Source organism: Streptomyces sp. TLI_146, from assembly GCF_002846415.1.
Classification (GTDB): domain Bacteria; phylum Actinomycetota; class Actinomycetes; order Streptomycetales; family Streptomycetaceae; genus Streptomyces.
In genome coordinates, this window is record NZ_PJMX01000001.1 from 4615514 (window position 1) to 4671301 (window position 55788).

General features: G+C 72.1%; 53 protein-coding genes and 1 pseudogene (2 of these 54 only partly in view). 23 read left to right on the forward strand and 31 right to left on the reverse strand.

Features of this window, described 5'->3' with window-relative positions; translation table 11 throughout:
- The 3 genes from BX283_RS20700 to BX283_RS20710 all read left to right on the forward strand — a co-directional run.
- Positions 1 to 688, forward strand: partial view of an MFS transporter gene (locus BX283_RS20700; protein WP_101389051.1) — the 3' portion only. Its footprint begins 665 nt before the window's first position; 688 of the gene's 1353 nt are visible here — the last part of the coding sequence; its start codon lies off the left edge, out of view; its stop codon occupies positions 686 to 688.
- Between the two features lie 60 nt (positions 689 to 748).
- Positions 749 to 1123 (forward strand): cupin domain-containing protein, encoded by a 375-nt coding sequence (locus BX283_RS20705; RefSeq protein WP_101389052.1) that lies wholly within the window; start codon positions 749 to 751, stop codon positions 1121 to 1123.
- A gap of 207 nt (positions 1124 to 1330) precedes the next feature.
- Entirely contained in the window at positions 1331 to 2200 is an 870-nt protein-coding gene (locus BX283_RS20710; protein WP_257583309.1) for a LysR family transcriptional regulator, read from the forward strand.
- Between the two features lie 5 nt (positions 2201 to 2205).
- Here the strand turns inward: BX283_RS20710 and BX283_RS20715 are convergent, their stop codons facing one another.
- A complete protein-coding gene (locus BX283_RS20715; RefSeq protein WP_218976525.1) occupies positions 2206 to 2820 on the reverse strand; it encodes a TetR/AcrR family transcriptional regulator in 615 nt (204 codons plus the stop codon).
- 130 nt (positions 2821 to 2950) lie between these two features.
- Between BX283_RS20715 and BX283_RS20720 the strand changes: the two genes are divergently transcribed.
- Both BX283_RS20720 and BX283_RS20725 read left to right on the forward strand, forming a co-directional pair.
- The gene (locus BX283_RS20720) at positions 2951 to 3631 is read left to right on the forward strand and encodes an FMN-dependent NADH-azoreductase (RefSeq protein WP_101389054.1); all 681 of its coding nucleotides are present in this window, start codon (positions 2951 to 2953) and stop codon (positions 3629 to 3631) included.
- 2 nt (positions 3632 to 3633) lie between these two features.
- Positions 3634 to 3957 carry a multidrug efflux SMR transporter gene (locus BX283_RS20725; protein WP_101389055.1) on the forward strand — a complete coding sequence of 108 codons (324 nt, stop codon included), beginning with the start codon at positions 3634 to 3636 and terminating at the stop codon, positions 3955 to 3957.
- A 43-nt stretch (positions 3958 to 4000) separates the two neighbouring features.
- On the opposite strand, the gene BX283_RS20730 is transcribed toward BX283_RS20725, so the two are convergent.
- From BX283_RS20730 to BX283_RS20745, 4 genes are all read right to left on the reverse strand, one after another.
- Entirely contained in the window at positions 4001 to 6088 is a 2088-nt protein-coding gene (locus tag BX283_RS20730; RefSeq protein ID WP_101389056.1) for a PIG-L family deacetylase, read from the reverse strand.
- Between the two features lie 281 nt (positions 6089 to 6369).
- Entirely contained in the window at positions 6370 to 7473 is a 1104-nt protein-coding gene (locus tag BX283_RS20735; protein ID WP_101389057.1) for an acyltransferase, read from the reverse strand.
- 182 nt (positions 7474 to 7655) lie between these two features.
- Positions 7656 to 9029, reverse strand: coding sequence for a deoxyribodipyrimidine photo-lyase (locus BX283_RS20740; RefSeq protein WP_101389058.1), 1374 nt, complete (start codon positions 9027 to 9029; stop codon positions 7656 to 7658).
- 54 nt (positions 9030 to 9083) lie between these two features.
- Complete coding sequence (locus BX283_RS20745; RefSeq protein WP_101389059.1) at positions 9084 to 9554, reverse strand: MazG nucleotide pyrophosphohydrolase domain-containing protein; 471 nt, start codon at positions 9552 to 9554, stop codon at positions 9084 to 9086.
- A 403-nt stretch (positions 9555 to 9957) separates the two neighbouring features.
- Here BX283_RS20745 and BX283_RS20750 point away from each other — a divergent pair, with 403 nt between their 5' ends.
- From BX283_RS20750 to BX283_RS20765, 4 genes are all read left to right on the forward strand, one after another.
- Positions 9958 to 10374: a hypothetical protein gene (locus BX283_RS20750; protein ID WP_101389060.1), complete on the forward strand. Its 417-nt coding sequence runs from the start codon at positions 9958 to 9960 to the stop codon at positions 10372 to 10374.
- Between the two features lie 129 nt (positions 10375 to 10503).
- The gene (locus BX283_RS20755; protein ID WP_101389061.1) at positions 10504 to 11055 is read left to right on the forward strand and encodes a toxin; all 552 of its coding nucleotides are present in this window, start codon (positions 10504 to 10506) and stop codon (positions 11053 to 11055) included.
- Positions 11056 to 11124: 69 nt separating this feature from the next.
- On the forward strand, positions 11125 to 12387 hold the full coding sequence (locus BX283_RS20760; RefSeq protein WP_101389062.1) for an MAB_1171c family putative transporter: 1263 nt from the start codon (positions 11125 to 11127) through the stop codon (positions 12385 to 12387).
- On the forward strand, positions 12384 to 13010 hold the full coding sequence (locus BX283_RS20765) for a hypothetical protein (protein ID WP_257583312.1): 627 nt from the start codon (positions 12384 to 12386) through the stop codon (positions 13008 to 13010). The genes BX283_RS20760 and BX283_RS20765 overlap by 4 nt, the downstream gene beginning before the upstream one ends.
- 201 nt (positions 13011 to 13211) lie before the next feature.
- Here the strand turns inward: BX283_RS20765 and BX283_RS20770 are convergent, their stop codons facing one another.
- The 4 genes from BX283_RS20770 to BX283_RS20785 all read right to left on the reverse strand — a co-directional run bounded on the left by BX283_RS20770 (position 13212) and on the right by BX283_RS20785 (position 17418).
- The gene (locus BX283_RS20770; protein WP_373979606.1) at positions 13212 to 14609 is read right to left on the reverse strand and encodes a DHA2 family efflux MFS transporter permease subunit; all 1398 of its coding nucleotides are present in this window, start codon (positions 14607 to 14609) and stop codon (positions 13212 to 13214) included.
- A 472-nt stretch (positions 14610 to 15081) separates the two neighbouring features.
- Positions 15082 to 16290, reverse strand: a complete 1209-nt coding sequence (locus tag BX283_RS20775; protein WP_101389064.1) for a CdaR family transcriptional regulator — start codon at positions 16288 to 16290, stop codon at positions 15082 to 15084.
- Positions 16291 to 16343: 53 nt separating this feature from the next.
- The gene (locus BX283_RS20780) at positions 16344 to 16604 is read right to left on the reverse strand and encodes a DUF397 domain-containing protein (RefSeq protein WP_101389065.1); all 261 of its coding nucleotides are present in this window, start codon (positions 16602 to 16604) and stop codon (positions 16344 to 16346) included.
- Positions 16564 to 17418 carry a helix-turn-helix transcriptional regulator gene (locus BX283_RS20785; protein ID WP_101389066.1) on the reverse strand — a complete coding sequence of 285 codons (855 nt, stop codon included), beginning with the start codon at positions 17416 to 17418 and terminating at the stop codon, positions 16564 to 16566. The genes BX283_RS20780 and BX283_RS20785 overlap by 41 nt, the downstream gene beginning before the upstream one ends.
- A 135-nt stretch (positions 17419 to 17553) precedes the next feature.
- On the opposite strand from BX283_RS20785, the gene BX283_RS20790 reads away from it, so the two are divergent.
- Positions 17554 to 17937 (forward strand): ATP-binding protein, encoded by a 384-nt coding sequence (locus BX283_RS20790; RefSeq protein ID WP_101389067.1) that lies wholly within the window; start codon positions 17554 to 17556, stop codon positions 17935 to 17937.
- Here BX283_RS20790 and trpS read toward each other — a convergent pair.
- From trpS to BX283_RS20815, 6 genes are all read right to left on the reverse strand, one after another.
- Positions 17934 to 18920, reverse strand: a complete 987-nt coding sequence (gene trpS / locus BX283_RS20795) for a tryptophan--tRNA ligase (protein WP_101389068.1) — start codon at positions 18918 to 18920, stop codon at positions 17934 to 17936. The genes BX283_RS20790 and trpS overlap by 4 nt on opposite strands.
- 202 nt (positions 18921 to 19122) lie before the next feature.
- Complete coding sequence (locus tag BX283_RS41645; RefSeq protein ID WP_257583316.1) at positions 19123 to 19254, reverse strand: DUF6126 family protein; 132 nt, start codon at positions 19252 to 19254, stop codon at positions 19123 to 19125.
- 276 nt (positions 19255 to 19530) lie between these two features.
- Positions 19531 to 21501 carry an FUSC family protein gene (locus tag BX283_RS20800; protein ID WP_101389069.1) on the reverse strand — a complete coding sequence of 657 codons (1971 nt, stop codon included), beginning with the start codon at positions 21499 to 21501 and terminating at the stop codon, positions 19531 to 19533.
- A gap of 278 nt (positions 21502 to 21779) precedes the next feature.
- Positions 21780 to 22709, reverse strand: coding sequence for an NADP-dependent oxidoreductase (locus tag BX283_RS20805; protein WP_101389070.1), 930 nt, complete (start codon positions 22707 to 22709; stop codon positions 21780 to 21782).
- Positions 22710 to 22812: 103 nt separating this feature from the next.
- A complete protein-coding gene (locus BX283_RS20810; RefSeq protein WP_101389071.1) occupies positions 22813 to 23859 on the reverse strand; it encodes an endonuclease/exonuclease/phosphatase family protein in 1047 nt (348 codons plus the stop codon).
- Positions 23860 to 23923: 64 nt separating this feature from the next.
- Complete coding sequence (locus BX283_RS20815) at positions 23924 to 24679, reverse strand: alpha/beta fold hydrolase (protein WP_101389072.1); 756 nt, start codon at positions 24677 to 24679, stop codon at positions 23924 to 23926.
- A gap of 58 nt (positions 24680 to 24737) precedes the next feature.
- Here BX283_RS20815 and BX283_RS20820 point away from each other — a divergent pair, with 58 nt between their 5' ends.
- Positions 24738 to 26084, forward strand: a complete 1347-nt coding sequence (locus tag BX283_RS20820; RefSeq protein ID WP_101389073.1) for a PLP-dependent aminotransferase family protein — start codon at positions 24738 to 24740, stop codon at positions 26082 to 26084.
- On the opposite strand, the gene BX283_RS20825 is transcribed toward BX283_RS20820, so the two are convergent.
- From BX283_RS20825 to BX283_RS20835, 3 genes are all read right to left on the reverse strand, one after another.
- Complete coding sequence (locus tag BX283_RS20825; protein WP_101389074.1) at positions 25999 to 26304, reverse strand: hypothetical protein; 306 nt, start codon at positions 26302 to 26304, stop codon at positions 25999 to 26001. The genes BX283_RS20820 and BX283_RS20825 overlap by 86 nt on opposite strands.
- A gap of 195 nt (positions 26305 to 26499) precedes the next feature.
- Positions 26500 to 26664, reverse strand: coding sequence for a hypothetical protein (locus BX283_RS40685; RefSeq protein WP_180357210.1), 165 nt, complete (start codon positions 26662 to 26664; stop codon positions 26500 to 26502).
- 311 nt (positions 26665 to 26975) lie between these two features.
- On the reverse strand, positions 26976 to 27803 hold the full coding sequence (locus tag BX283_RS20835; RefSeq protein ID WP_101389075.1) for a DUF2182 domain-containing protein: 828 nt from the start codon (positions 27801 to 27803) through the stop codon (positions 26976 to 26978).
- A gap of 207 nt (positions 27804 to 28010) precedes the next feature.
- On the opposite strand from BX283_RS20835, the gene BX283_RS20840 reads away from it, so the two are divergent.
- A complete protein-coding gene (locus BX283_RS20840; RefSeq protein ID WP_101389076.1) occupies positions 28011 to 28664 on the forward strand; it encodes a DUF1326 domain-containing protein in 654 nt (217 codons plus the stop codon).
- Between the two features lie 187 nt (positions 28665 to 28851).
- On the opposite strand, the gene BX283_RS20845 is transcribed toward BX283_RS20840, so the two are convergent.
- Together BX283_RS20845 and snpA are read right to left on the reverse strand one after the other, a co-directional pair.
- The gene (locus tag BX283_RS20845) at positions 28852 to 29073 is read right to left on the reverse strand and encodes a hypothetical protein (RefSeq protein WP_101389077.1); all 222 of its coding nucleotides are present in this window, start codon (positions 29071 to 29073) and stop codon (positions 28852 to 28854) included.
- Between the two features lie 96 nt (positions 29074 to 29169).
- Positions 29170 to 29832, reverse strand: a complete 663-nt coding sequence (gene snpA / locus BX283_RS20850) for a snapalysin (protein ID WP_101389078.1) — start codon at positions 29830 to 29832, stop codon at positions 29170 to 29172.
- 173 nt (positions 29833 to 30005) lie between these two features.
- Between snpA and BX283_RS20855 the strand changes: the two are divergent.
- The 4 genes and pseudogenes from BX283_RS20855 to BX283_RS20870 all read left to right on the forward strand — a co-directional run bounded on the left by BX283_RS20855 (position 30006) and on the right by BX283_RS20870 (position 35120).
- A pseudogene (locus BX283_RS20855) lies at positions 30006 to 30967 on the forward strand (LysR family transcriptional regulator).
- A 145-nt stretch (positions 30968 to 31112) separates the two neighbouring features.
- Entirely contained in the window at positions 31113 to 32594 is a 1482-nt protein-coding gene (locus tag BX283_RS20860; protein ID WP_101389079.1) for an APC family permease, read from the forward strand.
- A 56-nt stretch (positions 32595 to 32650) separates the two neighbouring features.
- Complete coding sequence (locus tag BX283_RS20865; RefSeq protein ID WP_101389080.1) at positions 32651 to 33610, forward strand: hypothetical protein; 960 nt, start codon at positions 32651 to 32653, stop codon at positions 33608 to 33610.
- Positions 33611 to 33785: 175 nt separating this feature from the next.
- Positions 33786 to 35120: a VWA domain-containing protein gene (locus tag BX283_RS20870; protein ID WP_306822812.1), complete on the forward strand. Its 1335-nt coding sequence runs from the start codon at positions 33786 to 33788 to the stop codon at positions 35118 to 35120.
- A gap of 280 nt (positions 35121 to 35400) precedes the next feature.
- Here the strand turns inward: BX283_RS20870 and BX283_RS20875 are convergent, their stop codons facing one another.
- Together BX283_RS20875 and BX283_RS20880 are read right to left on the reverse strand one after the other, a co-directional pair.
- The gene (locus tag BX283_RS20875; RefSeq protein ID WP_257583327.1) at positions 35401 to 36513 is read right to left on the reverse strand and encodes a cell wall metabolism sensor histidine kinase WalK; all 1113 of its coding nucleotides are present in this window, start codon (positions 36511 to 36513) and stop codon (positions 35401 to 35403) included.
- A complete protein-coding gene (locus BX283_RS20880; protein WP_101389083.1) occupies positions 36510 to 37163 on the reverse strand; it encodes a response regulator transcription factor in 654 nt (217 codons plus the stop codon). Before BX283_RS20880 ends, BX283_RS20875 begins: the two co-directional genes overlap by 4 nt.
- 157 nt (positions 37164 to 37320) lie before the next feature.
- Between BX283_RS20880 and metG the strand changes: the two genes are divergently transcribed.
- Complete coding sequence (gene metG, locus BX283_RS20885) at positions 37321 to 38928, forward strand: methionine--tRNA ligase (protein WP_101389084.1); 1608 nt, start codon at positions 37321 to 37323, stop codon at positions 38926 to 38928.
- Between the two features lie 131 nt (positions 38929 to 39059).
- Complete coding sequence (locus tag BX283_RS40690) at positions 39060 to 39209, forward strand: hypothetical protein (RefSeq protein ID WP_180357212.1); 150 nt, start codon at positions 39060 to 39062, stop codon at positions 39207 to 39209.
- 5 nt (positions 39210 to 39214) lie between these two features.
- On the opposite strand, the gene BX283_RS20890 is transcribed toward BX283_RS40690, so the two are convergent.
- From BX283_RS20890 to aspS, 4 genes are all read right to left on the reverse strand, one after another.
- Complete coding sequence (locus BX283_RS20890) at positions 39215 to 40027, reverse strand: L,D-transpeptidase family protein (protein WP_101392485.1); 813 nt, start codon at positions 40025 to 40027, stop codon at positions 39215 to 39217.
- A 35-nt stretch (positions 40028 to 40062) separates the two neighbouring features.
- Positions 40063 to 40881 (reverse strand): hypothetical protein, encoded by an 819-nt coding sequence (locus BX283_RS20895; protein WP_101389085.1) that lies wholly within the window; start codon positions 40879 to 40881, stop codon positions 40063 to 40065.
- Positions 40874 to 41380 (reverse strand): SigE family RNA polymerase sigma factor, encoded by a 507-nt coding sequence (locus BX283_RS20900; RefSeq protein WP_101389086.1) that lies wholly within the window; start codon positions 41378 to 41380, stop codon positions 40874 to 40876. The genes BX283_RS20895 and BX283_RS20900 overlap by 8 nt, the downstream gene beginning before the upstream one ends.
- 246 nt (positions 41381 to 41626) lie before the next feature.
- Positions 41627 to 43405 carry an aspartate--tRNA ligase gene (gene aspS / locus BX283_RS20905; protein ID WP_101389087.1) on the reverse strand — a complete coding sequence of 593 codons (1779 nt, stop codon included), beginning with the start codon at positions 43403 to 43405 and terminating at the stop codon, positions 41627 to 41629.
- A gap of 107 nt (positions 43406 to 43512) precedes the next feature.
- On the opposite strand from aspS, the gene BX283_RS20910 reads away from it, so the two are divergent.
- Positions 43513 to 45699, forward strand: coding sequence for a SpoIIE family protein phosphatase (locus BX283_RS20910; RefSeq protein WP_101389088.1), 2187 nt, complete (start codon positions 43513 to 43515; stop codon positions 45697 to 45699).
- Here BX283_RS20910 and BX283_RS20915 read toward each other — a convergent pair.
- The 3 genes from BX283_RS20915 to BX283_RS20925 form a co-directional block, all read right to left on the reverse strand.
- Positions 45624 to 46730 carry an AI-2E family transporter gene (locus tag BX283_RS20915; RefSeq protein WP_101389089.1) on the reverse strand — a complete coding sequence of 369 codons (1107 nt, stop codon included), beginning with the start codon at positions 46728 to 46730 and terminating at the stop codon, positions 45624 to 45626. The genes BX283_RS20910 and BX283_RS20915 overlap by 76 nt on opposite strands.
- Before the next feature lie 271 nt (positions 46731 to 47001).
- Positions 47002 to 47958 carry a pirin family protein gene (locus tag BX283_RS20920; protein ID WP_101389090.1) on the reverse strand — a complete coding sequence of 319 codons (957 nt, stop codon included), beginning with the start codon at positions 47956 to 47958 and terminating at the stop codon, positions 47002 to 47004.
- Between the two features lie 156 nt (positions 47959 to 48114).
- Complete coding sequence (locus BX283_RS20925; RefSeq protein WP_067162054.1) at positions 48115 to 48567, reverse strand: SseB family protein; 453 nt, start codon at positions 48565 to 48567, stop codon at positions 48115 to 48117.
- A gap of 122 nt (positions 48568 to 48689) precedes the next feature.
- Between BX283_RS20925 and BX283_RS20930 the strand changes: the two genes are divergently transcribed.
- Together BX283_RS20930 and BX283_RS20935 are read left to right on the forward strand one after the other, a co-directional pair.
- A complete protein-coding gene (locus BX283_RS20930) occupies positions 48690 to 50519 on the forward strand; it encodes an acyl-CoA dehydrogenase (protein ID WP_101389091.1) in 1830 nt (609 codons plus the stop codon).
- A gap of 99 nt (positions 50520 to 50618) precedes the next feature.
- Positions 50619 to 51905 carry a M18 family aminopeptidase gene (locus tag BX283_RS20935; protein WP_101389092.1) on the forward strand — a complete coding sequence of 429 codons (1287 nt, stop codon included), beginning with the start codon at positions 50619 to 50621 and terminating at the stop codon, positions 51903 to 51905.
- 247 nt (positions 51906 to 52152) lie between these two features.
- Here BX283_RS20935 and BX283_RS20940 read toward each other — a convergent pair whose 3' ends face one another.
- Entirely contained in the window at positions 52153 to 53943 is a 1791-nt protein-coding gene (locus BX283_RS20940; RefSeq protein ID WP_101389093.1) for an NHL domain-containing thioredoxin family protein, read from the reverse strand.
- Between the two features lie 40 nt (positions 53944 to 53983).
- On the opposite strand from BX283_RS20940, the gene BX283_RS20945 reads away from it, so the two are divergent.
- Positions 53984 to 54493, forward strand: coding sequence for an LURP-one-related/scramblase family protein (locus tag BX283_RS20945; protein ID WP_101389094.1), 510 nt, complete (start codon positions 53984 to 53986; stop codon positions 54491 to 54493).
- Positions 54494 to 54548: 55 nt separating this feature from the next.
- On the opposite strand, the gene BX283_RS20950 is transcribed toward BX283_RS20945, so the two are convergent.
- Positions 54549 to 55346: a carbon-nitrogen family hydrolase gene (locus tag BX283_RS20950; RefSeq protein ID WP_101389095.1), complete on the reverse strand. Its 798-nt coding sequence runs from the start codon at positions 55344 to 55346 to the stop codon at positions 54549 to 54551.
- 140 nt (positions 55347 to 55486) lie between these two features.
- Here BX283_RS20950 and BX283_RS20955 point away from each other — a divergent pair, with 140 nt between their 5' ends.
- Positions 55487 to 55788, forward strand: partial view of a maleylpyruvate isomerase family mycothiol-dependent enzyme gene (locus BX283_RS20955; RefSeq protein ID WP_101389096.1) — the start only. 523 nt of this gene lie beyond the right edge of the window; only the first 302 of its 825 coding nucleotides appear in the window; the start codon lies at positions 55487 to 55489; its stop codon lies off the right edge, out of view.

Sequence of the window (55788 nt, forward strand, 5' to 3'; positions counted from 1 at the left end):
GGCCTTCGCCCTGTTCGTCCAGGTGGAACGGGGCATCGCGCGGCGCGGCGGCGATCCGCTGATGAACGTCTCGCTGCTCGCCCGCAAGCAGATCGCCCTGGCGCTGCTCTCCCAAGGCGCCACCCGGGCCGGGTACTTCGCGCTGCTGTTCGTCCTCGCGATCTACCTCCAGCAGGGGCTCGGCAAGAGCGCGGTGTACGCGGGACTGATCCCGATCGCGTGGGTGGCGACGTTCGCGCTGGTCGGGCCGGTGCTCGGGCGGACGGGCCCGCGCATCCGCAAGCTCGCGGCGCCGGTCGGCGGACTGCTGATGGCGGTCGCGTTCGCCGGTGTGGCGGCCGGCGGGCAGGGCACCGGCTGGCTGATCGTCCTCCTCGGCATCGGAGGCGTCGGTTACGGCGCGGCGTTCAGCGGGACGCTCGCCCGGCTGACGGATTCCGTCGAGGCCCGGTACGCGCCGGACGTGAGCGGGCTGTTCAACACGACGCTCCAGGTCGGCGGAACCATGGGCGTGGCGGTCTTCGGAACCGTATATCTGGGGCTCGTCGAACACAGCGGTGATCCGCGGGACGCGTTCAGTACGACCAACGCCGTTCTGGCACTTGTGTCGCTCGCCGCGGCCACGCTGATCGCGCTCGCGGGAAAGGCCGAGGCGGCCAAGGATGTGAACAGGCCCGCACAGAGCTGATATCGAGCTTGCTCAACCCGCAAGAAAAAGCATGAACCGAAAAGAAATGGAGTTCGTACTGTGGATGTCATCCGTCACCCCGGAGACGCGATCAAGGGTCCCGAGGACCGCTTCTTCGGTGATGTGTGGCTGTGGCCGCGCATCGGCGCCACCGCCAACGTGGAAGTACGGAACGTGCTGTTCACGCCCGGCTCCCGCAGCGCCTGGCACCGCCACCCGGCGGGACAGGTCCTGCACGTCACCGAGGGTGTGGGCGTCGTGGGGTACCGGGGCGGCGAGCGCCAGGAGATCAGGGCGGGCGACACGGTCGTCTGCCACCCGGGCGAAGAGCACTGGCACGGCGCGGGCCCTAACACTTTCATGACGCACATAGCCGTCACGGACGGGCCGACGGAATGGAAGGAACACATCACGGAGGCGGAGTACCGGGACTGAAGCCCGGCCGAGTGGAGCGTCGGCGCGGGGCCCCCACCCCGCGTCGGCGGACCATTGAGAGCGCGAACTCCGCTGTGGTATCGGAGGGTTCGCGATTACTCACCGATGACCCTTGGGAGAAATGACTCAGGTATTGTGCGCTCCCCCAACCAAGTGCTGCCGGACGGTGTAAAGGGTCCCTTCGCGGCATTACATATGCTGCTGTCCATGAGTATCGAGCTGCATCACTTGCGCGGGTTTCTGGCCTTGGCAGACGAGAAGCACTTCACCCGCGCCGCGAAGCGGATGAACGTGTCCCAGCCGACGCTCAGTCGCAACATCCGCCGCCTCGAAGAGCTGGTCGGCCGGCGTCTGCTGGAACGGACCACGCGTCAGGTGGCCCTCACCCCGGCCGGTGAGGAGCTCTACGACCAACTCCGCGTCATCATCCCCCGGTTGGAGTCCGCGCTGCGGCCCGAGACCCACGAGGACGTGTTCCGCGTCGGGTTCGCCTGGGGCTTTCCCACGGGGTGGACGCAGGAGGTCATCGCGTCCTTCGAGGCGGAGACCGGGATGTCGGTACGCGTCCACCGCCATGACGCGAAACTCGCCGGGGTGGACCGCGGCGACGCCGACCTGGCGATCCTCAGAGGCCGGATATCCGCCGCGAACATGCGGTCCGTCACCCTGCTGCGAGAACGCCGGATCGTGGCGGTGTCGACGCGTTCGGAGCTCGCCGGGCAGGAGGAGATCCGCTGGCAGGAGATCGCCGACCACCGGCTCGTGCTCAACGAGGTGAGCGGGACGACCGACTTGGCGGACTGGCCATCGGACCGCCGGCCCAGTGTCTCCGTCGTCTGCCGCAACTTCGACGAGTGGCTGGAGGCCGTCGCCTCCAACAAGGGGGTGGGCGTGGTGCCGGAGTTCGTCGGCCGCCAGCACATCCACCCCTTCGTGTCGTTCCTCTCCGTCCCCGACGCGCCGCGCGTCCCTCTCAGCCTGGTCTTTCCGCAGCAGGGCGGACACCCGCTGATACGGCGGTTCGTGGCGATGGCTCAGGCGGCGGTGGGTGCGCCGCCGACCGTCCGTGAGGACTGAACGGATCAGTCGAGGGTGCGGTGCGCCAACACCGCCAGCCCCGCCGCGACGCGCTCCCCGCTGAGGCCCAGCTCGCGCTGGTGGCGGAACAACTCGGGGGCCAGCGGGGCCAGTAGCTGGTCGGCGAGCGTCTGCGGGTCGTCGAGCCCGGCCTCGCGCACCAGGTGGGCGACGTGCGCGCGCCAGAAGCCGTACGCCCCCGTCCCATAGCGGGCCGCCCCGGTCTCCGCACCGAGGGCCAGGGGGAGGTGGGCCTCCAAGAGGGCGACCATCTCGGCGTAGAACGCGGCCAGCCGCTCCCCCGGTGACGCGGCCCGCCCGCCCGGTTCGCCCGGGCCCAGCGGCGGTGCGCCGCGCAGCAGCTTCTCCTGGAGGGCCCGCTCGTGCTCGTCGAGCAGGGCGCGGGCGATCGCCGCGCGGTCGGGATAGCGCCGGTACAGCGTCCCCCGGCCGACTCCGGCGGCCTTCGCGATGTCCTCCATGGTCACCGAGGCGGGGTCGCGCTCGGCGAGGAGCCGCTCGGCGGCCGCGAGGATCCGGGCCCGGTTGCGGGCCGCGTCCGCCCGCTCGGGGGGCGCGGACCCGGCCTCGGTCCCGGGCAGCAGCGGAAGTTCACTCACCCCCTCACCCTAGAAGGCAAGTGGACACGCTGTCCACTTAGGCGTACGGTCCCGTTGCGAGGTAAGTGGACACGGCGTCCACTTACCCTGTTTTGGCTTGCAACACCCGTACCTGCCAAGGGAGTTCTCCATGCCGCACCTCCTGCACCTCGACTCCAGCGCCCGCCGTGACTCCTTCTCCCGACGGCTCGGGGCGACCTTCGCGACCGCGTGGCGGGCGGCCGGCGGCGGCACCGTGACGTACCGGGACCTCGCCGCCGAGCCGGTGCCGCCGATCGGGGAGGCGTGGACCCGTATCTGCGACACACTGCTGCGCGAGGGCATCACCGACATCGACCGGTACACCGAGGCCGTCCGCACCGACGAGGAGCGCGCGGCCTGGGCGGTCGTCGAACCGCTCCTCGCCGAACTGGTCGCCGCCGATGTCGTCCTGATCGGGGCGCCGATGTACAACTTCGGGGTCCCGGCCGCCCTCAAGGCGTGGATCGACCAGGTCACGTTCCCCAAGATGGTGCTGGCCCCGCGCAAGTTCGTGGTCGCCTCCGCACGCGGCGGCGCCTACGGCCCCGGCCTGCCCCGCGAGCCGTACGACCACCAGGGCCGCTACCTCCTGGACTTCTTCCGGGGCCACTACGCCGTCGACGACGCCGAGATCATCAGCGCCGAACTGGTCAACGCGCGCGTCGACCCCGCGCTGGCCGCACGCCTCGATCAGCACCGCGAGTCGTCGGCCGAAGCCACCGGGGCGGCACGCGAACTCGCCGGGAAACTCGCCCACTTCACGATCGGAAGCACCGGCAGGGGGGAGTGACCGTGCCATGGATCTGGCTGCTGCTCGCGGGCGCCGTCGAGGTCGCCTGGTCGCAGAGCATCGCCCCGACCGAGGGATTCACCAGGATCCCGCAGACCGTGCTCTGCCTCGTCCTGATGATGGGCGCGGTCTACCTGCTCTCCCGCGCCATGGCGGACCTGCCCCCGGGGATCTCGTACGCGATCTTCACGGGCATCGGCACGGTGGGGGCGATCGTGCTCGGCGTGGCGATCCGACACGAGCCGCTCGGCCCCGGCCGGATCGCGGCTCTGCTCCTGATCGTGGCGGGTCTGATGGTGGCGCGGCTGAGTGCGGGGGAGCAGTGAGCGGACGGGGGCCCGGGACCGTCGGCCCCGGCCCCCTTCGGCGTCAGACCCGGGTCGTTTCCGCCAGGCGGGAGGCCGGGGCCGGGTGCGCGGACCAGACCGGGGTACCGGCGGGGCGGTAGCCGTCGGACGGGTCCAGGGCCAGGGTGTTGAGGCGTGCCTGGGCGTCGAGGTGGGCGATCACGAGCCTGCCGTGGGCGTCCAGGGCCGCGGACGGGGCGTGCAGCAGAGGGCTGCCGCCCAGCGGGGTCCACTCCTGGCTCAGGGCGCTGCCGTCCAGGGGCTGCACCGACAGGGTCAGGCCGTGGTCGTCGCTGCGCTGGACCAGGGCGGCCTGGCCGGTGGGCAGGACGGCGTGGGCGAGCGGGCCGAAGCCGGGCGTGGTGTCGGCGATCTCGGGCTGGGTGTTCCAGGTGCCGCCCGCCGCCCGCTGGCGGTTGGCCAGGACCCAGCCGGTGCCGGGCTGGCGCGAGAACATCAGCAGGCTGCCGTCCGACTGCTCGACGAGGGTCACAGGGGCGGCGGGGCGCGCGAGCTGGGTTCCGTAGTCGCGCTCGAAGGCGCCGCCGGGGGTGGTCTGGTGCCAGCGCAGCATGCCCATGCCGACCATGCGGCTGGTGGCGTAGAACTCGACCGTGCCCTTGCTCAGGGTGACCGCCGCCGCCCCCTCCAGGGCGCCGCCCTGGAGGTCGCCCCACGGCTGCCAGCCCTCCTCGGTCAGCAGCCGCGTGCTGAGGCCGCCGCCGAAGTTGCGCAGGACGACCCGGACGCTGTTGCCGGTGACCGCGACGATCGGCATGCCCAGGGAGCGGCGGCGCGGCTCGTGCTGGGCCGACGCGCTGTACGGGCTCTGGAGGTCGGTCCAGGCGCCGAACTCGCCGGTGGCGGCGTCCTGTACGACGTGCATCAGGTCGCGCTGCTGGCGTTCGGGGGCGGCGCCGACCCGGGCGCGCACCGCGATGACGTGGATGCGGCCGCTGGCGTCGCGGACCGCGTCGAGCCGGGACAGGCACCGGCCGTCGTTGGCGGGCCACTGGCCCAGCGGCTCCGGCCCCGACCAGGTCTCGCCGCCGGGCCGGTCCTGGGTCCACCGCACCGGCCGGCCGCCGCGCACGCCGAAGGCGGTGAGCCGGCCGTCGGCGCGCAACTGGAGCCAGCTGGTGCTGGGCTGCCAGCGGTAGCTGGTGCTCTGGCCGTAGAAGCGGTTGTACGCGCGGTTGCCCAGCGGCCGGTCGCCGCACAGGCCCGCGGCCTTCTCGCAGTCGTGGCCGTCCTCGCCGCCGTAGACGTTCAGGTACGAGAACTTCCGGGCGGCCTGCTGGGCGCTGAGGTTGTTGGGGCGCAGCTTGTTGCAGTAGCCGAGGTAGCTCTCGACGGCGGGCGGCTGCTCGGGCGCGGTGCGCTCGTAGACATCGAGGGCGGCCAGGGCGAAGAACGCGGTGGCCGTGTGGTCCGGGTTGTCGGCGTAGGTGACCTCGCCGGTCTTCTGGTCGATGGCGGTGCGGTCGGGGTCCGGGTTCATGATGCGGACCACCGAGGGCGCGTAGTGCTTCAGCAGGTCGGCGAGGGTGTCGATCACCGCGGACCGGGTCATCCGCCGGCCGTCGCTCTTGGCGGGGATGGGGCTGTCGGTGGGGCGCAGGGTGGCGAGGTCCGCGCTGGTCTCGCGCCACAGGCCGATGATGCTGGAGCCGTCGGCGCCGTGCCCGGTGCGCAGGTTGAGGAAGATCAGGGTGACGCGGTTCTCGCCCAGGGTGGCGATCTCCGCGGTGACGCCGTCGCGCACCTTCAGGGTCTCGCGCTTCCACGGGGCGCGGCGGCCGCCGGTCACCATGGCGGCGTAGGCGGCGCGGATGCCGTGCTGGCGGGCGGCGGTGTAGCCCGCGAAGTCGGGTACGGCGGTCTTGCGGGCGGGGTCGTCCATGGCCAGGTTGATGCCGTCGGCCTCACCGGTCGTCAGATAGACGCTGACGATGGGCACCCCCGCCTCGACCGACTGGAGCAGGTCGGGCGTCATGAAGTACAGGTCGTCGTCCGTGTGGGCGCAGATCTGCAGGTGCGGGGCCGGTCCGGCGGTCCCGCGCTGCCGGGGCAGGGCGGTGGCGGTCGCGAAACGGTTGAACAGACGCATGGTGTGACGGGCCTTTCTGAACGCTCCGATCGGTGGGGACGGTCGGTTCAGGGACAGGAGGGCAGCACGCCCGGCGGGAGCACGCTCCCGGGCGAGGGCTGTTATTCGGCGGTTCGGGCGCACGCGGGCGCTACGGCGGGGCGGTGGCCCGTGCCGTGGGGCGTGCGCTCCGCCGGGACGTGGGGGTCCCCGGCGGAAGGAGGGTGAGGCGGATCAGAGGGGGGACGGGTCTGCCGGGCCGGGTGTCGCGGACCGGGTCCCTGTCCCTCGGTGCGGGTCTCTCAGAGCTGGGCGAGCCCCCGCTTGAGACTTCTGGCCAGGGGCCGTTCGACGTAGCGGTGCAGCAGCCAGGCGGCGGCCAGCATGCCCGCGATCACCGAGGCGAGCAGCGGATACGTCGGTACGCGCGGCGACAGCAGGCTGAACAGCTCGCGGCCGATGACCTGGTGCAGCAGGTACAGCGGATAGGTCAGCGCGCCCGCGTACGGCAGCCAGCGCCAGGAGATCCCGGACAGCTTGCCGGTGGCGACGAGCGCCATGACCGCGAAGCAGGCGGCGATGATGACGACCACCGGCCAGGACGGGACCGTGTGGCCCATGTACCGGTTGGTGTTCTTCCAGGTGCTGTGCGCGAACGGCAGCGAGGAGCAGAAGCACAGCAGGACCACGCCGGTCAGCATCAGGTTCGGCCGGAACCGGTACATCAGGTAGAAGGCCATGCCCGCGATGAAGTACCAGCTGTTGTCCGGCATGACCATCATCCGGATGGGGTCGTCCGTCGGCGCCTTGGCGTACATGGCGCTGGCCGCGGCCCAGACGCAGCAGAAGAGCAGGACCCGGCGGTACGTCAGTCCCCACCAGGCGACCACGGCGAACAGCAGGTAGAAGCGCAGTTCGACGAAGAGCGTCCAGTAGGCGCCGTCCACGTGCTCGACGCCGAAGGCCTCCTGGAGCATCGTCATGTTGGACACGACGTCGGTCAGCGGCAGCGGCTTCGCGCCGCCGTGGATCACGGCGACGGTGACCGTGGTCGCGATGACCGCGAACCAGTACGCCGGGTAGAGCCGCACCACGCGGGAGACGAAGAAGTCCTTCAGGCTCTTGCCCCAGCAGCTCATACAAATGACGAAGCCGCTGATCAGGAAGAAAAGCTGGACGCCGAGCCAGCCGTAGGCGACGACCGGGAACGCCGTCGGGAACAGCGCCTTCACATCACCGTGCCAGCCGCCGCCGCGCGCCATGTAGTGGTAGAGCACCACGGTGAGCGCGGCGAGCAGCCGCAGCCCGTCCAGTGCGTACAGCCGCCCGCGACGGGGGGTTTCGGCAGGCGCTTTCGGCTCGGTGCGAGGCGAGGGTATGAGCGCATGGCGAGCCGTGTCGGGCATGAAGGTGTTCCCCCTGAGTGCAGTGAATCCGCAACCGGACGGCCCACTGGTCAGGGAAGCGTCGGCGCGCTCGCGAATGATATGACAATCCACAGAATTCTCACAAGATTCTCATTCTGGGGATGTCGCACGTTTCCTCGGCGGGATCTTTTACCTGATCTTGGAATTGCTTTCCAAGATCGTTAATCCCTTTGTCCCGGAAGCGGCCTTTGCCGCGCCCCCTCGAACCGCTCCCGCCCCTCCGCCAGCTCCACCACCGGCCCGGGGTACCCGGTGGCGGCCAGTTCCGCGGCGGGGAGCTTCCACGGTTCATGGACGAACCGGTCCGCCACACCCGCCAGTTCCGGGACCCAGCGGCGGACGTACCTGCCGCGCGGGTCGAGGCGTTTTCCCTGGCTCACAGGATTGAGGATGCGATTCGGACGGGTGTCGTTCCCTGTTCCGGCCACCCATTGCCAGTTCAACTGGTTGTTGGCGATGTCCCCGTCGACCAGCAGGTCGAGGAAGTGGCGGGCGCCCACCCGCCAGTCCGCGTACAGCGTCTTGGTGAGGAAGCTCGCCGCCAGCATCCGGCCCCGGTTGTGCATCCAGCCCTCGTGGGCGAGCTGCCGCATCGCCGCGTCCACCAGCGGATAGCCCGTGCGGCCCGCCCGCCAGGCGGCGATCTCGCGCTCGTCGTCGCGCCACCGGTCGCCCCGGTCGCGGTAGTCGGCGCTCGCCGCGTCGGGGCGGGCCGCGAGGACCTGGTGGTGGAAGTCGCGCCAGGCCAGCTGCCGTACGAACGCGTCGGCGCCCGGGGAGCCCTCGCGCCGGGCGAGATGGACGAGTTCGGCCGCCGACAGGGCGCCGAAGTGGAGGAACGGCGAGAGCCGGGAGGTGGCGTCGCCCGCGAGGTCGTCGCGGCCGGATCCGTACCCGGCGAGGCCGTCCTTCAGCCAGGCCCGCAGCCGCTCGCGGCCCGCCGTCTCGCCGCCCCCGGCCAGGCCCGGCGAGGTCCCGGTGACCTCGGCGCGCGGCAGCAGCGGCTCCGAGCCGACGTCGGCGACCGGCACCCGGCGGGGCACCGGCACCACCTCCCGTACGCCCGTCTCGCTCCAGCGCCGGAAGTACGGGGTGAACACGGCGTAGTGGTCGGTGCCCGCCGGGGTCACCGCGCCCGGGGCGAGCGCCGTCACCACCGCGTCGTGCACCACCAGGGCGCGCCCGCCCAGCGCCTCCCGCAGCGCCGCCTCGCGCCGCACGGCGTACCGGCTCGGCCCGCCCGCCAGGTGCACCCGGCCGGCGCCCGTCTCGGCCACCACGGCGCGCACCTGCTCCACCACGTCGCCGGAGCGCACCACGAGGCGTCCGCCGCGGGCCCGCAGCCCGGCGTCCAGATCGGCCAGGCAGTCCGCGAGGAAGGCCCGCCGGTTGGGCGCGTCGAACCCCGCCGCGCGCACCCCGTCGTCGTACACGAACAGCGGCACGACCCGCTCGGCCTCGCGCACGGCGGCGTGCAGCACGGGGTTGTCGTGCAGCCGCAGATCGGCGGTGAACAGCGCCACGGAGACGGTCATCCGCCCATCCTCGGGGAGGTCCGCGCCCGGCGCGGGGACGCGCGGCCGGTCGGCTCAGGCCGTGTCCCCGGCCTCCCAGCCCTGCTTCCGCAGCACCGCCGAGACATCCGGCTTGCGGTAGTTCTCCCCCTTGAGGACCTTGCCGTCGGCGCGCAGCAGCGGGCGGCCGTCGGGGCCCAGTTTGGTCATGTTGGCCCGGTGGATCTCCGCGATGACCGCATCGAGGTCGATGCCGTGGACCAGGGCCGTGCCGTACGCCACGTACACGACGTCGGCCAGTTCGTGGGCCAGGTGGTCCAGGGTCCCCTCGACCGCGGCCTCCGCCGCCTCGGCCGCCTCCTCCACCAGGAGGTCGCGGCGGTGGGCTGCGAGGTCCGGCGGGATCTCCGTGGGAGTCGTCCGGGCGTCCAGGCCGAAGGTGGTGTGGAATTCCCGGACCAGCCGGGCAGGGGACGCCGGTCCGCTCTGCCGCGCTGCCGTCTCCTGGGCGGAGTCCTGTGTGGGGTCCTGTGTGGGGGTGCTCATTCGCCCCAGCTTACTTTTCGCGGGTCAGGCTCAACTCGCCTCCCTCGTCCGCCCGTTACGACGTCACCGCGAGCGGGCGGCTGTGCATCTGCTATCCACGCGACGGGGCGCCGGAGGTGGGCGGGTGCGTACGCACGTACGCATACGCTATCGGCGGGGCGACTGTCCCTGGCGCCTGACTCGGTGTCATAATGTATGGGTAGCCCTTCGTGCATCCCCCGTCGCGAAGGGCTACATCTATGTGCGGGCGCAGCCGAAGGCGCCCGTGCCCGGTTCCGGGCAGGGCGAAGCTTCACACGGGCAAGGGACTCCCCTCGTGGCCCCCTGCCCGTGTTTTTTCGAGTTAACAGTGGCGTAGAGTATTTGTGCAAGCCCAGTTCTGACCAGACGGGGTGGGGATCCGATGGAAGACACTCCTGAGCTGACCACGCTTCAGCAGAAGGTCGCCTACATGGTCGAGAAGACCTTTCCCGGCGAGAACGTCTCGGGGCGCGCGTTCTCCGACCTGGTGAAGGAGCGCGGCGGGCACCTCTCCCACAGCTACTTCTCCAACATCCTCGCGGGCAAGGTCACCCACCCCTCCGAGGACATCCTCAAGGCGCTCGGGCTCGGCTTCGGTGTCGACTGGCGGTTCTTCAAGGAGGAGTCCGAGGTCGTCGACGACGTCGTGGCCGGACTCCAGTTCCTCGCCAAGCGGCGTACGGGCGAGATCAGCGGCCTCGCGGGGCGCGGGCTCGACGACGACGGCCTCTCCGCCGAGCTCCTCCAGTTCGCCCTGTCCCTTCTCGAAGAGAAGAAGGACAGCGGCTCCGAGTCGTAGGCCCGCCGAGTCGGAGTCCCGTCCCGCCGCACCCCCCCGTATTCACCCACGTTCGTTAAGATGCGCCGATCGATCGCATGTCCATACGCACGCACGCGTGACTACGCCCCGAGGGACCCAGAGGCTTCCATGTCCATGCGCGAGCTGCGGAGAGAGTGCGAGGCCGGGCTGGCGGACCTGCCGATCCCCGCCCCGTTCAGCGTCGAGGGCCTGGTCGCGAACATGGAGGCGGCCCGCGGCCGCACCATCGTGCTGCGGGAGCTGCCCGACCGGCTGGCGCGGGTCAACGCCGCCTGCGGGCTCCGGCTCAAGGCCGGGAACACCAGCTTCGTCCTCTACCGCAGGCGCCCCACCGACTACCAGACCCAGCACGTCATCCTCCACGAGCTGTGCCACGAGTGGTTCGACCACGGCACGAGTCTGGACGCCGACCAGCTGAAAGCCCTGCTGCCGATGTTCGACACCTCGCTCATCCAGCGCGTCGTCAGCTCCGGCGCCACCGTGCAGGCACGCGCCCAGTACGACACCCACGACGAGCGCGTAGCCGAGTTCGGGGCCTCCCTCATCCCCCGTATGGCCATGGACGTGACCAGCGACGACATGGTCGGGCGGCTCGCCAACTCGCTCTCCCGGCCGGTCGCCCACCGCCGCCGGGGCCTCAACCCGTTCCGCAGAGACTGACCCCGCGGCCTCCACCCAAGGCCGTGTCCCCACCCCGTCCCACCATTCCTGCCCCCGAGGAATCCCCCCATGACTCCGCTCGACCTCGCCGGCTATCTCATAGCCGCGCTGATGACCGCCGTCGCCCTGTGGCGCATGCCCGCCGCCCTGTGGGGCGACGAGGAGGACAAGCGCCGACGCGCCCTGTGGGGCTGTTACGCCGGGTTCGCCGTCGCCCTGTGGACCAAGACCAAGGTCGTACGGATCACACTGAACGACAGTGAGGTCACCGACCTCGCCGTCCTCATCAAGCACTACACCGCCACCATCGCCATCCTGGCGATCCTCAGCTACATCGTGGCGATCTACGGCCACTTCCCGGACGAGGGCGCGATCCCCCGGCACGTGCGGTTCGCGCGGACCGTGCAGCGGGTCGCCGCGAAGGCGTCCGTGGCCACGCTGGTCCTGCTGACCGTGCTGTTCTTCACGGTCGTCGACCGTTCCGTACCCTCCGACCGGTTCGTCTCGGACCACGCCGGGCAGTGGGGCGCGACGCTCTACATGAGCGTGTTCTACCTGTACTTGGGTGCCTCCTCGGCCGTCTGCGCCTACCAGTGGGCGCTGGCCACCCAGAACGCGCGGGTGCGGCATCTGCGCCTCGGGCTCGGCATGATGACGTTCGCCATGTTCATCGGCGTCGCCTACACGCTCAGCCGGACGCTGTTTCTGTGGGTGAGTGTGGTCGACCAGCCCAGCAAGTCGTTCGCGCTGCGCTTCGACGAGATCACCGAGGCCTCGCAGATCGTGCTGTTCGCGTTCTTCGCGCTGGGCGCGTCCATCCCCGCGTTCAGCAAGGGCTGGCGCCGGGTGCGGCTGTGGCGGGCGCAGGCGCGGCTGCACCCGCTCTGGTACGAGCTGATGACGGCCTTCCCGGACCAGCCGTTCGAGCCGCCGGCGCCGCTGCTGCGCGAGCTGACGCGCTTCGATGCCCCGGCCGACCTGCGGATCGACCGGTGGGCCGCGGACATCGCGGACGCGGTGGAGAAGCTTCGGCATTACGTGCCGGACGAGCTGCTGGACGCGGCCAAGCGGGCGGCCGGGGCCGAGGCCGGCGGGTCCGAGGCGGCGGGTCCGCTCGCCGACGCGCACTGGATCAAGGCCGCGCTCGCCGCGAAGGCCGAAGGCGCCGCCGCGGGGCGGGCCGCCGTGATCGAGCCGCAGCACGCCACGGACCAGGACGGCGAGGTCGCCTGGCTGGTACGGGTGGCGTCCGCGTACAAGACGATTCCGCACGACCGGGCCCGCCAGGTGCTTGCGTCGACGCGGGCCGGAGCTCAGGAGGCCACCGCGTGACCGGCACGACCCCCACCCTCGACAGCCGCACCGCCGGGCTCGACGACCCCGCCCGGCGTCCCGTCGCCCTCGCCGTCACCAACGTCCTCCAGCCCCGCAACTGCCTCCTCGTCGGCATGCTCGGCATCGGACTCGCGGCGGCGGGCGACTGGACCGGTCTCCTGTGGGGTTTCCTCGGCGCGCTGTGCGCGGGGCTGATCCCGGCCGGGTACATCGAGTGGGAGCGGGGGCGGGGCACCTGGGGCGACCGTCATGTGGTCGACCGTACGAAGCGGGCGCCGATCTTCTTCGTCATCCTCGGCTCGATCGGCACGGGTTCGCTGGTCATGGTCCTCGGGGACGCGCCCGTCGGGATTCTCGCGGCGATGCTGGGGCTGTGGGTGATGACGGTGGGGCTGCTCGCGGTGAACACGGTGTGGAAGATCTCGGTGGACGCGTCGGTCGCCTCGGCGGTGGTCGCGCTGCTGGCGGCGGTCCAGCGTGAGCCGGGGTGGCTGCTGCTGTATGCCCTGACCGTGGCGGTCTGCTGGTCGCGGGTGGCGCTGAGATACCACACGGTGGGGCAGACGGTGGCGGGGGCGGCGCTTGGGGCGGCGACGGCGTCGGCGTTCCTGTTCGTCTGACCTCGACGACGCACGGCCCGCTGCGCGGTGGCTTGTTCGTCATCTGCGCCCCGGTGGCGGGCTGGTCGCGCAGTTCCCCGCGCCCCTAAATGCTCGTGGCTGAGCTTGGCTTTCCGGCTGCGGCGGACTACCTAGGGGCGCGGGGAACTGCGCGACCAGCCACCCACCGGCCCGCAGACAAACCCCGGGCCGTCACAGCCGTCACATGTGGATCGGGCCCGCATCCCCGCCCTCCGTCGGATGCGGATGCGGTGGACCCTTGCGGTACAGGATGACCGTCACCAGCAGCCCCAGCGCGAAGAACCCCGCAGACCACCAGTACGCCGTGGCGTAACTGTGCAACTGGGCCTCGGCCAGCACCGAAGGCGTCGGCTGCTTGCCCACCAGGTAGCTGGTCGCCGCGCTCGTGGCGAGCGTGTTCAGCAGCGACGTACCCACCGAACCCCCCACCTGCTGGCTGGTGTTCACCATCGCCGACGCGACACCCGCGTCATGCGCCGCGACCCCCGCCGTGGCCAGATTCATCGCCGGGGCGAAGATCAGCCCCATCCCCGCCCCCAGCACCAGCAGCGGCGGCAGGACATGCGCGGCGTACGTGCTGTCGACGTCCAGGGCGGTCATCCACACCAGCCCGGCCGCGCCCAGCCCCATGCCCAGCGGCACGATCGGCTTCGCGCCGACCTTGGGCACGACGTTGTTCTGGGCGATCACCGAGGACGCGATCATGATCACGACCATGGGGATGAAGGCGAGCCCGGTCTTCACGGGCGAGTAGCGAAGGACCTGTTGCAGGTAGTACGTGAGGAACAGGAACACCCCGAACATCCCGGCACCAGAGATGAACATGGCGAGGAAGGAGGCTCCCCGGTCCCGGTCGAGCACCACCCGTAGCGGCAGAAGCGGATGCGTGGCGCGCAGTTGCCACAGGACGAACGCGACCAGCAGCACCCCGCCCGCCGCCAGGAACCCCCACGTCTGGACCGAACTCCAGGAGTGCTTCTCGGCGTTGGAGAAGCCGTACACGATGCAGAACAGACCCGCCGAGACCAGCACCGTACCGGGGATGTCCAGTTTCGGGCGGTCGGCCGGGGCTCCCGGGTGGAGCAGGCGCAGGGCGCCGAGGAAGGCGATCGCCGCGAAGATGAGGTTCACGTACAGGCACCAGCGCCAGTTGAGGTACTCGGTGAGCAGTCCGCCGAGCAGCAGGCCCACCGCACCGCCGGTGCCCGCGATGGCGCCGTAGATCCCGAAGGCCTTGGCGCGTTCCCTCGGGTCGGTGAACGTCGTGGTGAGCAGGGACAGCGCGGCCGGTGCGAGCAGCGCGCCGAAGACGCCCTGGAGGGCGCGGGCGATGACCAGGACGGAGAAGCTGGGCGCCGCGCCGCCGATCGCGGAGGCCACGGCGAAGCCGATCAGTCCGGTCAGGAAGACGGCCTTGCGGCCCACCAGGTCCGCGACGCGCCCGCCGAGCAGCAGCAACGAGCCGAAGGCCAGGGCGTACGCGGTGACGATCCACTGGCGGTTGCCGTCGCTGAAGCCGAGATCGCTCTGCGCGGAGGGCAGGGCGATGTTCACGATGGTGGCGTCCAGCACCACCATCAGCTGGGCGACGCCGATGACCGCGAGGACCAGCCAGCGGTGTTCATGGGCGGCGCCCTGATGCCCGACGCGCCCGGCAGCGGCGGCGGCCGCCGTGGCCGCGCCCCCGCCGCGCAGTGGCAGACCGTCGGCACTCTCCTCCGGTGCCGACGGACCTGCCGAAGCGGCGGCTATCCGTTCCGACCTGCCCTCTTCGACGGCGTCCTTGGTATGGCGACCCATGGCATACGTCTCCTTACGAGGGGATACGCGGCCCTTCCTCACGCTAAGGGGAGGTTCGGCGTTCCGCCACGCGAGTGACATGTGGGACGCGCCCGGCCTTTGTCTGCGGGTGTGTGGGTGGCTGGTCGCGCAGTTCCCCGCGCCCCTTAGGTGCCGCTCCGCGGCAATCCCCGGGGCGGCCCGAAGGGGCGCATTTAGGGGCGCGGGGAACTGCGCGACCAGCCCACCACTCAGCCGCAGACAGAGGCTGTTACAGCATCCCGGGCCGCCGGGGCGGCAGCGCGCCGCCCGGCGAACCCAACAACCGGAAACGTAAGGCCACTTCGAGCTCGAAGCGGGCGTCCGGGTCGTCGAGCGCGGACCCGAAGAGCTCCTCGATCCGGCGCAGCCGCTGGCGTACGGTCTGCGGGTGCAGCGCCAGCTGGTCCGCCACCTCGGGCGCACTGCCCCGATGGGACCGCAACCACACCAGGAGCGTGGTGGCGAGCCGGGTCGCCTGCTTCGGGGTGAGGTCGTCCAGGGGGCGCAGGCGCCGCTCGGTGAACAGCCTCACCAGCGGCTGGTCCCCGAGGAGCAGCAGATCGGGCAGGTGCTCCTCGCAGCGGACGATCCCGGCGGGCCGTACGAGGCGGGCGAGCAGCGTACGCGCCCAGCGCAGCGAGTCCGCCGCCATGGCGAGCGGCACGGTCGGCCCGACGACCGCCCCGCGCACATCGAGCGCCCCCGTGAACGCCAGGTCCCCGAAGGCCGTCGCCGGGTCCGGGACCAGCAGATACGGATCGGGGCCGTCCAGATCGGCGAGGACCGCCGGGGGCAGTCGGCGGTGCGTGCGGTCGCGCTCGGCGGGCGGTCCGAGCGCGACGCACGCCACAGTCTCCGGCAGCGTCCAGCCCGCCGCCACCGCGGCCTGTTCGAGTGCGGACGGCGCCGCGCCGGACACGATCCGCCCCAGCAGATGGTGGCGCCGCCGCCCCAGCGCACCCGCCTTGTCGGCCTGCGCCTCGGCGTAGCCGCGCACCGAGACGGCCGAGATCTCGTCGATGTGCGCGAACACCGCCTCCGCGAGCAGCACCACCTGGTCGGCGCCCATCCCGGCCCGCCGCGCCGCCCGCGCGTACCGCCGCCAGGCGACGCGCGCCCCGAGCCGGTACGCGGCCTGGAGCGCGTCGAGACTGCGGCCCTCCGCGAACTCGCCGCGCCCCAGCACCCAGTAGACCCGCCACCGGTCCTCGCGCCGGTCACCGTCCGGTGCCGCGCCGCCCTCCACCAGGTCCGCGAATTCGGCCAGCGCGGTTTCCACGCCGCGCTGTATTCCGTATCCGAATTTTCCGTCCAGCGGTCTGGAGAATTCCGGTACGTGCAGTCGTATCTGCCGGATCACCTCGGCCGCCGTGGAGCGCTGTTCCTTTCGCAGCTCGGCGGCGAGAGAACTCGGCAGAGCAGCCCAGGGCCCGGCCATGGGGGCGAGTATGGGTGGTTGTTACTCACCGGTCAATGGCCTGGCGGAGGCCGTCAGAGGCTGCGTACGAAGGCGCTGAAGGCGGCGGGGCCGACGATGAAGGCCCCGCCGTCCGGGTTCTTTGAGTCGCGGACGGCGATGCGGTGGGGTTGGGCGGCGATTTCGACGCAGTTGCCGCCGGTGTCTGAGCTGTACGACGACTTCTGCCAGGCGGCCGCGCCGAGGGGAGCACACTCGACGCAGTCGCCGCCCGTGTCACCGCTGTACGACGACTTACGCCAGCGGGCGCTTGCCAGGTACTCGTTGGTCCCCATAACGCTCCTCCATTACGCGGGCGATCAGTGCGGCCGAGTCCTCCACAGAGAGGGCAGTGGCCTGCAAATGATCGTAACGGAGTGAACCCTCCCTGATAGCTTGCGGGTTGGCCGTCATGTGACCCGAGACGAAGTCTTCGGTGTAGACGAGATCCGGGTCGTCGTCGAAGCGCAACATGGTGAACTCGCCACCCGCCAGACCCGCGTGCGCACCCGCCGCGAAGGGGAGGATCTGAACCCTCACCCACTCCCGCTTCTGCTGAACGTGCAACAGGTGCTGAAGCTGCTTACGCATGATCTCCGGGCTGCCGATCTCCTGGTGCAGCACGGCCTCGGTCATCACCACCCAGACCAGCGGAGCCACCTCGCGCTCAAGGATTCGCTGGCGTTCCATGCGGGCCTCGACGAGCCCGTCGACGTTGCCGTCCGGACGGACTCCCAGTACGGCACGCGCGTAGTCCTCTGTCTGGAGCAACCCGTACACGAGCTGAGCCTGGAACGACGAGATATACGCCGCCCGCGCCTCCATCTCCGCGTACTGCTGGAACCACGACGGCAGCTGGCTGCGCAGGACCAGCCCGACCAGCCGCCCGAAGAACCCCTCCGTGAGGAGCGCCGCGTCCAGGCGTTCGGAGATGTCCCGGGTCGGGACCTTGCGCGCCGTTTCGATCTGGCCGATCAGCGACGCGGCGCAGAAGATGCAGTTTCCGAGCTGCTCCTGTGTCATTCCGGCTGATTCGCGCTTGCGGCGCAGCTCGGAACCGTAATAGTCCAGCGGCGAGGCGCTGGGATCGAGGTCTCGGATGTTGACCATGATGACGGGTCACCCCCAACCACACGCGGTGGACAGATTTTTCTGCCCCTACCGACCGTAACCAGATCGCCGCACTCTGGTGGCGTGAATCACGCAACTCACCCTTCCGAGGCGCAAGTTGGGGGTCGCTACGGCATGAACATCACCGTGGGCGACCATTCGGCCCGGCATCTGCGCCGCATTCTGCGCTGGTATCTGGTCAACTGGTCGATGACCGCCGTCGCCGACGCGGCCACACTCGCACTGACCGAGCTGACGGCCAACGTCGTACGCCATGTGCCCGGCCGCCACTGCCATGTCCTGATACTGGCCAGGCCGTCCGGAGTGCGCGTCGAGCTGACGGACGACTGCGCCGAGCTGCCGCACGCCCCCGCCCGTACCGACGAACTCGCCGAGTCGGGGCGGGGGTTGCTGATCGTGGCGGCGGTGACGGACCGGTGGGGGGTGCTGCCGCACGCGTGGGGCGGGAAGACGGTGTGGTTCGAGTGCGACGTGCCCGCCGCCGTCCGCACCCCCTAGCGGAACCCGCCCATGGCGGCGCGCACTTCGTCGAGGGTGGCCTCGGCGAGGGCGTTGGCGCGCTTGTTCCCCTCGCGCAGGACCTCGCGTACGTACGTGAGGTCCTGCGCGTACTCCGCGCGGCGGGTCCGCATGGGGGCGAGGAAGGTGTTCACGGCGTCGGTGGTCTGCCGCTTCAGCGCGGCGGCGCCGCCGTCGCCGATCTCGGCGGCGATCTCGTGCGGGTCGCGGCCCTGGCAGAGGGCGGCGAGCCGGAGCAGGTTGGCGACGTGGGGGCGGTTCTCGGGGTCGTAGGCGATGTGGCGGTCGGCGTCGGTGGTGGCGCGGCGGATGACGGCGGCCGTCTCGTCGGGGGTGGCGCCGAGGGGGACCGCGTTGCCGCGCGACTTGCTCATCTTCGTGCCGTCGGTGCCGGGGAGGAGCGGGGTGTCGGAGAGCAGGATCTCGGGCTCGGGGAAGACGTGCCCGTAACGGTCGTTGAAGCGGCGGGCGATCGTACGGGTGACTTCGAGGTGCGGGGCCTGGTCCTGGCCGACCGGGACCAGGTCCGGTTTGCAGAACAGGATGTCGGCGGCCTGGTGGGCCGGATACGTGTACATCAGCCCGCTCACCGCCGACTGGCGCGAGTGCGCGATCTCGTCCTTGACGGTGGGGTTGCGGCCGAGCTCGGCGACGGAGACGAGGCTGAGGAAGGGGAGCAGGAGCTGGTTGAGGGCGGGGACGGCGCTGTGGTTGAAGATCGTCGTACGGGTGGGGTCGATGCCGGCGGCGAGGTAGTCGAGGACCAGGCCGAGGGTGTGCCCGACGAGGTCGTCGGCGAGGTCGCGGTCGGTGATCACCTGGTAGTCCGCGACGACGAGGATCACTTCGGCGCCTTCGTTCTGGAGGCGTACGCGGTTGTGGAGCGTGCCGAAGTAGTGGCCGAGGTGGAGGGGGCCGGTGGGGCGGTCGCCGGTCAGGATGCGGGGCGCTGCGCTGGGCATGGGGTGGGCCTCTCTGGGTGGGTGGCGGGGCCGGGGGCGACCGGTCCGGCCCGATCCGATCCAGAGGGATCCGGGTATGCGAAAGGGCCGTCCGTGTCGAACGGCCCTTTGGTCATGCAGGTGGGGTGGCCGCTCCTAGGAGGAGGGCCACCAGCACAGACACTGCATGGAAGACATGGGGGCAGTGTAGCGGGGCGGGCGGCTACTTGTGGGCGTGGTCGCCGACGTAGAAGAGGAGCCAGACGAAACCGGCGAAGAGGTGTGTGCCGAAGATGTAGAACCCGGCGCGGAGGGCTATGCCGCGTTCCTTGCGCTTCTCGGTGTCCTCGGCCATGGGGTCCAGGGTACGGGGTGATCCTGCCCGGTGTTCGTCTGCGGGCCGGTGGTGGGTTGCTCGCGCAGTTCCCCGCGCCCCTTTTTGGCCCGGTGTTCGTCTGCGGGCCGGTGGCCGGTTGCTCGCGCAGTTCCCCGCGCCCCTAGAAATGCCGCTCCGCGGCATCCCCCTGGGCGTCCCGCAGGGGCGCATCTAAGGGGCGCGGGGAACTGCGCGACCAGCCCACCACCGGGCCGCAGACGAAAGGTGACGCATTCCGCGAAGCGGGCGGGTGGGCTAGCGCGGGGATGCGATCGAGCGGGCCGCGCGGACCTCCTGGCGGAGGGGGGCCAGGACGCTGTCCTCCGGGCCCGTCAGAGACGCACGGACCTCCACCAGCGTGGAGGAGGCACGGAGCCCGTCCGCCAGGGCCCGCAGCTCGCGCGCGACCTCCGCCACTTCAGCAGGCCCCGGCGCCACCGCCCCGTGATTCACCCGCACCCGCGCCGCCGTCGTCGCGTCCACGATCCGCTCCACCGCCACCACCAGCGGCCACCACGCCGCCGCCCGCGCCCCCGTCGGCGGCGGCTCGGTCAGCGCCCGCTGGAACTCGGAGCGGACCACCGACAGGTCCCGGTAGATGCGGCGGCGCCGACGCACCCGTTCCACCTGGTCCGGCCCCGCGGAAGCGAACGCGCACTCCACGTACCCCGCCGCCTCCCCCACCGCATCCGCCAGCCGGTCCCCGATCCGCGTGTGCCAGCTCTCCGGCCACAGCAGATAGCCCGCCACCAGGGAGATCCCGCAGCCGATCAGGCTGTCCCACAGGCGCGGCAGGACCAGGGCGAAGCCCTGGTGGTTCAGGACGTCCGACAGGAGCAGGATCACCGGGGTGATCGCGGCCGTCTGGAAGGCGTACCCCTTCGCCGAGAACGCCGGGATGAGGGCCGCCAGCACCACCATCACCGGCACGTCCCACCACCCGCGCGGCACCTCCGCGAGCACCGCCGCCGCCGTCACCAGCCCCACCGCCGTGCCGAGCGCCCGCAGCACCGCCCGCGAGAACACCGACCCGAAGTCCGGCTTCAGGACGAACGTGACGGTCAGCGCCACCCAGTACGAGCGCGGCACCGCCACCAGCGACACCAGCGCCTGGGCCAGCCCGATGCAGAGCGCGAGCCGCAGCCCGTACCGCCAGGACGCCTGCGAGAACAGCACGTTGCGCGCGCCCCGCCGCAGCCGGATCCGCAGCGCCGCCGGGCGCCCGAGCCGGTCGTCGACGTTGTACGGGTCGGGGTCCGGCTTGTGCACCACCACCGCCGCGTGCCGCAGCGCCGCGTCCACCGCCCGCTCGGACGGCTTGGCGGGCTCGGGAAGCGCCAGGTCGGGCACCGGACCCGTCCGCGCCTGTTCGACCGCCGTCGCCAACTCCCGTACGGCGGCAGGGATCTCGGCGGGCAGCGGCCGTCCTCGCAGGTGCGCGGCCGGGGCCGCCTCCACCAGCGGGATCACCACGTTCAGCTGGGCGAGCAGCCGCACCAGCGGGCTGCGTCGTCCGTGGTCGCGGGTGCGGCGCGCGAGCACCAGGTCGTACGCCGTGTTGAGCGACTGCGTGACCGCCTGCCGTCTGGCGTCGTACGCCGGTGTGCCCGCCGCTTCGAGCAGCTCGGCCACGGAACGGTAGGTCGCGGCGACGGCCGCCCGCTCCGGGACCCGGTTGCGCAGCGGCCAGCCGAGCAGGGTGAGAAGGAGGACGAACAGGCCGCCGAGGGTGAGCAGCAGCGGCGCCTTCCACCACGGCGACGGCATCGGAAGGCCCGCCCCGACCACCGCGTTCAGCAGGAGCAGCAGCCCGGAGACCGAGGCCACCGCGCCGATGGACGAGATCATCCCGGAGACCAGCGCCACCAGGGTGAGGGCGATGACGGCGAGCCAGCCGTCCCCGTACACCAGGGTGCCGAGCGTGACGCCGATCGCGCCGAACAGCTGCGGTACGGCGATGTTGAAGACCCGCATGCGGTACGCGTCGGCCGTGTCGCCGATGACCCCGGACAGGGCGCCCATCGACACGAGCGCGCCGTACGTCGGCTGGTCGGTGGCGAAGCCCACGGCGAGCGGGGCCGCGAGGGCGACGCCGGCGCGGGCGACCGCGGGCCACACGATCGGTGTGCTCTGCGGGCGCAGCCCGCTGACCAGCCACTGCGGCGGCGCCAGCCGCACCCGTCCCCGGTCGCCCGGGCCCTTGTCCACGTCGAGCTGTGCACCCATGGGATCAGTATGCGATCACGGTGAATGAGACCTTTTGGGTGGGTCTTGCGAGACGATGGATCTTGCCCGGTCTTTGTCTGCGGGTGGGTGCGTGGCTGGTCGCGCAGTTCCCCGCGCCCCTAGGTAGTCGGCCGCAGCCGGAGATCCCAGCTCAGCCACAGTCCTTTAGGGGCGCGGGGAACTGCGCGGCCAGCCCTCCACCGGCCCGCAGGTGAGTGTTCGACCTTCGGAATCTTTATCCACACCCTGTGGACAAAGATTCCCACCGCACCCACGCCCTACGGCACGAACAGCGTCTTCCCCCGCGCCCCGCCCGCCCGGTTCCGCTCCAGCGCCTCCGGGACCTTCTCCAGCGGGTACTCCGCGTCCACCGGCAGATGCACCTCGCCCGCCAGCGCCGCCGCGGCCAGCGCGTCGAGCAGCGCGCCCGTCGCCGTGAGCCGGAAGTTCACGCCCTTGCCGGGCGGGGCCGCGCCACGGGTGCTCAGCGCCGCGCCGCCCGGCCGCATCAGCGAGGCGTACGCGTCGAAGGACTCGGTGTCGGCCGACACCAGGTCGATCACCGCGTCCACTCCGCCCGGCACCGCCCGCGCGCACGCCTCCCGTACCGACTCCTCCGTGGCGTCGATCGCGTACACCGCGCCCAGCGCCCGCATCCGCTCCCGCTCGTCGCCCCGCACCACCGCCACGACCCGCAGGTCCCGTGCCGCCGCCAGTTGGGTCAGCGCGCTGCCGACCCCGCCCGCCGCGCCCACCAGGAGCAACGAGTCGCCCGGTTCGAGGGCCACGCCGGTGCGCAGGATCTGGAGCGCGGTCATCCCGGCCGTGGGCAGCGCCGCGGCCGCCCGCAGCGCGAGCCCGTCCGGCACCCCGGCGATCGTCGAGTCCTGCGGCACGGTCACGTACTCCGCGTACGTGCCGGTCCCCACCGGTGGCCGTCCCGCCTGCCCGTACACCGCGTCGCCCACCACGAACCGGTTCTCGCCCGGCCCGACCACGTCCACGCGCCCGGCGAAGTCCAGGCCCAGGACCAGCGGGAAGACATGCGGGGCCCGGCCGTCGAGGAGGCCGTCGGCGACCTGCCAGTCGAAGGGGTTGAGGGCGGCGTACTCGATCTTCACCAGGACCTCGCCGGGTCCGGGCGTCGGCTTGGGGACGTGGACGACCTCCGGTGTGGCCCCGAAGGCCTGGACCGCGACAGCGCGCATACGCGTACGACCTCCTGCTCGGCCCCCCTGCCCCGGGCTCCCGGACGGTCCGATCCTCACCCAGGAACGCGCCACCCGCACCCCGGGTCACCGGCCGTCCGGCCTACCCCTCGAACAGTTCGAGGTCGACGGCCAGCGCCCGGTGGTCGGTGTCGCGCAGGGTCAGGAACCGCACCGACCTGACCGTGAAGTCGTCGCCGCTGACGAGCACATGGTCGATCTGGGTACGGAAGGGCGTGGTGCGGTCGGCGGGCCAGGAGTACGTACGCGACTTGTCCGCGAGCCGGGCACTGTCGTGCAGTGCGCCCGCCTTGAGGACCGAGCGGAACGCGGCGTGGTCCTGGGTCGCGTTGAAGTCCCCGGCGACGATCACCGCCTCCCCCTTCGCCGACGCCGCGAAGTCCCGCACCCGCCCCAGCTCCCGCCGCCACGCGCCCTCCCGGCCCGGCAGCGGGGGCTCGGGATGGGCGAGCTGGAGCCGTACGTCCCGGCCCGCGACCCGCGCCACCGCGCCCGGCATGGCCATCGCGGAGGGGATCGTGGGGGCGGCCGTCAGCGGGTACTTGCTGAGGATCGCGGACCCGGCCGAGCCGTCCTCGCGGACGACGTTCCGGTACGGGTAGTCCGCCTTCGCCACACGCTGCTCCAGCGCGTCCGCGCAGCCGAACGCGCACTCCTCGACGAACACGAAGTCCGGCTTCTCGCGGCCGATCGCCGCGATCAAGTCGTCCGTCGCCCAGCCGAATTCGGTGTTGGAGGTGAGGACGCGCAGCTGGCCGAGGGGGCTGCCGTGCGGGCGGGTGATCTCGGCGCCGTACGGCTGGGTGTACCAGCCGGTCACGGCGAGCACGGCGAGCGCCCACGCCATCCCGAGCCGCCACCGCCCGAACGCGGACAGGACGAGCGCCGCGCCGCCGGGCACCAGCAGCCACGGCAGGAAGGCGAGCAGCTGCGGCACGGGCGTGACCCCGTCGACGTCCGCGGCCCGGCACCCGACGACCGCGCTGACCCCGGCGAGCACGAGCCCGCCCAGGACCGCGGCGGCCCGCCGCCACGGGTGTCCCCGCTCCCCGGGCGGCCCCGCCGCCGTGTCCGTGGCGGGGCCGGGCGGTGCGGCGTTGAGGGCGTCGGCGTTGGCGTTGGCGTCCAAAGGGCCCTCCCGGTCGGCGGTTCGGCAGGCCGTGGTGCCCTCAAGTATCCGCCGGTGCGGTCCTTCAGCCCGTCAGATGGGCACGCAGGGCCGCGTTGAACTCGGCGGGCCGCTCCAGATTGGGCAGATGGGCCGCCGACTCCACGACGACGAGGGTGGATCCGGGGACCGCCGCGTGCATCGCCTCGGCGTCCGCGACCGGCGTGTACGTGTCGTCGCGGCCCACGACGACCAGAGTGGGGACGGTGACGGTGGTGAGCAGCTCGCGGTAGTCGGGCCGCTCGGCGCGCCCGCGCAGCGCGGCGGCGGCGCCCTCGGGGTCGGTGGCGGTCATCATCCGGTACACGTGCGCCTTCACCTCGGCGTCCGCGCACGGCGCCACCATCTTCTCCAGCACCTCGTCCGCGTACGGCTTCATGCCCTCGCGTACGAGCCGGTCGGCCATCTCACGGCGGGCGGTGCGCCCGTCCGGGGTCTCGGCGGCGGGGAAGGTGTCGGCGAGGACCAGCGAGCTGATCCGCTCCGGGAAGAGGCGGTAGCACTCCATGACGATCTGGCCGCCCATGGACAGCCCGCCGAGCGCGAAGCGCGCGAGGCCGAGGCGGTCGGCGAGCGCGCGGAGGTCCTCGGCGAAGTCGGACAGGAGGGTGGTGCCGGGGGTGACGGGCGCGCTGCCGTAACCGCGCAGATCGGGGACGACGACGCGGTGCGTCCGCGCGAACTCCGCTGCCTGGGGGTCCCACATCGTGCGGTCGAAGGGATGGCCGTGGACCAGGAGCAGGGCGTCGCCCGTGCCCCGGTCGGTGTAGGTGGTGGGCATGTCCGGAGGCTAGGCGGCCCCAACTGGTCGGTGCAATAAGATCTTTGCTCTCGGTGCAATGTTCTGGAGGTACGCGGTGGACTACCGGCGGCTGGCGGACGGGGTGGCGAAGGCGATATCCGACGGGCGGCTGCTCCCGGGCGACCGGCTGCCGCCCCAGCGGACGTTCGCGCGCCGCCACCGGGTGGCGGTCTCGACGGCGATCCGGGCGTACGGGGAGCTGGTGCGGCGGGGCCTGGTGGTGGGGGAGGTCGGGCGCGGCACGTTCGTGCGGGCGGCGCCGCCGCACCCCGGGTCGGTGCTCGCGGAGGACAGCGGCCGTACGCCGGTGAACCTGGAGCTCAACTACCCCGTGGCGGATGGCCAGTCGGAGCTGATGGCGCGCGGGCTGGCGGCCCTGACCCGTCCGGACGTCCTCCTGGAGGCGACCCGCCCGGCGGCGGCGGACGGCACGCCCGAGGCACGCGCGGCGGCGGCCCGGGTGCTGGCCCGCCCCGACTGGAGCCCGGACCCGGCCGGCGTGCTGTTCGCGGCCAACGGCCGCGCCGCGATCGCGGCGGCCCTGTCGGCGCTGGTACGGCCCGGGGGCCGGGTCGGGGTGGAGGAGCTGACGTATCCGCTGGTCAAGGCGGTGGCGGAGCGGCTGGGGATCGTGTTGGTGCCGATCGGGACGGACGGGTCGGGGATGCTGCCGTCGGCGCTGGAGGCGGCGCACCGGCGGGCGCCGCTGAGCGCGGTGTACGTCCAGCCGACGCTGCACAACCCGCTGTCGCTGACGATGCCGGACGCTCGGCGCGAGGAACTGACGCAGGTGTTGCGGCAGTTGGGGCTGCCCGCGGTGGAGGACACCACGTGGGCGTTCCTGGCAGGCGCGGACACGCCCGCGCCGCTGGCCGCGTACGCGCCGGAGCGGACGCTGCTCGTGGACAGCCTGTCGAAGCGGCTGGCGCCGGGCCTGACAGTGGGGTTCCTGAGCGTCCCCGAGGCGTACGGGGAGGAGGTCGCGCGGGCGCTGCGGTCCGGGGCGTGGACGGCGGGCGGGTTCAACCTGGCGGCGGCGGTCCGGTGGGTCGAGGACGGCACGGTACAGGCGGTGACGGAGGCGAAACGGGCGGAGGCGGGGGCGCGGCAGGCGCTGGTGGCACGGCATTTGGGCGGTTTCACCGTCCGGGTCGCCCCGTGCTCGTACTACTGCTGGTGGGAGCTGCCGTCGCCGTGGCGCGCGGAGACGTTCGTGGCGGCGGCCGCGCGGGAGCTGGGGATCGCGGTGACGCCGGGGTCGGCGTTCGCGGTGGGCACGGCGTCGGCACCGGACGCGGTCAGGGTGGGGCTGGCTTCGCCGCCCCGGGAGGTCCTGGACGGGGCCCTTCGCCGGCTGGCGGAGCTCGCCGTACGCGGCCGGTGAGCCAGGCCGCCAGAGCCAGGGTGAGACCGGCGGCGACGGCGCCCCAGGCGGCGCCGCGCAGGGCCCCGGTGAGGGTGTCGTAGACAGCCGCGGCGGTGGCGGGGTCGGCGTGCGGCGGGAGGTCGGCGAGGGTCAGGACGCGGCCGAGGGCGACCAGGGCGCGCAGCCCGAACCCGCCCGCGGCGATGCCGAGGCCGGCGGCGGTGACGGAGGAGCGCACGGGTCCAGCCAACCCCGGGTTGCCGGGCGGAGCGCGCGGGTGTGGGCTGTATGGGGGAAGTGGAAGGAGTTGCGCCATGTCCGCACACGCAGCGATGCCGGTGCAGTCGTCCCGGCCCGGACCCCTCTCCGGCCTGTCCGCCCGTCTCGGCCTGCCCGTGGCGCTGATCGCCCTGCCGGTGGTCATCGGCGTCTGCTACGGCTTCTGGGCCGCGTCCATCAACCGCCACGGCGGCGAGGTCACCGGCGCGAACATCGCGCTCGGCCTGGTGTCCGGTGCGGTGATCGCCGCGCTCGGCCTGGGCCTGCTGATGATCCAGGGCCGCCTGCCCCGGGAGCTGCGGGCGGCGGCGTTCGGCACGCTGTTCGGGGCGGGGACGGGGTTTCTGTACGCGCAGTCGGGCGAGAGCGTGTTCGGGGCGTCGATGATGGGGGCGCTGCTGGGGGCGGGATGGCCGCGGCGGCGTTCTATGTGTTCTACACGCGGGAGTAGCGGCGAGCGGGGTTGCGTCGCCTTTCGTGTGCGGGCCGGTGGTGGGCTGGTCGCGCAGTTCCCCGCGCCCCTTAGATGCGCCCCTTCGGGGCGCCCCGGGGGATGCCGCGGAGCGGCACCTTTAGGGGCGCGGGGAACTGCGCGAGCAACCGGCCACCGGCCCGCGGACGGACACCGGGCTACAAGGGGCGCATCTCCGTCATCGGGGACTGCGGCGGGATCAGGCCCGGCAGCAGCCAGGGCTGGAAGAGGCTCAGTACCGCTAGTACCAGGAAGGCCGCCCCGACGACCTGCGAGAACACCGGGCCCAGCCGCCAGAGCTTCTCCACGAAGATCACCACGGCCACCGCGGCCATCGCCAGGACGTTCATGACGCCCAGCGGGACGAGCACGACCATCAGCCCCCAGCAGCAGCCCACGCAGTACGCCCCATGGTGCGCCCCGACCCGCAGATCGCGGGCCCGGGGCCGGAAGCCCGCGTAACGCACGAGCTGGCCCATCGGGCTCCGGCAGTGCCGCAGGCAGAGGTCCTTCCACGGGCCGAACTGGTACAGCCCGGCGACCAGGAAGGCCCCGGCGCCGAGCCACCGCCCGGCGCCCGGGTGCTCGTCCACCAGGGCCCCGGTCCCGGCGAGAAGCCCGTAGGCGATCAGGCCGAAGGCCGTCCAGGCCAGCAGATATCCGGCGACGAACTGGGCGGTACGCGCCACCCGCACGGCTCCCGTGGGCGACTGGCGCCCGATGGCACGCACCCAGGTGAGGGCCACCGGGGCCACCGACGGGAACATCATGGCGATCATCATGACCAGCCACAGCAGCAGGAACAGCGGGACGCCCATGCCCATGGTTCCGGGCTCGACCCCCATGTCACGGGCCTGGTCGACCACCAGCGCCCAGGCGAGAAGGGCGATCGCCGCCATCACGGACCAGGCGACCGCGAGCTGCCCGGCCGACAGCAGATTCGCCGGACGCAAAGGGGGTGACAGGGCCTTCCGGTCGAGGCGCACACCTCCAGCACAGCACGGCGGACCCGCGCGTGCGCGCGGAAGCGCGCGGGAACGCGTGTACGGGGAAAGCGCCTCCTCCGGACGCCCCCGCGGTGGGACAATCGAGGTGATACCCGTACGACCCGGGCGTGGGCCGGTGATGGCCCCCGGGGGCTCTGCCGTCCTCCCGAGACCGACGTCCCGGCACGGTCACGAGGAGGCAGGGAGATGTCCGAGACGACGGCGACCGTTCCCCGGTGGCACGCTGCGGGCGACTGGTTCGACACCTGCAAGTGCGACGTGCCCTGCCCCTGCTCGTTCGCGCAGCTGCCCACCCACGGCGACTGCGACGGCATCCTGGCCTGGCACATCCGCGAGGGCCGTTACGGCGACGTGGGGCTGGACGGCCTGAACGTCCTGATGCTGGCCTCGTTCGTCGGCAACATCTGGGCCGAGCACACGGACACGTACGCCGCGGTCTTCGTCGACGAGCGCGCCGACGAACCCCAGCGCGAGGCGCTTCAGATGATCTTCGGTGGGCAGGCGGGCGGCTGGCCCGCCGAGATGGTGACCATGATGGCCGGCGAGATGCGCGGCATGGAGTTCGCGCCCATCGAGATCGAGGTCGCCGACGACCTCGCGAGCTGGCGGGCCGTGGTGCCGGGCCGGGTCGAGGCGAGCGCGGCGGCGCTCACGGGGCCCACGACGCCGGAGGGCGCGCGCGTCCAGTCGACGAACCTGCCGGGTGCGGAGACCGGACCGGGCCAGGTCGCGACCTGGGGCCGCTCGACGGTGGACCGTGCCGACGCCCACGGGTTCCTCTGGAGCCGCGAGGGCCGGTCCAGCAAGCACATCACCTTCGACTGGACGGGGCCCGACTAGCCGCGTCGTTTCGCTCGGGCGGAATGCGTCGCTCTTCGTCTGCGGCCCGGTGGGGGCTGGTCGCGCAGTTCCCCGCGCCCCTAGAAATGCCGCTCCGCGGCATCCCCCGGGGCGTCCCGAAGGGGCGCGTCTCAGGGGCGCGGGGAACTGCGCGAGCAACCGGCCACTGGCCCGCAGACGGACACCGTCAGAACAACGGCAACTGCCCCGGGAACGGGGCAAGTTCGAAGCCGTCCAGGGTGCGTTGGGGCGCCGCCGCCGGGGCCCGCCGCTTCGAGCCCGGGCAGAGTGTCAGCTCCCCGCCGCCCGACGCGCGCGTACGCGGATCGTGGCGCACGTACTTGCCCGCCACCACGGCCACGGCACGGCCGCACGACGGACACGGACGACGGGGAGAGACACTCGGCATGCGCTCATGCTGCCAGAGGGGTACGACACCCGGGTGCCCCACCGGCCCGCACGCCGAGTCGGAAGCGGGGCCGGGGATGAGCCCCGCCCGTATCCCCTACGCCGCCGGCTTGAACGCCGTCGCCAGCCCGTTCCGCCACAGGCTGTTCACCCGCGACCGCTCCGTGCTGTTCGGGTACGCGTTGCGGCACGACGTGCCCGGGCCGCCGCCCGACATCAGCTCGCTGCACGGGCCCGAGTAGTGGTCCGGCAGACCCAGGACGTGGCCGGTCTCGTGGGCGACCACCCGGACCGAGTAGTACTGCTGGTTCTGCTGGTAGTCGAGGAAGATGTAGCCGCTGCCGTGCCCGTCCGTGGACGCGTACGAGCCGTTGGGGTCGTTGCCCTCGTAGTACGAGAAGTCCGCGCCGGAGGAGGACTCGGCGAGGCGGACGTTCTGCACCGAGGAGTTCCAGATCTGCGCGGACTGCGATATCTGGGAACGGAAGCTCGGCGCGTTGCGGGTGCTGTAGTAGACGGTGACGGACGCCGCCAGCGGGTCGGCGGCCCGCTTCTTGGCCACCGACTTCATCACGGCGTCGTAGAACGCCTTGTTGTTGGCCGCTTCCTTGGCCGAGCCCGCGTACGCCGAGCCGTGCACGTAGGCGGACGTGGTGGACGTGGTGGGGGAAGGCGCCGCCGCCGTCGCGGGGATCGCGCCGAGGCCGGCGAGCGCCAGACCCAGCGCGGTGGACAGGACGACAGTCCTCTGGTGTCTCATGGGGGGCTCCTGGTCGTTCTCGTGGGGGCGGCCCCGGTGGGTTGCCGGGGACCAGGGCGAGTGTCGGGGAGCCGGGTGCGCGCGGGGATGATGGCATTCGGCGATAACTCGGCGTTATCGGCGGGGAATCGGCCGTCTAGTGCGGGACATGACAATCCCTTTACCCTCGGGCCATGGAGCTCGACGTGAGGCACCTCCGCGCCCTCTGCGCGATCGCCGACACCGGCAGTCTGCACAGGGCCGCGCGGCAGCTCGGAACCAGCCAGCCGGCCCTGACCACCCAGCTCCGGCGCATCGAGCACTCACTGGGCGGCCTGCTCTTCTCCCGCGAACGCACCGGCTGCCGCCCCACCCCCTCGGCCGGACCGTCCTCAGCCGCGCCCGCCCCCTGCTCGCCGGAATGGACGCGCTGGTCACCGAGGTGCGCGCGGCCGTCGACGGGGTGGACGGGCGGCCCCGGCTGCGCATCGGCTCGACCGCCAGCCGCGCCATCCCCGGCTGGCTGCGGCGGCTGCGCGAACGCCTGCCCGGCACCGAGACCCAGCTCCACGTCGACGTCTCCGCGGGCGCCCTGCTCGGCCTGGTCGCGGCCGGCGAGCTCGACGTGGCCTTCGTCCACCAGGTGGAGGGCTGCCCGCTGCGGGTGCCGGAGGGGCTCGACGTACGCGTACTGGTCGAGCGCGAGCCCCAGTTCATCTCACTGGCCGCCGACCACCCGGCCGCCGAGGAGGAGGTCGTGGACCTCGCCGATCTGGCGGGCGACCGGTGGATGGTCGACCCCAGCGTGGACGGCGAGTGGGACGGACTGCGGCGCGTGTTCGCCGCCGCCGGGCTCAACCCCCGCGTGCTGCACGGCGATTACCTCACCGCCGCCTCCCTGGTCGCCACCGGCGAGGTCGTCACCCCCTGCCAGCCGACCTCCCGCCCGCGCCCTGACATGGCGATCCGGCCGCTGCGCGGCGACCCCCTGGCCGTACGGCTGCTGCTCGCCGCGCGGGCGGGGGCGTACGAGGAGGCGCTGTACGGGACGGTCCACTCGGCGCTCGACGCGGCGTACTGGGAGGCGGCCCGGATGTCCGCGCCCTACCGCGCCTGGCTGGCGGGCCCCCGGACCCTGCGCCCCGTACCGGGCTGAGCCCCCGGCCCGCGGGCGGTTCGTCGGCGGGGTGGCCGGATCCGGTTGTCGCGGCCATTACGATGCACGCGATCTCCAACACCCGCTCGCGGGAACGGAGTTCCGACATACCGCCATATGTCGCGTCGCGCAGCAAAGGACGGCCATGAACAGCAGAAGCCGCACCGACAGAGGGCTCCGCTCCAACGCCCTCGGCACGTTCGACACCGTCGTGATGGCCGTCGCGGGCAGCGCGCCCGCGTACTCCCTGGCCGCCACCACCGCCGTACTGACCGGGGCCGTCGGCCTCGCCGGGCCCGCCGCGCTGCTCTACTGCGCGATACCCATGCTCGGCATCGTGCTCGCCTTCGGACGCCTCGGGCGCATCGACGTCAACGCGGGCGCCGCCTACTCCTGGGTCGCCCGGACCCTGCACCCGTTCCTCGGCTTCATGAGCGGCTGGGCGCTGGTCGTGGCCGCCACCATCTTCATGGTGGCCGGATCGCTGCCCGCCGGGCAGATGACCCTGGCCCTCGTCGACCCCGAGCTCGCCCGCCACACCGCGCTCGCCACCGCCACCGGCGCCTGCTGGTTCCTGCTGATGCTCGCCGTGGTGCTCGGCGGCGCCCGGCTCTCCGCCCGCGCCCAGGTGCTCGTCTCCGGCGTGGAGCTCGCGATCCTCGTGGTCTTCGCCGTCGGCGCGCTCCTGCACCACGGCGGCGCCGCCCCCTTCGACTGGTCCTGGCTGGGTTTCGGCCACTTCGACGGTCTGCGCGGCTTCGCCTCCGGCACCCTGATCGCCGCGTTCTACTACTGGGGCTGGGACGTCACCAGCAACCTCAGCGAGGAGACCCGCGACAGCCGCCGCACCGCCGGGCTCGCCGCCCTCGTCGGCCTCGCCGTCGTCTTCCTGCTCTTCGTCGGCTTCACCGTCGCCGTCAACATGACGCTGACGCCGGGCGCGATCGAGCAGCACGAGTCCAATGTGCTGGCCGTGCTCGGCGAGACCATCTGGCCCGGCGTCGGCGGCAAGCTCATGGTGCTCGCCGTGGTCCTGTCCACCATCGCCACCCTGGAGACCACCCTGCTCCAGGTCACCCGCTCGCTGTTCGCGATGGGCCGCGACCGTACGCTCCCGGCCGTGCTCGGCACCGTGCACCGCCGCTGGAACACGCCCTGGGTCGCCGTCGTGGCGGTCGGCGCGGTCGCCCTCGGCCTGTTCGTCGCCTCCAACGCGCTGGGCTCGGTCGAGGACATCATGGCCGACGCGCTGGCCGCGATCGGCCTCCAGACCACGTTCTACTACGGCCTGGCGGGGCTGGCCGCGGTCGTCGCGTACCGCAGCACGCTCACCGAGTCGGTGGGCTCCTTCGTCTTCGGCGGGCTGTGGCCCGCGCTCGGCGCGCTCTTCATGTTCTGCGTCTTCGTCGCCTCGCTCACCCAGCTCAGCGGCGCCGCGATCGCCATCGGCCTCGGCGGCCTGGCCGCCGGGCTGGTCCCGATGCTCTGGTACTGGCGGCGGGGCAGCGCCTACTACCGGCCGGCGGCCCTCGACGCGGGCCGGGCCATCGCCGTGGACGAGGTGTACGCCTGCTCCGGCCCGGGCCGCCCCGAGTACGCGGGCGCGGCCCTCCCGACGGACTTCTGACCCCGACTCACCGCCCCCTCGACCCACGTCGACCCATCGACCAGAGAGGAGTGCTGATGGCCGCTGTCCGCCGCCGCTCCCCGGCCGTCCGCTTCGACCCGGACCTCGGCGACCGCCCGCTCGCCACCGCCCGGCACGACATCGTGATCGGGCGCTGGCAGGGCGTACGGGATCTGCTGCGGGCGACCGGCGACAACTGGCCACTGCGCACCCACCGGATCCGGCTGCTCGCGCCCGCCGTCGCGGGCTCCACCGTCGTGGAGGCGTGGAGGGCCGCCGAACCCGACAGCGCGGACGCGGCCGTGCTGAGGGCCGCCACCGAAGTGGTCCGGGTCTTCAACCGGGCCATCGCCGCAGGTCGCGGCGGTGTGCCCGACCGGGACCGGCTCGATGTCGCGGTGATGGCCTGCCTGGGCGCGGCCGACGCCCATCCCGCCGACCCGATGCCGTGGGCGTCGCTGCTCACGGTGGCGCGGCTGTACGAGGGCGGGGTGGGGCGGCGCGATCTGCGCGGCTGGTGGGACGAGTTGCGCCGCCGCGACCCGTACCACGTGGAGGGCCATGTGCAGATGCTGCGCTACTTCTCGGCCCGCTGGCACGGGACGCACGGCACGATGTACGACTTCGCCCGGGACGCGGCGGGCGCGGCGCCCGAGGGCTCACCGCTGCCGGTCCTGGTGCAGATCGCCCGGGTGGAGGAGTACCGGTACGCCGCCGAGGGCGCCAAGGGGCAGCCGGTGCGGGGGTTCGGGCAGCACTGGAGCGGGGAGCTGGCGGTGACCGAGCTGCGCCGCACCTACGACCGCTGGCTGGGCGGCCGTCCGCCCGGTCCGGTGCCGCTCGCGGAGGCGTCCGAGCTCAACTATCTGGCGCACGCCGCGTGTTGCGCGGGGCTGAGCCTGGAGGCGCGTGCGCTGGTGGGGCTGCTGGGGGAGCGGGCGGCGCGGGTGCCGTGGGTGTACACGGGCGATCCGGAGCGGCAGATCGCGCGCTGGCGGGTGCCGCCGGGGGCGTAACCGGTACGGCGTCGTCCGCCCCCTGCCGAGGTTGACCGGATCGGATCGCTAACCTTACGTGTCCACGCTCGTGGGCTCGCTCACGCGGCGTGGATACGTAACGCCATATACCGCATATCGCACCCAACTCATGCGAAAGGCCTCGCCCATGGGCATTCGGAGCTTGCTGCGCAAAGTGTTCGGACGCGATCGCGACGCGGAGAGCGCCGACCTGACGGCGGCTCCGGCGGAGGAATCGGCTCCGGCCACCGTGCCCTCCCCCGCCGAGGAATCCGCCCCGGCCGCGACCCCGACCGTGCCGGCGCCCGCCCGGCGCGACCTCTCCCCCGCGGAGGAGCTGGTCGCGGCGGCGTTCGACGCGACCCCGTCGCGCCCGGCGGTCCCGTCCCCGGCCCGGCCCGCCGAGGACACGTCCCCGGCCGAGCCCCCCGCTTCCGGCGGCTCCGACGTCCCGCAGCCGCGGGTTCCGGCGGAGCCGGAGGTTGTGGCGGAGGTCGTCGAGCCGGAGCCGGTCGTGGAGGCTGAGCCGGAGCCGGTCGTGAAGGCTGAGGCCGTCGAGCCCGAGCCGGTCGTGGAGGCTGTCGAGCCCGAGGCTGAGGCCGAGCCGGTGGCTGTTGCGGCCGAGCCGGAGCCGGTGGCGGTGGCGGCCGAGCCCGAGGTTGAGGCTGAGGCCGTCGAGCCCGAGCCGGTCGTGGAGGCTGTCGAGCCCGAGGCTGAGGCCGAGCCGGTGGCTGTTGTGGCCGAGCCGGAGCCGGAGCCCGTTGCTGCCGTGATCGAGCCGGAGCCCGAGCCCGTGGACGTCGTGGCCGAGCCCGACGCCGAGCCGACCCCACAGCCCGCCGCCAAGGCGACCGCAGCCATTGCCCTCCCCCGTATCAAGTCCCGTGCCCCCGGACTCGTAGAGCACTACAAGGCCGCCGGGGCGCAGCTGCGCAAGGCCGGGCTGGTCGGGGCGCGGGCTAAGGTGTACCTCGTGCTCGACCGGTCCGGGTCGATGCGGCCGTACTACAAGGACGGCAGCGCCCAGCAGCTCGCCGAGCAGACGCTCGCGCTCGCCGCGCACCTCGACGAGGACGCCGCCGTCCACACGGTCTTCTTCTCGACCGAGCTCGACGGTACGGCCGACCTCTCGCTCACCTCGTACGAGAACGTCGTCGACGAGACGCACGCCGCGCTCGGCCGGATGGGGCGCACCAGCTACCACAGTGCGGTCGAGGCGGTCGTGGAGCACTACGAGAAGAGCGGGTACGACGGGCCCGCGCTGGTGGTCTTCCAGACCGACGGCGCGCCGGACGCCAAGGTGGCTGCCCGGCAGGCGCTCGCCGATGCGGCGAGCCGGGATCTGTTCTGGCAGTTCGTGGCGTTCGGGGAGGACGACAGCAAGGCGTTCGACTTCTTGCGGAAGTTGGATGCGGGGAATGCGGGGTTCTTCCATGCGGGGCCTGTTCCGCGGGAGCTCGCGGATGCGGCGCTGTACGCGGGGCTCGTGGGCGGGTTCTCCCGGCGGTAACTTTCGTCTGCGGGCCGTCCCCAACTGGTCGCGCAGTTCCCCGCGCCCCTAACCCCTCCTTCATCCGCGGACCGTGGCCGGTTGCTCGCGCAGTTCCCCGCGCCCCTACAGGGCGCCCCGCAGGGGCGCATCTAAGGGGCGCGGGGAACTGCGCGCTCAGTTGGGGACGGCCCGCAGACGAACGACGGCCTCGACAAGGGGCGCGGGGAACGGCGCGACCAGCCCACCACACACCCGCAGACGAACCCCGGGCCAAAAAGGGGCGCGGGGAACTGCGCGCTCAGGCGACCACTGGCCGCAGACGAGGACCGGGCAGCAGGACCGTCACCGTCAAGCCGCCCTCCCGGAGCGGCACAGCCGTCGCCGTCCCCCCATGCGCCCCCGCGATCGAGCGCACGATCGACAGTCCGAGCCCCGCCCCCGGCCCCATCCGATCGCGCCCCTCCCCCCGCCGGAACGGCTCGAACAGGGCGGGCACCTCGGCCGCCCCCACCTCCGCCCCGCCAGGGTTGGACACCGTCAACCCACCTTCGAAGACGGCCACTTCCACCCGCCCGTGGTACGCCGTCGCGTTGGCCAGCAGGTTCGCCGTGAGGCGGGCCAGGAGCGCACGGTTGCCGGACACGCACGTCGACCGCACCCCCGTGACCGTCGCGCACGGATACCGCGCCGCCTCCTCCCGTACCACCTCCGCAAGATCCACCTCCTCCCGCTCCGCCAGGCCCCGCTCGCTGCGGGCCAGCATCAGCAGGCCCTCGATCAGGGCCTCGCTGCGGCGGTTGTTGTCGAGCAGGGTCGCGCGCGTACGGGCGAGGTCGTCCGGGGTCGGGTCGTCCAGGCCGATCTGGATCGCCGCCCGCTGGGTGGCCAGCGGGGTGCGCAGTTCGTGCGAGGCGTTGGCGATGAAACGGCGCTGGCTGTCGAACGCCTTCTCCAGGCGGCCGAGCAGGTCGTCGATCGTGTCGCCGAGCTCCTTGAGCTCGTCGTCGGGTCCGGACGCGCCGATCCGCTCGTGCAGGTTGTCCGCCGAGAGGCGTTTCGCCCGTTCCGTCATCACATGGACCGGCCGCAGCAGCCGCCCCGCCGTGTACCAGCCGACCGCCACCGCCAGGAACGCCACCCCGAGCAGCGCCATCGACGACCACACCGCGTTCTGCCGCCAGGCCGCGTCGCTCACGTCCTCGCTCACCTGGCGTACGGCCAGCGGGGCGAGCACCGGCCCCTGCGTCCCGCGCGCCTCCTCGAAGGGCTGGACCGTGATCGCCCGCGTGGCGATGGTGGCCGCCTGCTCCTGCGTACCGGCCCGGGAGAGCAGGTTCACCACCCCGAGCAGCAGCGCCCCGAGGACGAGGAAGACCGCGCCGAAGACCAGCGCTACCCGGGTGCGGATCACAGCGCGTACCCCACGCCCTGGACCGTGCGGATCAGCGCGGGCTCGCCGATCTTGCCGCGCAGTTTGCTGAGGCAGACGCGGACCGCGCCGGTGAACGGGTCGGCGTGGGCGTCCCAGGCGCGCTCCAGGAGCTCCTCGGCCGAGACCGTGCCGCCGTCCGCCTCCAGCAGGATCTGGAGGACCGCGAACTCCTTCGGGGAGAGGTCGAGGGAACGGCCCTCGCGCTCCGCCGTGCGCCGTACGGTGTCGACCCGCAGCCCGAGCCGCTCCAGGACCGGCGGCACCGGCCGCGCGCTGCGCCGCCGCAGCGCCCGCACCCGCGAGACCAGTTCGGGGAAGTCGAACGGCTTGCCCAGATAGTCGTCGGCGCCCAGGTCGAGCCCCTCCACCCGGTCCTCGGAGGCCGCCGCCGCGGTGAGCATCAGGATCCGGGTGCGGGAGGCCTCCGAGACCAGGGCGCGGGCCACGTCGTCGCCGTGCACCCGGGGCAGATCGCGGTCCAGGACGACCACGTCGTAGTCGTGCAGCCCCAGGTAGGCGAGGGCCGCGTCGCCGCTGTAGACCGTGTCGACGGCGAAACCGGCCCGCCGCAGCCCGGTCGCGACCAGCTCCGCGAGGACCTCCTCGTCCTCGGCGACCAGTACCCGCATGCGCTGTTCCCCTTGCCGTTCCCCGCTCACGTACCCGCCCCCTCTCCTCCCAGGATGCGTCCTTCGTACGGGAACGGATGTTTCGCGGACCTCTCCACCGGCCGCCGGGGGTTTATGCGGGTGAGTGGATCTTCCCGCGGCCGTTAGGATTTCGACCATGGCGGCCACTGGATCCGAGAAGCAGGGGGCGAAGGCGTTTTACGTCTCGACCCCCATTTACTACGTCAACGACGCTCCTCACCTGGGCCACGCCTACACGACCGTCGCAGGCGACGTGCTCACGCGCTGGCACCGTCAGCGCGGCGAGAAGGTGTGGTACCTCACCGGCACGGACGAGCACGGTCAGAAGATCATGCGCACGGCCGACGCGAACGGGGTCACCCCGCAGGAGTGGTGCGACAAGCTCGTCGAGGAGGCCTGGCGGCCCCTCTGGGAGCACCTGGAGATCGCGAACGACGACTTCATCCGTACGACGGAGAAGCGCCACACCGACCGGGTGCAGGAGTTCGTCCAGGACCTGTACGACAAGGGCGAGATCTACAAGGGCGGCTACGAGGGCCCGTACTGCGTGGGCTGCGAGGAGTACAAGCTCCCCGGCGACCTCATCGAGGCCGAGGACGGCACCAAGCTGTGCCCCGTCCACAAGAAGCCGGTGGAGATCCTCAAGGAGGAGAACTACTTCTTCAAGCTGTCCGAGTACGGCCCGAAGCTCCTTGAGTTCTACGAGGCGAACCCGGACTTCATCCAGCCCGAGTCGGCCCGCAACGAGGTCCTGAACTTCGTGAAGCAGGGCCTTCAGGACCTGTCGATCTCGCGGTCGGCCTTCGACTGGGGCGTCCCGATCCCGTGGGACGACAAGCACGTCATCTACGTGTGGGTCGACGCCCTCCTGAACTACGCCACCGCGGTCGGCTACGGCGCGAACCAGGAGAAGTTCGAGGAGACGTTCCCGGCCAATGTGCACCTGGTCGGGAAGGACATCCTCCGCTTCCACGCGGTGATCTGGCCCGCGATGCTGATGGCCAACGGACTGCCCGTGCCGGGCCAGGTCTTCGGCCACGGCTGGCTGATGGTCGGCGGCGAGAAGATGTCCAAGTCGAGCCTGACCGGCATCAAGCCGCAGGACCTCACCTCGCACTTCGGCGTCGACGCCTACCGCTGGTACTTCCTGCGCGCCATCGCCTTCGGCCAGGACGGCTCGTTCTCCTGGGAGGACTTCACCGCCCGGTACACCTCCGAGCTCGCCAACGACTACGGCAACCTCGCCTCGCGCGTGGCCGCCATGGTCGGCAAGTACTTCGGTGGCACCCTCCCGGCCGCGACCGCGTCCGGCCCGGCCGAGCAGGCCATCGCCGACGGCCTGACCAGGGCCGTCACCGAGGCCGACCGCAAGATCGGCGAGGAGCTGGACTTCCAGGGCGGCATCCTGGCGGTCTTCGACTTCGTGAAGCAGGTCAACGGCTACATCACGGAGCAGGAGCCGTGGAAGGTGGCCAAGGACGAGTCGGAGGAGGGCAAGGCGCGCCTGGCGACCATCCTCTACACGGCCGCCGAGTCCCTGCGGGCCGTCGCCGTCCTGCTGAACCCGGTCATGCCGGACACCTCGCAGAAGCTGTGGGACTCCCTCGGCGCCGAGGGAGCCGGCCTCGGGCCGCTGGCGGACCAGCGGGTCCAGGACACCGGCCGCTGGGGCCAGCTGCCGGTCGGCGCGACGGTGACCAAGGGCGCGGTGCTCTTCCCGCGCCTGGAAGAGAAGCCCGCGTAGTCCTTACGAGTAGGTGAAGGGCCCGGAACCAGCCAGGTTCCGGGCCCTTCGCGTGCCCTCGGCGGTTGCGGGGCGCCCTTCCTGCGCGCACGCTGCACGTGAAGGGGAACGTGCATGAGGGGGTGCGCGCCGTGCCGAGAAGTACCGATCAGCAGCGGGCCGAGGAAGAGGCCCAACGCCGCGAGGAGCTCATCCGCAAGGTCCGTGAGGCGAACCGCCAGAGCGCGAACCGCCCCACCGGACCCCCGTCCCCGGACCTGGCGTCCGGGGACGAGGACTGAGGGGCTCAGCGGGCCAGGGCCGCCGCGTCCCCCATCACGACCACCGGGGTGCGCGCCGGGTCCAGGGCGCGCAGCAGCTGCCGCATCCGCTCCTTCGGCAGCGCCACACAGCCGTGCGTCGGGCCGCCGTGGTCGACGTGCAGCCAGATCCCGCCGCCGCGCCCGGCGCCGAGCGGCCGGGTCCAGTCCAGCGGGCTGGTGCCGGGCCTGCGGTTGTAGTTGACCGCCACCACGTAGTCGAAGGACCCGTCGAGCGGCTCGCCCTCGACGCCGGTGCCGCCCGCGGTGAAGGCGGAACCCCGGTCGTACGGGAGCCGGGTGCCGGGGTCGGCGAGGCGGCCGCCCGCGTCGGTGAGGCCGAACACCCCGACGGGCGAGCGCAGATCGCCCTGGTGGTGCTCGGCGGTCCAGCCGCGCGCCGCGTTGCGGGCGGGCCAGGGGCCGTCGGCGGGCAGCCACCCCTTGACCGGGTCGCGGGTGTAGAGGACGGCGGTGGCCCGGCTGGCGTCGGGCCCCTCGCCGGTGACGACGAGCGCCTGGGTGCTGGCGGCCGGGACGCGGGAGCGGGTGGCCGGGCCCAGTGCGGGTAGCTCCCGGGGGCGTACGGGTTCGGGCGCGGCCCGCCCGGCGTGCGCGCCGCCGGAGTCGGTGGCGGAACCGGTGACGGAATCGGTGGCGGAGTCGGTGCTCACGTCGGCGAGCGTGCCGGGGCCGTCGCCCTCGTCGCGGACGCCCTGGCCGTCGTGGCCGCACCCGGTCAGCAGCAGCGCCGCCAGTACCAGGGCGGCCCAGGCACCCCGGGCGGAACGAACGGACATGGCGGAGCCTCTCGTCGCGGCGCGGTCGGGGGCGGTCACCGGCCCCTCCCCTTGGGGGTGGGGGCCTCGGGGGTGGGAGCCTTGGTGGGCGAGGCGAAGTCGTACGTCGCGCTGTCCAGGAGGGCGGCCGCCTCGGCGGCCCGCCGGTCGGAACCGGAACCGGTGCCGTTGACGCACAGGGTGGCGTACAGCACCGTCATGGGGTCCGCCGTCGCCCGCCTGGCCGTGTAGTAGGCGGTGGCGCCCAACCGGCGGCAGTCCGCCGGCACTTCCCGGGCGCGTTCCATGGGCGTCCCCGGCACAGGCGCCCGGGTGTCGTCGCCGCCGGCCGGCAGCCCCCACAGCGTGAGCAGCAGGCCGTCGGGGGCGAGCCGGTCCACCGGCTCGCACAGCACACCGGACCCGTCGGACTTCTTCTGCTCCGCGCAGGCCTGCTCGTACGACCTCAGCGGCTGCGCGGCCACATAGCCCGACGGCAGCGACCTGATCTTCTGCCCCTCGGGCAGCCGCAGCGCGGCCCAGGACGCGGGCAGCCGCAGCACCAGACCGCCGAGCTCGGGGAAGTCGGCCCGTACCCCGGCCGGTTCGGTCACCGCCTGCGGCGGGGACGCGGCCGGGGTCGTCTTCTCCGGCTCGGTGCGCAGCGCGTCCGGCAACAGCGCACCTGCCGCCACCAGCGAGACCACCGCGAAGGCCGCGCCCCCGGCGGCCCGTCGCCGTCTGCGCCGCACCAGCCGCTCGCGCACCTTGTCCAGGCGGGTCGCGGGGACGGGCAGCCGGGGCACGGCCCGCTCCAGCAGCACCCGCAGCGCCTGCTCGTCGTCGTCCGGCCCGGGGAAACGGTCGTCAGTCACGGCGCTCCTCGATCAGTACGGGCAGCAGCCCCCGCAGGGTGCGCAGCGCCTTGGCGGCCTGGCTCTTGACCGTGCCCGGGGCGCAGCCGAGCACCGCCGCCGCGTCCTCGACGCTCAGGTCCTCGAAGTAGCGCAGCACCACCACCGCGCGCTGGCGGGCGGGCAGCGCGCGGACGGCCGCCGCCAGCGACTGCTCCAGGTCCACGCCCTCGTACGCGTCGAACTGCCCGGCGGCGTCCGGGAGTTCGCCGTGCGGGACCTCGCCCCGCCAGCGCCGCCGCCACCAGGAGGTGTACGTGGTCACCAGCGTCTTGCGCAGATACGCCTCGGGGTGGTCGTCGGCTATCCGGTGCCACTTCGGCCAGACCTTGGCGAGCGCGGTCTGGAGCAGGTCCTCCGCCAGATGCGCGTCGCCGGTCAGCAGCCAGGCCACCCGCAGCAGCCGGGGGCCCCGGGCGGCGACGAACTCCTCGAATCCGTCGGGTCCCTCGGGGGCCATCGTCGTGTCCTCGTCTGTCCGTCCGGGCTCTCACACCTGTCGAACGCGGTGGGGGGCCGGGCGGGTTGCCCCGGACACGGCGAAGGGCCCGGATCCGCGATGGATCCGGGCCCTTCGCCGTACGTCTGCGGGCCGCCCAGGGGATTGCCGCGCAGCGGCATCCTCAGGGGCGCGGGGCTGTGACACTTGCGGCTCCGCCGCGTGGGCGCGAGCAACCCACCACTCAGCCGCAGACGAACCCCGGGCTTACTTCTCCGCGGCCTTGGCCGCGACCGGCTTGCGCAGCTGGATGTTGAGCTCGCGCAGACGCGTCTCGTCCAGCTCGGTGGGCGCGCCCATCATCAGGTCCTGCGCGTTGCCGTTCAGCGGGAACGCGATGGTCTCGCGGATGTTGGGCTCGTCGGCGAGCAGCATCACGATGCGGTCGACGCCCGGGGCGATGCCGCCGTGCGGCGGGGCGCCGAGGCGGAACGCCTTGAGCATGCCGCCGAACTCGCGCTCCACGGTCTCCCGGTCGTAGCCCGCGACCTCGAACGCCTTGAACATGATCTCGGGCTCGTGGTTGCGGATCGCGCCCGAGGACAGCTCGATGCCGTTGCAGACGATGTCGTACTGCCAGCCGAGCACGTCCAGCGGGTCCTGGGTCTCCAGGGCCTCCAGACCGCCCTGCGGCATCGAGAACGGGTTGTGCGAGAAGTCGATCTTGCCGGTCTCCTCGTCCTTCTCGTACATCGGGAAGTCGACGATCCAGCAGAACCGGAAGACGCCCTCCTCGAAGTGGCCGGCGCGCTTGGCGGCCTCGACGCGGACCGCGCCCATGATCTTGGAGACCTGGTCGTACTCGCCCGCGCCGAAGAACACGGCGTGCCCGGCGGCCAGGCCCAGGCGCTCGGTGAGGACCTTGACGTTCTCCTCGGTGAGGAACTTCGCGATCGGGCCCGCGAACGTGCCGTCCTCGCCGACGCGGATCCAGGCCAGACCCTGGGCGCCCTGCTCCACCGCGTACTCGCCGAGGCCGTCGAAGAACTTGCGGGACTGGCCCGCGACGTCCGGCACCGGCAGCGCGCGCACGTGCTTGCCCGCGAACGCCTTGAACTCCGAGCCCTCGAAGACGTCGGTGATGTCGACGAGTTCGAGCTTGGCGCGCAGGTCCGGCTTGTCGTTGCCGTACTTCAGCATCGACTCGCGGAACGGGATGCGCGGGAACGGCGAGGTGACGTGGCGGCCGCCGCCGAACTCCTCGAACAGCTCGGTCATGAGCTTCTCGACGGGCTGGAAGATGTCCTCCTGCTCGACGAAGCTCATCTCGATGTCGAGCTGGTAGAACTCGCCCGGCGAGCGGTCGGCGCGGGCGTCCTCGTCGCGGAAGCAGGGCGCGATCTGGAAGTAGCGGTCGAAGCCCGAGATCATCAGCAGCTGCTTGAACTGCTGGGGGGCCTGCGGCAGCGCGTAGAACTTGCCGGGGTTCAGCCGGGACGGGACGACGAAGTCGCGGGCGCCCTCGGGGGAGGTCGCGGCGAGGATCGGGGTCGCCATCTCGTTGAAGCCGAGCGCGGTCATCTTGTGGCGCATCGCCGAGATGACGGCCGAGCGCAGCATGATGTTGCGGTGCATGCGCTCGCGGCGCAGGTCGAGGAAGCGGTACTCCAGGCGCCGCTCCTCGTTGACGCCGTCCTCGGCGTTGATCGTGAACGGCAGCGGGCCGGCCGCGCCGAGCACCTCGACCTCGCCGACCTCGATCTCGACCTCGCCGGTCGGCAGGTCCGCGTTCACGTTCTCCGCGCCGCGCGAGACGACCTTGCCGTCGATGCGGACGACGGTCTCCTTGGAGAGCTTGTCCAGCACCTCGGCACCGGCCGTGCCGGGGCGGGCGACGAGCTGCGTGATGCCGTAGTGGTCGCGCAGATCGATGAAGAGGATGCCGCCCAGGTCTCGGCGATTGTGCAGCCAGCCGCTCAGCCGGACGTCGGTGCCGACGTCGGAGGCGCGGAGCTCGCCGCAGGTGTGGGACCTGTACCGATGCATTTCTTCATCCAGTTCTTCGCGTGACAGGCGGGAAACAGTCCCTCCAGGTTACCGGCCGGGCCGAACACCTCTCGCCGGTATAAATCCGGCTGCCTAGAGTGGGGATCATGCGCACCGAGGACGTCCTGGCTGCGATCGCCACCGGGCTGTGGCGCTGGGACAACGCGTCCGGAACGGTCACGCTCGACGCCGAGGCCGCCCGCCTGCTCGGCCTGCCCCCCGAGCGGGCCGAGCTCACCGAGGCCGCCGTGCGCTCCCGCTTTCACCCGGTCGACTGGAACGAGGTCGACCAGATCGTGGCCCTGGCGGTCGCCGAGGGCACCCTCGCCGAGGCCCGGATGCGGATCATGGACGAGAACGGGCGGGTGCTGCGTACCGTACGCAGCCGCTCCAAGCCGATCCGCAAGGAGACCACGGAGAGCGCCGACGGCCTGGACTACGTGCTGGTCGGCACCCTCCAGGAGGTCGCCGAGCCGCAGCCCGGCGCCACCGCCGCGCACGCCTCCATCACCGGCGACTGGCGCCGCTCCCGCGAGGCGTTCCTCCTGGACGCGGGCCGCGCGCTGGCCGAGGCCCGCTCCACGGCCGAGGTGCTGCGGGTGGCGGCCTCCCTGTCCATGCCGGGCTTCTCGCCGGACGGGCTCGCCGTCTTCGGGGTCGCGGGCGACCGCCTCTCGATCATCGGCCACCACGGGCACAACCCGGGCGACGACGGCCCCTTCGCGGACATGCAGCTGGACACCGACTACCCGGCCGCCGACGTCGTACGGACCGGCCGGGCCATCTACCTCCCCAGCCCCGAGGAGTACCGCCGCCGCTACCCGGCCACCTGGCCGCTGGCCCAGCGCTTCGACCGGCAGTCCTGGGCCTTCGTGCCGCTGATCGTGGCCGGGCGGACCATCGGCACCTGGATGGCGGCCTTCAAGCACCCGGTGGCGTTCACGCCCGACGAGCGCTCGGTCCTGACGACGGTGGCGCGCATGCTGGCCCAGGCGCTGGCCAGGGCGGGCGAGGCCGAGTCCGAGCGCGAGCTGTCGCTGGGCCTGCAGCGCTCGATGATGCCGACGCTCGGCCCCGAGATCCCGGGGATGACGGTGGCCGCGCGCTATGTGCCGACCGGCGGCGGGCTCCAGGTGGGCGGCGACTGGTACGACATGATCCCGCTGCCGTCGGGACGGTTCGCCCTGGTCATCGGGGACGTCCAGGGCCACGACGTACGGGCGGCAGGGCTGATGGGCCAGCTCCGCATCGCCCTGCGGGCGTACGCGAGCGAGGGCCACCGCCCCGACGCGGTCCTCTCGCGCGCCTCGCGCTTCCTGTACGGGATCACCGAGTCGTACGGGGAGTCCTACGACGGGGACGACGACCACCCGCGCTTCGCGACCTGCCTCTACATCGAGGTCGACCCGGCGACCGGCTCGCTGGACATCGCCCGGGCCGGGCACCCGGACCCGGTGATCCGCACGGCCGAGGGCACGGCGCTGATCCGCCAGACGGCGGGCGGCCTCCCGCTGGGCATCGAGGCGGACTCGGACTATCCCACCACCCGTCTGGTCCTCGAACCCGGCGAGACCATGATGATCTGCACGGACGGCCTGATCGAGACCGGCGGCCACGACATGGGCTCGGGCTGGACGCGGCTGCGCCCGGTCCTGGAGGAGGACACCGGGGACGGCCTGGAGAAGCTGGCGGACGCGCTGGTCCAGGCGGTGCACGGCCCCTCCTCGCACCACACGGTGGGCCCGCTGGCGGACCGCCGCGAGGACGACATCGCGGTGCTGCTGCTGTGCCGCAACAGCGACGTGTGCGGCTGCGGGACGGTCCCGGGCGCCGGGGCCGTCCCGGCCCGCCGCACCGCCCTGACCGTCGCCCAGGCCGAGCCGCACCGCATCGCGGGGGTCCGCCGCGAGCTGCGCGAGCTGCTGCACGACTGGGCGGACGCCGAGCAGGTGGACGCGGCGGAGCTGATGGTCTCCGAGATGGTCACCAACGTCCTGGTCCACACGGACGGCGACGCGCTCCTGGTCGCCGAGGCCACCGGCACCCCGGGGACGCGCTGTCTGCGGGTGGAGGTGGCCGACGCCAGCGACGACCTGCCGCACAAGCGCCGCCCCGGCGAGATGGCGTCCAGCGGGCGGGGCCTGGTGCTGATGGAGATGCTCGCGGACCGCTGGGGGGTCGACCCCAGGGGCGAGGGCAAGTCGATCTGGTTCGAGCTCTACGAGGAGGCGGACGGGTCGGCGCCGGTGTCGGCGCCGGACGGGTCGGCCGGGGGCGGCTCCCCGGAGGCGTAACGCTTCCGCAGCTCGCCGAGGACGCCGAACCCGGCGGCGGCGACGGGCACGGCGAGCAGCATCCCGAGCAGCCCGGCGACACTGGCCCCGGCGGTGATGGCGATCATGACCATCGCGGGGTGCATCTGCACGGTCCGGCTCTGGATCACCGGTTGCAGGATGTGCCCTTCCAGCTGCTGTACGGCGAGGACGACCCCGAGCGTCCACAGGGCGATGCCGAGCCCCCGGTCGGCGAGCGCCACGAGCACGGCGACGGCACCGGAGACGAAGGCGCCGAGGTAGGGGATGTACGCGCCGATGAACACGAGCGCGCCGAGCCCGAGGGCGCCGGGGACGCGCAGGACGAGCAGACCCACGGTGATACAGAAGGCGTCGATGAGGGCGATGATCGTGGTCCCGCGCATGAACCCCTCGACGGCCTCGAAGGCGCGGCGGGCCATGGCCTCGACGGTGGGCCCGGAGCCACGGGGCGCGAGGGAGTGGGCGAGACCGACGGCCCGGTCGGAGTCCTTGAGGAAGAAGAAGGTCAGCAGCAGGGAAAGCACACCGGTGGCAATCAACGAGCCGACGATGCTGAGGCCGGTGAGCAGCCCCGATGCGGCGGTGGCGCCGAACTTCCCGAGCAGCTTCTTGGCGTTGTCGGCGACGCTGGTCACGCCGTCGCCGCCGGCCACCCCGAAGTGGTCGGCGAGCCACTGCCCGGCCTGCCTGAGCGACTCGATGATCTGGTCGCCCGTGTCGATGAGGGCGCTGACGACGACGTATCCGGCGCCGCCGACGACGGCGACGAGGGCGACGCAGGTGAGCCCCGCCGCCAGCGACCGCTTCATCCGCAGCTTCAGCAGCTGCCGGAAGACGGGCCCGAGGAGGGCCGTGCCGAGCAGGGCGAGCAGTACGGGGGTGACGGCGGTCTTGAACACCACGCACAGCCAGATGGCGACGGCGGCGACACCGGTGACGAGCAGCACGACGACACACCAGGCGGCGAGCCGTCGGGCGGGTTCGGGGAGCAGCGGCTTGGCGTTCTCCACGGCCCCAGCGCACCATGCCGCCGGCGGCGACGCGCGTGGGGTGCGCCCGCCTGGGTGTTCCCCACGGGGCGGGCGGCCTGGCGCTTCGTCTGCGGGCCGGTGGCGGGCTGGTCGCGCAGTTCCCCGCGCCCCTTAGATGCGCCCCTTCGGGGCGCTCCTTTAGGGGCGCGGGGAACTGCGCGAGCAACCGGCCACGGTCCGCAGACGAACCAAGCGGGGTGCAGGGGCCGCAGGCCCCGCAAACGGGGTCCGGGGGCGCAGCCCCGGGGGCTCACATGCCGTGGACCGCCGGGATCGTGCCCAGCCGCCCCTTCTGGAAGTCGTCGAACGCCGTCTGCAACTCCTCCCGCGTGTTCATCACGAACGGCCCGTAGTGCGCCATCGGCTCACGGATGGGCCGGCCACCGAGAAGGACGACCTCAAGATCCGGCGTGTTCCCGTCCTGCTTCTCGTCCGCCCGGACCGTCAGCGACCCACCGTCCCCGAACACCGCCGTCTGCCCCATCCGCACCGGCCGACGCCCCGCGCCCACCGACCCGCGCCCGGCCAGCACGTACGCCAGCCCGTTGAAGTCCGACCGCCAGGGAAGAGTGATCTCCGCGCCGGGGCGGATCGTCGCGTGGATCATCGTGATGGGGGTGTGCGTGATGCCCGGCCCCTCGTGGCCGTCCAGCGAGCCCGCGATCACGCGGAGCAGCGCGCCCCCGTCCGGCGAGGTGAGCAGCTGGACCTGGCCGCCCCGGATGTCCTGGTAGCGCGGGTCCATCATCTTGTCGGCGGCGGGCAGGTTCACCCACAGCTGGAGGCCGTGGAAGAGGCCGCCCGAGGTGACCAGCGACTCCGGCGGCGCCTCGATGTGGAGCAGGCCGGACCCGGCCGTCATCCACTGGGTGTCGCCGTTCATGATCGTGCCGCCGCCACCGTTGCTGTCCTGGTGGACGAAGGTCCCGTCGATCAGGTACGTCACCGTCTCGAAGCCCCGGTGCGGGTGCCACGGCGTGCCCTTGGGCTCGCCCGGCGCGTACTCCACCTCACCCATCTGGTCCATCATGATGAACGGGTCCAGGTACTGGTAGTTGATCCCGGCGAACGCGCGCCGCACCGGGAACCCCTCCCCCTCGAAGCCGGCCGGCGCCGTGCTCACGGCGAGCACGGGACGCGGCACCGCACCCTCCGGCGCGGCCACGCGCGGCAGGGTGAGCGGGTTTTCGACGGTCACAGCAGGCATGGGACGGCCCTCCTCGGGGGATGCTCAGCATCCAAAGTAGTTGAATGGTGAACAGTCGGCAAGGCGCACTGATTCCCGGAGGGGTGGAAGGGGGGTGAAAGAGGGGTCCGGGGGCGCCCCACCCCCGGAAAGTCGGCCGAAAACGGGCCGGTGGACTCAGCCGTACATCCGCCGCATCGCGAAGTCGACCATCTGCTCGACCGCCTTCGCGTCGAACACCATCCGGTGGTCGCCCTCCATGTCGAGGACGAAGCCGTACCCGGTCGGGAGCAGGTCGATGACCTCCGCGCCGGTGATCACGAAGTACTTGGACTCCTTGCCCGCGTACCGCCGCAGCTCCTTGAGCGAGGTGAACATGGGGATCACCGGCTGCTGGGTGTTGTGCAGGGCCAGGAAGCCGGGGTTGTCCCCGCGCGGGCAGTAGACCTTCGAGCCCGCGAAGATCTGCTGGAAGTCCTCGGCCGAGAGCGAGCCCGTGGTGAACGCCCGCACCGCGTCCGCGAGCGAGGGCGGCGACGGCTCGGGGTACAGCGGCTGCTCCCCGTAGGAAGGCTGCTGCGGCTGGGCGTACTGCGCTTGAGCACCCTGGTTCTGGTCGTAGCCGTACATGGGCGCAAGAGTAGTGCGCCACATATGGGCCCAGAGGGGTTGCGTCTTATTACCGACGGGTAGCATCATCGTAGCTACTTGCTGGTAGAGATGTAACCGATCCTGCTTACGGAGCCGTCGCCATGGGGCACTACAAGTCGAATCTCCGCGACATCGAGTTCAACCTCTTCGAGGTCCTCGGACGCGACAAGCTGTACGGCACCGGCCCGTTCGCCGAGATGGACGTCGACACCGCCAAGACCATCCTCGACGAGATCGCGCGTCTCGCCGAGAACGAGCTGGCCGACTCCTTCGCCGACGCCGACCGCAACCCGCCGGTGTTCGACCCGGAGACCAACACCGCGCCGGTCCCGGCGTCCTTCAAGAAGTCCTACAAGGCCTTCATGGACAGCGAGTACTGGCGTCTGGGCCTGCCGGAGGAGATCGGCGGCACCGTCTCGCCGCGCTCGCTCATCTGGGCCTACGCCGAGCTGCTCCTGGGCGCCAACCCGGCCGTGTGGATGTACTCCTCGGGCCCCGCCTTCGCGGGCATCCTCTTCGAGGAGGGCAACGAGGCGCAGAAGAAGATCGCCGAGATCGCGGTCGAGAAGCGCTGGGGCTCCACGATGGTGCTGACCGAGCCGGACGCCGGTTCGGACGTCGGCGCCGGCCGCACCAAGGCGGTCGAGCAGCCCGACGGCTCCTGGCACATCGAGGGCGTGAAGCGCTTCATCACCTCCGGTGAGCACGACATGGAGGAGAACATCCTCCACTACGTCCTCGCCCGCCCCGAGGGCCACGGCCCCGGCACCAAGGGCCTCTCGCTCTTCCTGGTCCCGAAGTTCCACTTCGACTGGGAGACCGGCGAGCTGGGCGAGCGCAACGGCGTGTACGCGACGAACGTCGAGCACAAGATGGGCCTCAAGGCCTCCAACACGTGCGAGATGACCTTCGGCGACAAGCACCCCGCCAAGGGCTGGCTGATCGGCGACAAGCACGACGGCATCCGCCAGATGTTCATGATCATCGAGTTCGCCCGCATGATGGTCGGCACGAAGGCCATCGCGACGCTCTCGACGGGTTACCTCAACGCCCTTGAGTACGCCAAGGAGCGCGTCCAGGGCTCGGACCTGTCCCAGTTCATGGACAAGACCGCGCCCAAGGTGACGATCACCCACCACCCCGACGTGCGCCGCTCGCTGATGACGCAGAAGGCGTACGCCGAGGGCATGCGCTCCCTCGTGCTCTACACCGCCGCCGTCCAGGACGCGATCCAGGTCAAGGAGGCCGCGGGCGAGGACGCCAAGTCCCTCGTCGGCCTGAACGACCTGCTGCTGCCGATCGTGAAGGGCTACGGCTCGGAGAAGTCGTACGAGAAGCTCTCGCACGAGTCGCTCCAGACCTTCGGCGGCTCCGGGTACCTCCAGGAGTACCCGATCGAGCAGTACATCCGCGACGCCAAGATCGACACCCTCTACGAGGGCACCACGGCGATCCAGGGCCAGGACTTCTTCTTCCGGAAGATCGTCCGCGACCAGGGCGCCTCGCTCAACCTCCTCTCCGAGGAGATCAAGAAGTTCCTCGCCGAGCAGTCGGGCCACGAGGAGCTGGGCGGCGCGCTGGACTCGCTGGCCAAGGCCGCGGTGGACCTGGAGGCGATCGTCGGCACGATGATCACCGACCTGACCGCCACCGGCGAGGACGTCAAGAACATCTACAAGGTGGGCCTCAACACCACCCGCCTGCTGATGGCGTCCGGTGACGTCGTCGTCGGCTACCTGCTCCTCAAGAGCGCGGCCGTCGCCGCCGAGAAGCTGCCGACCGCCTCCGCCAAGGATGTCGCCTTCTACACCGGCAAGATCGCCGCCGCGAAGTTCTTCGCCGCGAACGTCCTGCCGGGCGTCGGCACCGCCCGCGCGCTGGCCGAGACCGTCGACAACTCCCTGATGGAGCTGGACGAGGCGGCCTTCTAGACCGTCCCCCGGCCTCCTTCCAGGCCGCAGGACGTAGGGCCCGTTTCCCGCTGGGGAAGCGGGCCCTTGTCTGTCGATGCCCCTGGTTAAGGTGAACGCATGAGCACACCCTCCCGCTTCGACCGCGGACACACCGACGACCTGATGTCCTTCCTCGCGGCGAGCCCGTCGCCGTACCACGCGGTGGCGAACGCGGCCGCGCGGCTGGAGAAGGCCGGCTTCCAGCAGGTGCGCGAGACGGACGCGTGGGACGCTTCCACGGGCGGGAAGTACGTGCTGCGGGGCGGCGCGATCATCGCCTGGTACGTGCCGGAGGGCGCGGCGGCGCACACCCCGTTCCGGATCGTGGGCGCGCACACCGACTCGCCCAACCTGCGGGTCAAGCCGCTGCCGGACACGGGTGCTTTCGGCTGGCGCCAGATCGCCGTGGAGGTCTACGGCGGGACGCTCCTGAACACCTGGCTGGACCGCGACCTGGGCCTGGCGGGCCGTCTGACGCTGCGCGACGGTTCGAACGTCCTGGTCAACGTGGACCGCGCGCTGCTGCGCGTCCCCCAGCTGGCGATCCACCTCGACCGCTCGGCCAACGACGGCCTCAAGCTCGACCGCCAGAAGCACCTCCAGCCGATCTGGGGCCTCGGGGACGTCGCGGAGGGCGATCTGATCCGCTTCCTGGAGCAGGAGGCGGGGCTGGCCGAGGGCGAGGTCACCGGGTGGGACCTGATGGTGCACTCGATCGAGCCGCCGTCGTACCTGGGCCGGGACAAGGAGCTGCTCGCCGGCCCCCGGATGGACAACCTGATCTCGGTCCACGCGGGCGCCGCGGCGCTGGCGGCGTCGGCGTCCTCGGACCTGTCCTTCATCCCCGTGCTCGCGGCCTTCGACCACGAGGAGAACGGCTCGCAGGCGGACACGGGCGCGGACGGGCCGCTGCTCGGCACGGTCCTGGAGCGCTCGGTGTTCGCGCGGGGCGGTACGTACGAGGACAAGGCGCGCGCCTTCGCGGGCACGGTGTGCCTGTCCTCGGACACCGGCCACGCCATCCACCCCAACTACGCGGAGCGCCACGACCCGACGCACCACCCGCGCGCCAACGGCGGCCCGATCCTGAAGGTGAACGTCAACCAGCGTTACGCGACGGACGGTTCGGGGCGGGCGGTGTTCGCCGCCGCCTGCGAGCGGGCCGGGGTGCCGTGGCAGCACTTCGTGTCCAACAACGCGATGCCGTGCGGCACGACGATCGGCCCGATCACCGCGGCCCGCCACGGCATCCAGACGGTCGACATCGGGGTGGCGATCCTGTCGATGCACAGCGCGCGCGAGCTGTGCGGGGCGGACGACCCGTACTTGCTGGCGAACGCGCTGCTGTCGTTCTTGCAGGGCTGATCCCCCACCCCGCCCCTTCCCGAAAGCCCTCTGGCGGGCTGCCGGTGGTGGTCGGGGCGGGCTGCCGAGGGCTTCGCCCCCGGACCCCCTGCGTTCGTCTGCGGGCCGTGGCCGGTTGCTCGCGCAGTTCCCCGCGCCCCTAAGAATGCCGCTGCGCGGCAATCCCCTGGGCGGCCCGGAGGGGCGCTTTTTAGGGGCGCGGGGAACTGCGCGACCAGCCACATCCGGTCCGCGGACGAACAGGGGGCTACCCGTCCAGGCCCGCCAGGACCAGTGGCAGGCGGGATGTCGCGCCCGGGACCAGGCGGAGCGGGACGCCCCAGTCCTGCTGGTGCACGTGGCACGCCGGGTACTCGTTCGCCGGGTCGTCGTCGCACGACGCCGCCATCGCGGAGACGTGCAGGACGCCCTCCGCCACCGCCGGGTTCAGCGTCAGGTCACGGGACAGGTCCGTCCCCGTACCGTCCCCGGACACCAGCAGCTCCGCCGGCGTGGCGGACACGATCAGCCGCGTCGACGGGCCGTACCGGGTGTCCAGCTTCTGGCCGGACGGGGCCTGGAAGACCACGTCCAGGCGGAGCGCGCCGGGCGAGACCTCCGTCGCCGCCCGCTGCGTACGGTGCGCCACCGCGTCCACCCGTACCGCCGACTCCGGCAGCCGCAGCCGCGTCAGCCGGTGCCGGGCCGACTCGACCACCACGATGTCGTCCCCGACGAGCACCGCGCCGCTCGGCTCGCGCAGGTCCGTGGCGAGCGTGGTGACCTCCCCGGACGCCGGGTCGTAGCGGCGCAGCGCGTGGTTGTACGTGTCGCAGACCGCCACCGAACCGTCCGGCAGGGCGGTGACGCCCAGCGGGTGCTGGAGCAGCGCCTGCCCCGCCTCCCCGTCCCGGTGGCCGAAGTCGAAGAGGCCGGTCCCGACCGCCGTGCCCACGGTGTAACCCGAACCGTCGCGCGCGACGTACCGCAGCGCCGAGTTCTCCGAGTCGGCCACCCACAGCCGGTCCCCGTCGGCCGCGAGGCCGGACGGCTGCGCGAACCACGCCTCGGCGGCCGGGCCGTCGACCAGGCCCTCCTGCGTCGTCCCGGCCGCGACCTCGACCGTGCCCGCCTCCGGGTCGTACGTCCACAGCTGGTGCACCCCGGCCATGGCGATCCACACCCTGCCCTGCCACCAGGCGACGTCCCACGGCGAGGACAGGTCCACCTCAAGGGCGGGGCCGGACGTGGGCGAGCCCTGCCACCACTGCCTGCCGGTGCCCGCGACCCGCTCCACGGACCCCGTCTCCGGGTCGAAGACCCGCAGCGCGTGGTTGACCGTGTCCGCGACGATCACCCGGCCGTCCGGCAGCAGCGCCAGGCCCTGCGGCTCCTTGAAGCCGCCGGAGCCGCCGTCGCCGATCCGGCGCACCACCGTCTCGCCGTCCGGCTCCAGCTCCACCAGCTGGTGCCGCGTCGAGTCGGAGACCAGGAAGTTGCCCGAGCCGGGCAGGACGAGCGCCTTACCGGGGAAGCGCAGGTCGGTCGCCTCCGGCTCCGGCGGCACATACGGCCCGTCGCCGCGCCGCAGCGTCCCCTTCGCCTCGTGCTCGGCCTCCAGCTCCTCCACCAGCTTCGCGATGGCGTGGGCGTGCCCCTCGCCCGCGTGCTGGCCGACGATGTACCCCTCGGGGTCGATCACGACGAGCGTGGGCCAGGCCCGTACCGCGTACTGCTTCCAGGTCGCCAGCTCCGGGTCGTCCAGGACCGGGTGGTGCACCTGGTAGCGCTCCACGGCGTCGACGACGGCCTGGTGCTCGGCCTCGTGCACGAACTTCGGCGAGTGCACCCCGATGATCACCACGGTGTCGCGGTGCTTCTCCTCCAGCTCCCGCAGCTCGTCCAGGACGTGCAGACAGTTGATGCAGCAGAAGGTCCAGAAGTCGAGGATGACGATCCTCCCCCGCAGGTCGGCGAGGGTGTACTCCTGATCACCGGTGTTCAGCCAGCCGCCCTTGCCGATCAGCTCGGGGGCCCGAACGCGTGCACGTGTAGCCATACCCCCATCCAACCCCAAAAGCAGGGGTACGCATTCCGCCATGAAATATCTGGTGCGCGACAGGATCTTCGCGATCGGGGACGACTACTGGATCGAGACCGAGGACGGACGCCGCGCCTTCCTCGTCGACGGCAAGGCGCTGCGGCTGCGGGACACGCTGGAGATGAAGGACCCGACCGGACGGGTCCTGATCACTTTGCGCAAGAAGATGTTCAGCGTCAGGGACGCGATGACCATCGAGCGGGACGAGCGGCCGCTGGCGACGATCCGGCGCAAACGGCTCTCCCTGCTGCGCAACCACTACCGCGTCGCCCTGGTCGAGGGCACCGAGCTCGACGTCTCGGGCAAGATCCTGGACCGCGAGTTCACGGTCGAGTACGACGGGGAGCTGCTCGCGCACGTCTCGCGCCGCTGGTTCCACGTCCGCGAGACATACGCGGTGAACATCGTCCGCGAGGACGCGGACGTGGCGCTGCTGATCGCGGTGGTGGTGTGCGTGATCCGGATGGACGAGCGGGAGCGGGGGCCGGGCCCCGACGGGGACGACTGACCCGAAGGCCGCCGGCCCGATGCCCGACGCCAGACGCCCGACGCCCCGGCGAACGTCACGCCCCCGGCGTCCGCATCCCCAGCCGTCGGTCCTTCAGCGCCGGGAACTGCTCCCGTACCGCCGCCACCTTCTCCTCGTCCAGGTCGACCGTGAGGACCTCCTCGCCCTCGCCCGCCTCCGCCAGGACCTCGCCCCACGGGTCGACCACGATGCTGTGGCCCGCCTGCGGGACGCCCGCGTGGCTGCCGCCGGTGCCGCAGGCCAGGACGTACGCCTGGTTCTCGACCGCGCGGGCCCGCGCGAGCAGCGTCCAGTGCGCCAGGCGCCTGGCGGGCCAGCCCGCCGGGATCACCAGGGTCTGCGCGCCCGCGTCGACCAGGCCCCGGAACAGCTCGGGGAAGCGCAGGTCGTAACAGGTCGCCAGGCCCAGCGTGGTCCCCGGCAGCGCGACCGTCACCAGGTCGGCGCCCGCGCTCATCAGCACCGCCTCGCCCTGGTCGAAGCCGAAGCGGTGGATCTTCCGGTACGTGGCCGCCAGTTCGCCCTCGGGCGAGAAGACCAGGGAGGTGTTGTAGAGCCCGCCGTCCGCGCCGCGCTCGGGGATCGAGCCCGCGTGCAGCCAGACGCCCGCGTCCCGCGCGGCCTTTGACATGGCCTCATGCGTCGGTCCGTCAGCCGCCCGCTCCGCCTCGGCCGCGAAGCTCTCGTATGCGAAGGCGCCCACGGTCCACAGCTCCGGCAGCACCACGAGGTCGGCGCCCGACTGCTCGCGTACCAGCGAAGCCGCCCGCTGCCTGCGGGAACCGACCGATTCCTGGGGGTCTACACCGAATTGGATGAGGGAGGCGCGCACACTACCACCGTCCTGGCATTCGAGTTGTCAACACGGGCCTACGATCGTCACACGAAAGCACTGCCGGGGTGCCTTTCGGCAGCGTAACTTAACTGCCACAGCGCCCAGCCCGCGTACGTACAGAACCGCCGAGGGGTCCCGTGACCGTCCATCCCAGCCTCCAGACCTACGCCGACGCCTGGACCCACTCCATCGAGGCGATAACCGAGCTGGTGATGCCGCTCGTCGAGGGGGAGTGGAACCGCGCCACACCGTGCCCGGCCTGGTCGGTGCGCGACATCGTGTCGCACATCATCGGGATGGAGTGCGAACAGCTCGGCGACCCGCGCCCGATCCACACCCTGCCGCGCGATCTCTACCACGTACAAAGCGAGTTCGCGCGCTACATGGAGATGCAGGTCGATGTGCGCCGGCACCACACCGCGCCGGAGATGACCTCGGA

What these genes read in the sequence shown, in the direction of transcription:
- BX283_RS20710 (WP_257583309.1), top strand. Translation starts at nt 1,331, where the DNA reads ATGAGTATCGAGCTGCATCACTTGCGCGGGTTTCTGGCCTTGGCAGAC.
- BX283_RS20720 (WP_101389054.1), top strand. Translation starts at nt 2,951, where the DNA reads ATGCCGCACCTCCTGCACCTCGACTCCAGCGCCCGCCGTGACTCCTTC.
- BX283_RS20730 (WP_101389056.1), bottom strand. Translation starts at nt 6,088, where the DNA reads ATGCGTCTGTTCAACCGTTTCGCGACCGCCACCGCCCTGCCCCGGCAG.
- BX283_RS20735 (WP_101389057.1), bottom strand. Translation starts at nt 7,473, where the DNA reads ATGCCCGACACGGCTCGCCATGCGCTCATACCCTCGCCTCGCACCGAG.
- BX283_RS20740 (WP_101389058.1), bottom strand. Translation starts at nt 9,029, where the DNA reads ATGACCGTCTCCGTGGCGCTGTTCACCGCCGATCTGCGGCTGCACGAC.
- BX283_RS20745 (WP_101389059.1), bottom strand. Translation starts at nt 9,554, where the DNA reads ATGAGCACCCCCACACAGGACCCCACACAGGACTCCGCCCAGGAGACG.
- BX283_RS20750 (WP_101389060.1), top strand. Translation starts at nt 9,958, where the DNA reads ATGGAAGACACTCCTGAGCTGACCACGCTTCAGCAGAAGGTCGCCTAC.
- BX283_RS20755 (WP_101389061.1), top strand. Translation starts at nt 10,504, where the DNA reads ATGTCCATGCGCGAGCTGCGGAGAGAGTGCGAGGCCGGGCTGGCGGAC.
- BX283_RS20760 (WP_101389062.1), top strand. Translation starts at nt 11,125, where the DNA reads ATGACTCCGCTCGACCTCGCCGGCTATCTCATAGCCGCGCTGATGACC.
- BX283_RS20770 (WP_373979606.1), bottom strand. Translation starts at nt 14,609, where the DNA reads ATGGTGGTGCTGGACGCCACCATCGTGAACATCGCCCTGCCCTCCGCG.
- BX283_RS20775 (WP_101389064.1), bottom strand. Translation starts at nt 16,290, where the DNA reads ATGGCCGGGCCCTGGGCTGCTCTGCCGAGTTCTCTCGCCGCCGAGCTG.
- BX283_RS20780 (WP_101389065.1), bottom strand. Translation starts at nt 16,604, where the DNA reads ATGGGGACCAACGAGTACCTGGCAAGCGCCCGCTGGCGTAAGTCGTCG.
- BX283_RS20785 (WP_101389066.1), bottom strand. Translation starts at nt 17,418, where the DNA reads ATGGTCAACATCCGAGACCTCGATCCCAGCGCCTCGCCGCTGGACTAT.
- BX283_RS20790 (WP_101389067.1), top strand. Translation starts at nt 17,554, where the DNA reads ATGAACATCACCGTGGGCGACCATTCGGCCCGGCATCTGCGCCGCATT.
- trpS (WP_101389068.1), bottom strand. Translation starts at nt 18,920, where the DNA reads ATGCCCAGCGCAGCGCCCCGCATCCTGACCGGCGACCGCCCCACCGGC.
- BX283_RS41645 (WP_257583316.1), bottom strand. Translation starts at nt 19,254, where the DNA reads ATGGCCGAGGACACCGAGAAGCGCAAGGAACGCGGCATAGCCCTCCGC.
- BX283_RS20800 (WP_101389069.1), bottom strand. Translation starts at nt 21,501, where the DNA reads ATGGGTGCACAGCTCGACGTGGACAAGGGCCCGGGCGACCGGGGACGG.
- BX283_RS20805 (WP_101389070.1), bottom strand. Translation starts at nt 22,709, where the DNA reads ATGCGCGCTGTCGCGGTCCAGGCCTTCGGGGCCACACCGGAGGTCGTC.
- BX283_RS20815 (WP_101389072.1), bottom strand. Translation starts at nt 24,679, where the DNA reads ATGCCCACCACCTACACCGACCGGGGCACGGGCGACGCCCTGCTCCTG.
- BX283_RS20820 (WP_101389073.1), top strand. Translation starts at nt 24,738, where the DNA reads ATGTTCTGGAGGTACGCGGTGGACTACCGGCGGCTGGCGGACGGGGTG.
- BX283_RS20840 (WP_101389076.1), top strand. Translation starts at nt 28,011, where the DNA reads ATGTCCGAGACGACGGCGACCGTTCCCCGGTGGCACGCTGCGGGCGAC.
- BX283_RS20845 (WP_101389077.1), bottom strand. Translation starts at nt 29,073, where the DNA reads ATGCCGAGTGTCTCTCCCCGTCGTCCGTGTCCGTCGTGCGGCCGTGCC.
- snpA (WP_101389078.1), bottom strand. Translation starts at nt 29,832, where the DNA reads ATGAGACACCAGAGGACTGTCGTCCTGTCCACCGCGCTGGGTCTGGCG.
- BX283_RS20860 (WP_101389079.1), top strand. Translation starts at nt 31,113, where the DNA reads ATGAACAGCAGAAGCCGCACCGACAGAGGGCTCCGCTCCAACGCCCTC.
- BX283_RS20865 (WP_101389080.1), top strand. Translation starts at nt 32,651, where the DNA reads ATGGCCGCTGTCCGCCGCCGCTCCCCGGCCGTCCGCTTCGACCCGGAC.
- BX283_RS20880 (WP_101389083.1), bottom strand. Translation starts at nt 37,163, where the DNA reads ATGCGGGTACTGGTCGCCGAGGACGAGGAGGTCCTCGCGGAGCTGGTC.
- metG (WP_101389084.1), top strand. Translation starts at nt 37,321, where the DNA reads ATGGCGGCCACTGGATCCGAGAAGCAGGGGGCGAAGGCGTTTTACGTC.
- BX283_RS20890 (WP_101392485.1), bottom strand. Translation starts at nt 40,027, where the DNA reads ATGTCCGTTCGTTCCGCCCGGGGTGCCTGGGCCGCCCTGGTACTGGCG.
- BX283_RS20900 (WP_101389086.1), bottom strand. Translation starts at nt 41,380, where the DNA reads ATGGCCCCCGAGGGACCCGACGGATTCGAGGAGTTCGTCGCCGCCCGG.
- aspS (WP_101389087.1), bottom strand. Translation starts at nt 43,405, where the DNA reads ATGCATCGGTACAGGTCCCACACCTGCGGCGAGCTCCGCGCCTCCGAC.
- BX283_RS20910 (WP_101389088.1), top strand. Translation starts at nt 43,513, where the DNA reads ATGCGCACCGAGGACGTCCTGGCTGCGATCGCCACCGGGCTGTGGCGC.
- BX283_RS20920 (WP_101389090.1), bottom strand. Translation starts at nt 47,958, where the DNA reads ATGCCTGCTGTGACCGTCGAAAACCCGCTCACCCTGCCGCGCGTGGCC.
- BX283_RS20925 (WP_067162054.1), bottom strand. Translation starts at nt 48,567, where the DNA reads ATGTACGGCTACGACCAGAACCAGGGTGCTCAAGCGCAGTACGCCCAG.
- BX283_RS20930 (WP_101389091.1), top strand. Translation starts at nt 48,690, where the DNA reads ATGGGGCACTACAAGTCGAATCTCCGCGACATCGAGTTCAACCTCTTC.
- BX283_RS20935 (WP_101389092.1), top strand. Translation starts at nt 50,619, where the DNA reads ATGAGCACACCCTCCCGCTTCGACCGCGGACACACCGACGACCTGATG.
- BX283_RS20940 (WP_101389093.1), bottom strand. Translation starts at nt 53,943, where the DNA reads ATGGCTACACGTGCACGCGTTCGGGCCCCCGAGCTGATCGGCAAGGGC.
- BX283_RS20945 (WP_101389094.1), top strand. Translation starts at nt 53,984, where the DNA reads ATGAAATATCTGGTGCGCGACAGGATCTTCGCGATCGGGGACGACTAC.